General features: G+C 36.6%; 58 protein-coding genes, 1 tRNA gene and 1 other RNA gene (1 of these 60 running past the window's edge). 13 read left to right on the forward strand and 47 right to left on the reverse strand.

Going from position 1 to position 57671, the window contains the following annotated elements:
* Nucleotides 1-143: 143 nt before the first annotated feature.
* Nucleotides 144-219 (reverse strand) — tRNA-Ala (locus tag ACRXC1_RS14710).
* A gap of 175 nt (nucleotides 220-394) precedes the next feature.
* Here ACRXC1_RS14710 and ACRXC1_RS14715 point away from each other — a divergent pair.
* Nucleotides 395-970, forward strand: a complete 576-nt coding sequence (locus ACRXC1_RS14715) for a peptidylprolyl isomerase (RefSeq protein ID WP_392911196.1) — start codon at nucleotides 395-397, stop codon at nucleotides 968-970.
* 710 nt (nucleotides 971-1680) lie between these two features.
* On the opposite strand, the gene ACRXC1_RS14720 is transcribed toward ACRXC1_RS14715, so the two are convergent.
* The 9 genes from ACRXC1_RS14720 to ACRXC1_RS14760 form a co-directional block, all read right to left on the reverse strand.
* Nucleotides 1681-1857 carry a hypothetical protein gene (locus ACRXC1_RS14720; protein ID WP_392911194.1) on the reverse strand — a complete coding sequence of 59 codons (177 nt, stop codon included), beginning with the start codon at nucleotides 1855-1857 and terminating at the stop codon, nucleotides 1681-1683.
* A gap of 20 nt (nucleotides 1858-1877) precedes the next feature.
* A complete protein-coding gene (locus ACRXC1_RS14725) occupies nucleotides 1878-2162 on the reverse strand; it encodes a cytochrome C oxidase subunit IV family protein (RefSeq protein ID WP_433659942.1) in 285 nt (94 codons plus the stop codon).
* Between the two features lie 22 nt (nucleotides 2163-2184).
* A complete protein-coding gene (locus ACRXC1_RS14730; RefSeq protein ID WP_433659944.1) occupies nucleotides 2185-2871 on the reverse strand; it encodes an SCO family protein in 687 nt (228 codons plus the stop codon).
* Nucleotides 2872-2881: 10 nt separating this feature from the next.
* Entirely contained in the window at nucleotides 2882-3760 is an 879-nt protein-coding gene (locus ACRXC1_RS14735; protein ID WP_433659946.1) for a c-type cytochrome, read from the reverse strand.
* 10 nt (nucleotides 3761-3770) lie between these two features.
* Nucleotides 3771-4340 carry a cytochrome c oxidase subunit 3 gene (locus tag ACRXC1_RS14740; protein WP_393095870.1) on the reverse strand — a complete coding sequence of 190 codons (570 nt, stop codon included), beginning with the start codon at nucleotides 4338-4340 and terminating at the stop codon, nucleotides 3771-3773.
* A 17-nt stretch (nucleotides 4341-4357) separates the two neighbouring features.
* Nucleotides 4358-6097 (reverse strand): cytochrome c oxidase subunit I, encoded by a 1740-nt coding sequence (locus ACRXC1_RS14745; protein ID WP_021267663.1) that lies wholly within the window; start codon nucleotides 6095-6097, stop codon nucleotides 4358-4360.
* A gap of 29 nt (nucleotides 6098-6126) precedes the next feature.
* Nucleotides 6127-6933, reverse strand: coding sequence for a cytochrome c oxidase subunit II (locus tag ACRXC1_RS14750; RefSeq protein WP_392911183.1), 807 nt, complete (start codon nucleotides 6931-6933; stop codon nucleotides 6127-6129).
* 77 nt (nucleotides 6934-7010) lie between these two features.
* Nucleotides 7011-8762 carry a heme o synthase gene (cyoE, locus tag ACRXC1_RS14755; protein WP_433659950.1) on the reverse strand — a complete coding sequence of 584 codons (1752 nt, stop codon included), beginning with the start codon at nucleotides 8760-8762 and terminating at the stop codon, nucleotides 7011-7013.
* Complete coding sequence (locus tag ACRXC1_RS14760; protein WP_433659952.1) at nucleotides 8762-9724, reverse strand: COX15/CtaA family protein; 963 nt, start codon at nucleotides 9722-9724, stop codon at nucleotides 8762-8764. Before ACRXC1_RS14760 ends, cyoE begins: the two co-directional genes overlap by 1 nt.
* Nucleotides 9725-9824: 100 nt before the next feature.
* Here ACRXC1_RS14760 and ACRXC1_RS14765 point away from each other — a divergent pair, with 100 nt between their 5' ends.
* From ACRXC1_RS14765 to ACRXC1_RS14775, 3 genes are read left to right on the forward strand one after another with little or no spacing between them, the layout of a single operon-like run.
* Nucleotides 9825-10919 carry a tryptophan 2,3-dioxygenase family protein gene (locus ACRXC1_RS14765; protein WP_392911177.1) on the forward strand — a complete coding sequence of 365 codons (1095 nt, stop codon included), beginning with the start codon at nucleotides 9825-9827 and terminating at the stop codon, nucleotides 10917-10919.
* Between the two features lies 1 nt (nucleotide 10920).
* Nucleotides 10921-12063, forward strand: coding sequence for an aminotransferase class V-fold PLP-dependent enzyme (locus ACRXC1_RS14770; protein WP_433659954.1), 1143 nt, complete (start codon nucleotides 10921-10923; stop codon nucleotides 12061-12063).
* A 6-nt stretch (nucleotides 12064-12069) separates the two neighbouring features.
* On the forward strand, nucleotides 12070-12855 hold the full coding sequence (locus ACRXC1_RS14775; RefSeq protein ID WP_392911173.1) for an acyltransferase: 786 nt from the start codon (nucleotides 12070-12072) through the stop codon (nucleotides 12853-12855).
* On the opposite strand, the gene ACRXC1_RS14780 is transcribed toward ACRXC1_RS14775, so the two are convergent.
* From ACRXC1_RS14780 to ACRXC1_RS14815, 8 genes are all read right to left on the reverse strand, one after another.
* A complete protein-coding gene (locus ACRXC1_RS14780) occupies nucleotides 12845-13378 on the reverse strand; it encodes a DUF420 domain-containing protein (protein WP_433659957.1) in 534 nt (177 codons plus the stop codon). The genes ACRXC1_RS14775 and ACRXC1_RS14780 overlap by 11 nt on opposite strands.
* Entirely contained in the window at nucleotides 13359-13595 is a 237-nt protein-coding gene (locus ACRXC1_RS14785; protein ID WP_040314543.1) for a hypothetical protein, read from the reverse strand. The genes ACRXC1_RS14780 and ACRXC1_RS14785 overlap by 20 nt, the downstream gene beginning before the upstream one ends.
* Nucleotides 13596-13699: 104 nt before the next feature.
* Complete coding sequence (locus ACRXC1_RS14790; RefSeq protein ID WP_021267400.1) at nucleotides 13700-14338, reverse strand: cytochrome c oxidase subunit 3; 639 nt, start codon at nucleotides 14336-14338, stop codon at nucleotides 13700-13702.
* 13 nt (nucleotides 14339-14351) lie between these two features.
* A complete protein-coding gene (locus tag ACRXC1_RS14795) occupies nucleotides 14352-17183 on the reverse strand; it encodes a c-type cytochrome (RefSeq protein WP_433659959.1) in 2832 nt (943 codons plus the stop codon).
* 61 nt (nucleotides 17184-17244) lie between these two features.
* Nucleotides 17245-18321, reverse strand: coding sequence for a cytochrome C (locus tag ACRXC1_RS14800; protein WP_433659961.1), 1077 nt, complete (start codon nucleotides 18319-18321; stop codon nucleotides 17245-17247).
* A 30-nt stretch (nucleotides 18322-18351) separates the two neighbouring features.
* Nucleotides 18352-19134, reverse strand: a complete 783-nt coding sequence (locus tag ACRXC1_RS14805; RefSeq protein ID WP_103218399.1) for a cytochrome b N-terminal domain-containing protein — start codon at nucleotides 19132-19134, stop codon at nucleotides 18352-18354.
* Between the two features lie 29 nt (nucleotides 19135-19163).
* Nucleotides 19164-19667, reverse strand: coding sequence for a ubiquinol-cytochrome c reductase iron-sulfur subunit (locus ACRXC1_RS14810; RefSeq protein ID WP_021267552.1), 504 nt, complete (start codon nucleotides 19665-19667; stop codon nucleotides 19164-19166).
* A 111-nt stretch (nucleotides 19668-19778) separates the two neighbouring features.
* Nucleotides 19779-20648, reverse strand: coding sequence for a HEAT repeat domain-containing protein (locus tag ACRXC1_RS14815; RefSeq protein WP_433659964.1), 870 nt, complete (start codon nucleotides 20646-20648; stop codon nucleotides 19779-19781).
* A 90-nt stretch (nucleotides 20649-20738) separates the two neighbouring features.
* Between ACRXC1_RS14815 and ACRXC1_RS14820 the strand changes: the two genes are divergently transcribed.
* Nucleotides 20739-21284 (forward strand): hypothetical protein, encoded by a 546-nt coding sequence (locus ACRXC1_RS14820; protein ID WP_392861057.1) that lies wholly within the window; start codon nucleotides 20739-20741, stop codon nucleotides 21282-21284.
* 300 nt (nucleotides 21285-21584) lie between these two features.
* On the opposite strand, the gene ACRXC1_RS14825 is transcribed toward ACRXC1_RS14820, so the two are convergent.
* Complete coding sequence (locus ACRXC1_RS14825) at nucleotides 21585-22910, reverse strand: hypothetical protein (RefSeq protein ID WP_433659966.1); 1326 nt, start codon at nucleotides 22908-22910, stop codon at nucleotides 21585-21587.
* Entirely contained in the window at nucleotides 22911-24092 is a 1182-nt protein-coding gene (locus ACRXC1_RS14830; protein ID WP_433659968.1) for a thiolase family protein, read from the reverse strand.
* A gap of 82 nt (nucleotides 24093-24174) precedes the next feature.
* Here ACRXC1_RS14830 and ACRXC1_RS14835 point away from each other — a divergent pair, with 82 nt between their 5' ends.
* Together ACRXC1_RS14835 and ACRXC1_RS14840 are read left to right on the forward strand one after the other, a co-directional pair.
* Nucleotides 24175-24600: a hypothetical protein gene (locus ACRXC1_RS14835; RefSeq protein WP_392911156.1), complete on the forward strand. Its 426-nt coding sequence runs from the start codon at nucleotides 24175-24177 to the stop codon at nucleotides 24598-24600.
* Between the two features lie 20 nt (nucleotides 24601-24620).
* On the forward strand, nucleotides 24621-25052 hold the full coding sequence (locus ACRXC1_RS14840) for a FliG C-terminal domain-containing protein (protein WP_392911154.1): 432 nt from the start codon (nucleotides 24621-24623) through the stop codon (nucleotides 25050-25052).
* On the opposite strand, the gene ACRXC1_RS14845 is transcribed toward ACRXC1_RS14840, so the two are convergent.
* From ACRXC1_RS14845 to glmU, 7 genes are all read right to left on the reverse strand, one after another.
* Nucleotides 25047-25424, reverse strand: a complete 378-nt coding sequence (locus ACRXC1_RS14845; RefSeq protein ID WP_433659971.1) for a hypothetical protein — start codon at nucleotides 25422-25424, stop codon at nucleotides 25047-25049. The two genes, ACRXC1_RS14840 and ACRXC1_RS14845, sit on opposite strands and share 6 nt — an antisense overlap.
* Nucleotides 25417-25860: a cyclic nucleotide-binding domain-containing protein gene (locus tag ACRXC1_RS14850; RefSeq protein ID WP_433659973.1), complete on the reverse strand. Its 444-nt coding sequence runs from the start codon at nucleotides 25858-25860 to the stop codon at nucleotides 25417-25419. Before ACRXC1_RS14850 ends, ACRXC1_RS14845 begins: the two co-directional genes overlap by 8 nt.
* The gene (locus tag ACRXC1_RS14855) at nucleotides 25841-26749 is read right to left on the reverse strand and encodes a hypothetical protein (protein WP_433659975.1); all 909 of its coding nucleotides are present in this window, start codon (nucleotides 26747-26749) and stop codon (nucleotides 25841-25843) included. Before ACRXC1_RS14855 ends, ACRXC1_RS14850 begins: the two co-directional genes overlap by 20 nt.
* Nucleotides 26742-28973, reverse strand: coding sequence for a hypothetical protein (locus ACRXC1_RS14860; protein ID WP_433659977.1), 2232 nt, complete (start codon nucleotides 28971-28973; stop codon nucleotides 26742-26744). The genes ACRXC1_RS14855 and ACRXC1_RS14860 overlap by 8 nt, the downstream gene beginning before the upstream one ends.
* Nucleotides 28974-28991: 18 nt before the next feature.
* Entirely contained in the window at nucleotides 28992-31223 is a 2232-nt protein-coding gene (locus tag ACRXC1_RS14865; protein ID WP_433659979.1) for an ATP-dependent helicase, read from the reverse strand.
* 22 nt (nucleotides 31224-31245) lie between these two features.
* Entirely contained in the window at nucleotides 31246-33075 is a 1830-nt protein-coding gene (gene glmS / locus ACRXC1_RS14870) for a glutamine--fructose-6-phosphate transaminase (isomerizing) (RefSeq protein WP_433659981.1), read from the reverse strand.
* A 79-nt stretch (nucleotides 33076-33154) separates the two neighbouring features.
* The gene (gene glmU / locus ACRXC1_RS14875) at nucleotides 33155-34543 is read right to left on the reverse strand and encodes a bifunctional UDP-N-acetylglucosamine diphosphorylase/glucosamine-1-phosphate N-acetyltransferase GlmU (protein ID WP_433659983.1); all 1389 of its coding nucleotides are present in this window, start codon (nucleotides 34541-34543) and stop codon (nucleotides 33155-33157) included.
* 207 nt (nucleotides 34544-34750) lie between these two features.
* On the opposite strand from glmU, the gene lon reads away from it, so the two are divergent.
* The 3 genes from lon (at nucleotide 34751) to ACRXC1_RS14890 (ending at nucleotide 37993) form a co-directional block, all read left to right on the forward strand.
* Nucleotides 34751-37174 carry an endopeptidase La gene (lon, locus tag ACRXC1_RS14880; RefSeq protein ID WP_433659985.1) on the forward strand — a complete coding sequence of 808 codons (2424 nt, stop codon included), beginning with the start codon at nucleotides 34751-34753 and terminating at the stop codon, nucleotides 37172-37174.
* Nucleotides 37175-37236: 62 nt separating this feature from the next.
* Nucleotides 37237-37632, forward strand: a complete 396-nt coding sequence (locus ACRXC1_RS14885) for a response regulator (RefSeq protein ID WP_392911136.1) — start codon at nucleotides 37237-37239, stop codon at nucleotides 37630-37632.
* A gap of 4 nt (nucleotides 37633-37636) precedes the next feature.
* Nucleotides 37637-37993 carry a hypothetical protein gene (locus ACRXC1_RS14890; protein WP_392861081.1) on the forward strand — a complete coding sequence of 119 codons (357 nt, stop codon included), beginning with the start codon at nucleotides 37637-37639 and terminating at the stop codon, nucleotides 37991-37993.
* Nucleotide 37994: 1 nt separating this feature from the next.
* On the opposite strand, the gene ACRXC1_RS14895 is transcribed toward ACRXC1_RS14890, so the two are convergent.
* From ACRXC1_RS14895 to ACRXC1_RS14970, 16 genes are all read right to left on the reverse strand, one after another.
* Nucleotides 37995-38207 carry a hypothetical protein gene (locus ACRXC1_RS14895; protein WP_021267597.1) on the reverse strand — a complete coding sequence of 71 codons (213 nt, stop codon included), beginning with the start codon at nucleotides 38205-38207 and terminating at the stop codon, nucleotides 37995-37997.
* Nucleotides 38208-38343: 136 nt separating this feature from the next.
* Nucleotides 38344-39408 carry a PQQ-dependent sugar dehydrogenase gene (locus tag ACRXC1_RS14900; protein ID WP_433659988.1) on the reverse strand — a complete coding sequence of 355 codons (1065 nt, stop codon included), beginning with the start codon at nucleotides 39406-39408 and terminating at the stop codon, nucleotides 38344-38346.
* A gap of 26 nt (nucleotides 39409-39434) precedes the next feature.
* Nucleotides 39435-40052 carry a hypothetical protein gene (locus ACRXC1_RS14905; protein ID WP_433659990.1) on the reverse strand — a complete coding sequence of 206 codons (618 nt, stop codon included), beginning with the start codon at nucleotides 40050-40052 and terminating at the stop codon, nucleotides 39435-39437.
* A gap of 67 nt (nucleotides 40053-40119) precedes the next feature.
* Nucleotides 40120-41484, reverse strand: coding sequence for an aldehyde dehydrogenase family protein (locus tag ACRXC1_RS14910; RefSeq protein WP_433659991.1), 1365 nt, complete (start codon nucleotides 41482-41484; stop codon nucleotides 40120-40122).
* Nucleotides 41485-41582: 98 nt separating this feature from the next.
* Nucleotides 41583-41768: a hypothetical protein gene (locus ACRXC1_RS14915; RefSeq protein ID WP_433659993.1), complete on the reverse strand. Its 186-nt coding sequence runs from the start codon at nucleotides 41766-41768 to the stop codon at nucleotides 41583-41585.
* Nucleotides 41769-41954: 186 nt separating this feature from the next.
* Entirely contained in the window at nucleotides 41955-42149 is a 195-nt protein-coding gene (locus tag ACRXC1_RS14920) for a hypothetical protein (RefSeq protein WP_392911124.1), read from the reverse strand.
* 12 nt (nucleotides 42150-42161) lie between these two features.
* On the reverse strand, nucleotides 42162-43793 hold the full coding sequence (locus ACRXC1_RS14925) for a DUF6531 domain-containing protein (protein ID WP_392911123.1): 1632 nt from the start codon (nucleotides 43791-43793) through the stop codon (nucleotides 42162-42164).
* 88 nt (nucleotides 43794-43881) lie between these two features.
* Nucleotides 43882-44772, reverse strand: coding sequence for a type II secretion system F family protein (locus ACRXC1_RS14930; RefSeq protein ID WP_392911120.1), 891 nt, complete (start codon nucleotides 44770-44772; stop codon nucleotides 43882-43884).
* A 15-nt stretch (nucleotides 44773-44787) separates the two neighbouring features.
* Nucleotides 44788-47034 (reverse strand): ATPase, T2SS/T4P/T4SS family, encoded by a 2247-nt coding sequence (locus ACRXC1_RS14935; RefSeq protein ID WP_433659996.1) that lies wholly within the window; start codon nucleotides 47032-47034, stop codon nucleotides 44788-44790.
* Nucleotides 47034-48557 (reverse strand): hypothetical protein, encoded by a 1524-nt coding sequence (locus tag ACRXC1_RS14940; RefSeq protein ID WP_433659998.1) that lies wholly within the window; start codon nucleotides 48555-48557, stop codon nucleotides 47034-47036. The genes ACRXC1_RS14935 and ACRXC1_RS14940 overlap by 1 nt, the downstream gene beginning before the upstream one ends.
* Complete coding sequence (gene cpaB / locus ACRXC1_RS14945; RefSeq protein ID WP_392861100.1) at nucleotides 48557-49372, reverse strand: Flp pilus assembly protein CpaB; 816 nt, start codon at nucleotides 49370-49372, stop codon at nucleotides 48557-48559. Before cpaB ends, ACRXC1_RS14940 begins: the two co-directional genes overlap by 1 nt.
* Before the next feature lie 83 nt (nucleotides 49373-49455).
* Nucleotides 49456-49977 carry a hypothetical protein gene (locus ACRXC1_RS14950; protein ID WP_392911115.1) on the reverse strand — a complete coding sequence of 174 codons (522 nt, stop codon included), beginning with the start codon at nucleotides 49975-49977 and terminating at the stop codon, nucleotides 49456-49458.
* Nucleotides 49967-50494 carry a hypothetical protein gene (locus tag ACRXC1_RS14955; protein WP_433660001.1) on the reverse strand — a complete coding sequence of 176 codons (528 nt, stop codon included), beginning with the start codon at nucleotides 50492-50494 and terminating at the stop codon, nucleotides 49967-49969. Before ACRXC1_RS14955 ends, ACRXC1_RS14950 begins: the two co-directional genes overlap by 11 nt.
* Nucleotides 50481-50795: a hypothetical protein gene (locus ACRXC1_RS14960; protein ID WP_433660003.1), complete on the reverse strand. Its 315-nt coding sequence runs from the start codon at nucleotides 50793-50795 to the stop codon at nucleotides 50481-50483. The genes ACRXC1_RS14955 and ACRXC1_RS14960 overlap by 14 nt, the downstream gene beginning before the upstream one ends.
* Nucleotides 50765-51271 carry a prepilin peptidase gene (locus ACRXC1_RS14965; protein WP_392911108.1) on the reverse strand — a complete coding sequence of 169 codons (507 nt, stop codon included), beginning with the start codon at nucleotides 51269-51271 and terminating at the stop codon, nucleotides 50765-50767. The genes ACRXC1_RS14960 and ACRXC1_RS14965 overlap by 31 nt, the downstream gene beginning before the upstream one ends.
* Nucleotides 51272-51597: 326 nt before the next feature.
* Entirely contained in the window at nucleotides 51598-51786 is a 189-nt protein-coding gene (locus ACRXC1_RS14970; protein ID WP_021267549.1) for a Flp family type IVb pilin, read from the reverse strand.
* Between the two features lie 233 nt (nucleotides 51787-52019).
* Between ACRXC1_RS14970 and ssrS the strand changes: the two genes are divergently transcribed.
* Together ssrS and ACRXC1_RS14980 are read left to right on the forward strand one after the other, a co-directional pair.
* Nucleotides 52020-52192: non-coding RNA, 6S RNA (gene ssrS, locus ACRXC1_RS14975), on the forward strand.
* A gap of 70 nt (nucleotides 52193-52262) precedes the next feature.
* Nucleotides 52263-52793: a hypothetical protein gene (locus ACRXC1_RS14980; protein WP_021267415.1), complete on the forward strand. Its 531-nt coding sequence runs from the start codon at nucleotides 52263-52265 to the stop codon at nucleotides 52791-52793.
* A gap of 5 nt (nucleotides 52794-52798) precedes the next feature.
* On the opposite strand, the gene ACRXC1_RS14985 is transcribed toward ACRXC1_RS14980, so the two are convergent.
* From ACRXC1_RS14985 to ACRXC1_RS14995, 3 genes are all read right to left on the reverse strand, one after another.
* The gene (locus ACRXC1_RS14985; RefSeq protein WP_392911106.1) at nucleotides 52799-53779 is read right to left on the reverse strand and encodes an SDR family oxidoreductase; all 981 of its coding nucleotides are present in this window, start codon (nucleotides 53777-53779) and stop codon (nucleotides 52799-52801) included.
* 92 nt (nucleotides 53780-53871) lie between these two features.
* Nucleotides 53872-54705, reverse strand: a complete 834-nt coding sequence (locus ACRXC1_RS14990) for a flagellin (protein ID WP_021267659.1) — start codon at nucleotides 54703-54705, stop codon at nucleotides 53872-53874.
* A 258-nt stretch (nucleotides 54706-54963) separates the two neighbouring features.
* The gene (locus ACRXC1_RS14995; RefSeq protein ID WP_021267425.1) at nucleotides 54964-55812 is read right to left on the reverse strand and encodes a flagellin; all 849 of its coding nucleotides are present in this window, start codon (nucleotides 55810-55812) and stop codon (nucleotides 54964-54966) included.
* Nucleotides 55813-56049: 237 nt separating this feature from the next.
* Here ACRXC1_RS14995 and ACRXC1_RS15000 point away from each other — a divergent pair, with 237 nt between their 5' ends.
* Nucleotides 56050-57057, forward strand: coding sequence for a GNAT family N-acetyltransferase (locus tag ACRXC1_RS15000; protein ID WP_433660008.1), 1008 nt, complete (start codon nucleotides 56050-56052; stop codon nucleotides 57055-57057).
* On the opposite strand, the gene ACRXC1_RS15005 is transcribed toward ACRXC1_RS15000, so the two are convergent.
* Nucleotides 57058-57671 carry the end of an ABC1 kinase family protein gene (locus ACRXC1_RS15005; RefSeq protein ID WP_433660010.1) on the reverse strand. The gene runs 1102 nt beyond the window's last position, so 614 of the gene's 1716 nt are visible here — the last part of the coding sequence; its start codon lies beyond the right edge, outside the window; the stop codon is at nucleotides 57058-57060.

The raw sequence follows: 57671 nt of genomic DNA on the forward strand, positions 1-57671 counted from the left end.
TGAAGTAACTTCAATGATTCAGTTACGTCAGATCTTTCAAAAACCGTTTAAAACTTATTTTGGATTTCTTCTCATCTTGTTTGCTACCTAAGCAGCAAATCTTTTATACTATATTAAAATGTTAAAGAGCCTCTTGAAATAAATGGTGGACATGACAGGAGTCGAACCTGCGACCCCCTGCGTGCAAAGCAGGTGCTCTCCCAACTGAGCTACACGCCCACAAAGATAACTCTCACTGTTTTAAGCAGTGATTTGTTTCGTTCATCTCTCAAGGTGAAACGTAATTTATGTGACCTCGTTTCATATGTCAACACTCTTTTTTCTTTTTTTTTACTTTTTTTGCATTTTTTTTAATTTCCTATCATAATTTCACTAGAAAAGGAGAATTTAAATAATGACTATTGTAAAGCTTGTAAGAATATCCATGTTTCTCTTCATCTTTATTGGATGTACTAAGAACACTGATATAAAAACACAGGAAGAGGTATCGGACAAAAAGGTCGATGTCTTTAAAATAAATGTAGATCGTACTGGATTATCTGAATCAGAAGGTATTATTAAGACTTCTCATGGGAATATTACGTTTAAGTTTTACCCAAAAAAGGCACCTAATACTGTTGCACGTATTATCCAGCTAATTCAAAGTGGATTCTATGATGGTTTATCATTCCATCGTGTAATACCTAACTTTGTTATTCAAACCGGTGATCCTACAGCTACTGGTAGCGGTGGTTCTGGTAAAAAGATTCAAGCAGAATTTAATAATATAAGTCATGTTACCGGAACGATGGCCATGGCCCGTACTTTAACAGATGAAAATAGTGCTGATTCTCAGTTCTATATAGCTCTAACAGCACTTCCGCATCTTGATAATAAGTATACTGTATTTGGTCAGGTTGTTGATGGTTTAGACATCTTAAAAAAAGTTAAGAAGGGTGATAAAATCATTAGCATTGAGTACATAGAATAATTTAAATCTTTATATGAATTACATAAGCCTGCAATTTGCAGGCTTTTTTATTATAAATGAATAAAAAAATTAAAATAATATTGAATAATTTAAACTGTCTTTATCGCCTTTCATATCGAACAAATAAATGTTTTAAGTTACTTGCTAACAACGTTAATACTAAGTTTAAAAGTGATAAATTTCCTATCTATAGTTTAACGAAAACAATTACTGCGCACTAATACTCAATTCAGTTTGAAATAAAAAAACGAGAAAATAAGTTATCTACTTTTATTCGTTGTATGAAATATGAATGTAAAAAAACAACGATTGATGAATTGTTTTTACATCGTTTAGGTGTAGGTAATTATGGTTATAAAAAGAATATAAGAATGTTGAAACGACTTGGCCCTATTACACAATGAGGTGAGAATAAACTAATTTGTACTGTGACAAACCATGCTCAACAAACGTTAAAAGAAAGTAATTTTTTATATTCGATTACTAGTTTTCTTTTTTTAAATAATAAAAAACATATTTAAGAGATCATGAAGAATTGATTGATTTTTTACAAAACATAGACCTGTAATATTAGGTGATCAAAAATGAAAATTTGAAAACAATTCTGGTCATGATGGAATTAGAATAGAAAGAATAAGCAATAGAGATTTGATTGTAGAAATAGCTACTAGTTAATAAAAAAAAAGCCTGCAAATTATTGCAGGCTTTTTTTATTTTCCGTGTCTTTTTTTATCTTTTGTATAAATGAATGTTTTTAAAATCAGGAGCCCAACAATTAAGAATCCAATGATCCAACTTGTTTTTGCAGTAAATTGTCCGTCTTTTACAGGTAATGGTTCTTTACTTGGTACTTCTTGTTGCGTAGTCGTATTTGTGTTTTCAGACATACAAACTCCTTTTTGTCTTATTATCTAAACATTGATTCTAAAATAAGCACAGTAGCGTAAACTCCAGCTGAAATAGGAATTGCAGCAACAAAACGAGTCCACTTTGTTTCTTCATTTAAGTGCATGAAGTAGTAAGCAACTAGGAAAGCTTTTCCTAAAGCTAAAACAACGAGTGCACTATCTCGGTAAAATTTTGCAATATTTGTCATCCCAGGGATGATTAGTTCCACAACTGTTAGGAATGTTAGAACGAAGAAAATAAAAATATATAATTTCTTGTGTGAATGATGTGCGCCTTCAGCCATTTTATTCTCCATTTATAATAAATTAATTTTTTAAGTATTGTTCTTTATTCACTAATAAACCAAGATCAATCATTAGCTTATTAATATCTTTACTAGTTGAATCGTAATAACCTCTAATTTTACCATGTCCATCAACAAGAACAAGCTTTTCAGAGTGTGCAATATCAAACATTGTTACCGTTTCACCATTAACATTAGCTTCGACTTCTTGCATTTTTCCCATCTCTGTTCCAAAGCCGTCTATGATTGTAGCTTGCATATCTTCAGTCTTTCCAGTTAAGAAAGTCCAAATATAAGGGTTCGCTTGATGTTTCCTAGCGTACTTGAATAGCGTTTTAGGGTTATCTGTTTCAGGATCCACAGTAAATGAAACGAGAGCAACTTTTTGCCCTAAACCTCTTACTCTTTTTTGAATTTTTTGCATCTCGGCCGTAAGTCTAAGACAGCTTGACGGACAATTTGTAAAAATGAAGTTCGCAATATAAACACGTCCTTCTAATTCTTTAGATCCAAATGTTTTTCCAAAACTATTTGTAAGTGAAAAGGCCGGCAGTTCTTTTACGACTGGTAGCTCAGGAGGAAGTTCTCTGAAAACCGATTTTAAAAAAGGTACAGAAAAGAAATAAAGAACAAAAACTAACCAAAACGCCTTCTTTGAGACAAGCGTTTCGATTAGAGAATTTGATCTTTTTATACCTAAACTAGTCATTATTTAACTCTTATTGATTTTTTATACGATCCATTAACTCTTTACGAGCTTCTGTATCTTTTAAACTCTTTAGGTAGTCTACGTAGTGTGCAACGGCCCAGATTTGGTCATCAGTAAGAGTACCTTTCCATGCGGCCATAGCCGTACCACCAACACCAGCAGCTAAACGAAGAGCAATCTCTTCAACTGTATCTGCTGAACGAATTGTGTTCCATGTAAAGTCAGGAGGAAGAGATTTAAATCCCCACTCTGTCTCTTGAAGTTTTGACTGATAATCAGCATCAGAGAAGTCACCTTCACTCATACCTGTTAACTGTGCTAACTCCATTTTAGGGACATAAGCTCTGTGACATGACCAGCACATTGCATCTGAGTGGTAAACTTTTTTACCTTCTTCAATAGCGGACTGAATGTGAGCAACACCATATGGGTTTTTACCAAGAGTAACTTGTTTACCAAGTTCTTTATCTTTACCTTCCCAAACAGATGGAGCGAAAGTCTTGATGTATTGAACAACTTCAAACATTTGATCTTCAGTTAAGTCCCAAGGAAGCATTGCTGTTCCATGCAGACCTTTCTCAAGAATCTTGTATAAGTGCTTATCGTGTGGAAGAGTTCCCGCTTCAACTTCTCCAAATTTGAAGACACCTTTAGTAAAGTCACGTGGTGGAACTTTCATTGCCTTAGCTGCTACACCTTTTCCGTCACCGTTAACACCGTGACAAGGCATACAGTATTCAGTGTAAATTTGTTTCCCTCTATTAAGAACATCTTTCTCAACATAGAGGCCACCTGCGAATACTTTATCTTCTTTGAAGTGGTTTTCCTGGCAAGAAACCAAAGATAAAATTGTAAACATTGCTGTTAAAGTTAATGCCATTTTCTTCATAGCTATCCTCTTAAAATACAAACATAACGATAAACATTACTAACCAAACGACACCTAAAAAGTGCCAAAACTTAGATACATTCTGTACCCAAGTTACCTTCTCCATACTGTAGCCTTTGATTGATACAGGAAGAAGAAAAACAAGTGCAATTAAACCAAGAACAATATGCGCAGCATGTGTCCAAGTTAGTGCATAAAATAGTGATGGAAAAACTCCGCCAGAAGCTTGAAGTCCCATCGCGGCCATTGAGTTCCAAAGTTCCCATTGAACAAACATGAAACCCAGACCTAATAAGTATGTTAGAGCGTAGTAAAGTCTCATGGCCTTAGTGTTTTGTTTATTGAATGCTGATTCAAATAACACTAGAGTCACAGAGCTTAACGCAATAACTATTGTACTAACCACTGGGATTGTTAGAGGTATTCTCGGCATTCCCATAGGTGGCCATACATCGACAGTTAGACGATAAACAGAATAACCAAGTAACATTGAAGCAAAGAGCATTGTAAAAGAAACAAGTAAGACGATCATCGCAATTGATGATGTAATCTTTCTCGCTTCTAGTTCTTTATTCGACATTACCTGGTTCATTCTAATTACGCCTCAACTAATTCTTCAGTTTGATATTGGAAGTCCTTACCTTCTGGAAGATTTGGATTTCCTAATTCGTGTGGTCCACACTTAACAACAGGAACTTCTTTGAAGTTATAAACTGGTGAAGGTGATGGAATTGTCCACTCTAGAGTACCTACATTCCAAGGATTATTAGGTACTGGCTCTTTTTCTTTCTTAAAGAAAATTGTGTAAACGAAGTTGATTACGAAAGGAATCTGTCCTAGACCCATAAGTAATGCAGAGTAAGTAACAAATGCATTAATTGGGATTAGTCTTTCCATGAATTCGTAAACAAATGGGTTGTAAAGACGTCTGTGCATACCAGCGTATCCAACAATCATCATTCCCATGAATACACCATTTAGACCAATCATTGTGATCCAAAAGTGTACCTTACCCCAGAATTCATTTAGGAATTTACCAAACATTTTCGGCATCCAGAAATAAATTGCTGCATATCCACCAAGAAGAACAGAAGCTGCCATTGTATAGTGGAAGTGACCAACTACAAAGTATGTATCGTGTAGGTAAAGGTCTGTTGTAACTGTTGCTAGATATAGACCAGTTAGACCACCAAGACCAAATACGAATACAACACCAAGAGAGAAGATCATTGGAGTATCAAATTTGATCGACCCTTTCCAGATAGTCCCTAACCAGTTTGCAAAGAAAATTGCAGATGGAATCGAAATCGTCATAGTAAGAGTCATGAATGTTTGAGTTAAAAGTGGACTCATTTGAGTCGTATACATGTGGTGACCATATACAATTGTTGAAAGAATTGTAATCGAAGTCATTGAAAGCGCAGTTGCCTTCGCACCAAATGCTGGTTTTCTTGCAAAGAAAGAAAGTAAGTCAGATACAATCCCCCATGCTGGAAGAATTAGAATATATACTTCAGGGTGACCGAAAATCCAGAATACGTGTTGGTAAAGGATTGGATCACCTGTCCCAGTTGTTGCAGCAGCACCAGCTAGGAAGAAAGTTGTTCCAAAAACACGGTCAAATAATAGAAGTAAAAGACCTGCACCAAGAACTGGAAGGAAAATCGCGTTTAGAATAGCTGTAAGCCATAGACCCCAAACAGATAATGGCATATCAAAGTATCCCATCCCCGGAGCTCTAAGAACGATAACCGTAGTAATATAGTTAACTGCACCCATTGTAGAAGAAACACCAAGAAGGAAAAGAGCAAGCGTCCAAAGAGTTTGCCCGGCCCCTGGTGAACCAATTAGCGTCGATAAAGTTGGGTATGAAGTCCAACCACCTGCTGCAGCACCTAATGGTAAACATAGAGATGCAACAAGGATTAACGCTGAAGCAGCTGCAATCCAAAAAGAAAGCATATTAAGTAAAGGAAAGACCATATCTCTTGCCCCAATTTGCAGTGGGATAAGATAGTTTCCAAACGCCCCAATTAGAATTGGTGTAATAGCGTAGAAGATCATGATCGTACCGTGCATAGTGAAAAGCATCGCGTACGTATCTGGTGGAACGACTCCTCCTGTTGAAGGGAAAAGTAAGTTACCTAAAATTGGGAATGCCTCTCCAGGAAACGCTAGTGTCCAGCGAATCATAAGGGCCATCATCCCACCTAAACCAAGGCCGATGATTCCGTACCAAAGAAATTGTTTTCCGATCACTTTGTGATCATAAGAAAAAATATACTTTGAGATGAAAGTCTTTGGCTCTGAGTGAATATGTTGCTCGAAAAATGCCATTTTATATTCTCCTAAAAGTTATCTTGTAATTAGTACTGCCACTTCCAACCCCAGAATAATTCAGGGTTTTCAGGGTCATTCTCATGAATAGCTTTCTCTTGAGCCTCTGCAATCCAAGCAGCATAGTCTTCTTGAGAGTAAGTAGTAAGAGAAGCTTTCATTCTATAGTGATATGTTCCACACATCTCTGCACAAGCAATATCCCAAGTACCAGCTTTAGTTGGTTCAAACCATAGACGAGTTAAACGACCAGGAATTGCATCAACCTTACGACGAGCATTTGGAAAATATAGTGAGTGAATTACATCTTTTGAAAGTACTTGAATAACAACTTTACGACCAATAGGCAGTCTTAAGTCATTTAACTGAACAACATCATCTTCAGTATTGAAAACATTGTCTGCACCAGCATATCTAAAGTGCCATGCCCATTGCTGACCAAGTGCTTGAATACGAAGTGGATTCTCGTCCTCTTTTGGCCACTTAGCAAAAACATTTACATAGTCTTCATTCGACATTCTTGTAATGTTCATATCGATTCCAAGGAATACCGATAGACCGATTACAGTCGCGATGATGATATGAATCTTCTTATTCCCGTAAGTATAGTAAGGCTTCGGGTGTCTCTTTGCTGAATAAAAGTAAGAGAAACCAAATAATCCTGCACATACTAATGCGAAGAAAAAGAGGTTCATGTAAGTAGTGTAGCCAAATAACCAATCGATTAAGTGACCGTGCACAGAGATATCTTCAGGTGGCTTCATTCTTTCCCAAAGACTCATCTGCTTAGAAGTTGTACTAACAACTGTAGCTAAAACAGGTGTCAAAAATCCCATAGACCTTCCTTCTATTGAAATACTTTATTAATTTGAATTGATAAATTTTAACCCTTTTTTATAACATTTTCCACGATTTAGCTAAGGAAAATCATCAATGATAGCAAGAGTGGTAAATAGATTATAGAACCCCAAAAATATTGTCGGGCCCAAGCTACATAACTCGGCTCATCATGAATAAAAAAACTTTGCAAACTCTGCGCGAAAAATACGCCATTCACCACCAAAGAGGCGATAAAAAAGTTCTTAGAATTAAGACCAAAGAAGTATCCACTAATAGCAACTAGCGCTAGTAAAAATGTCCAAAGCGCAATACAGGTCTTCATCTTGGCCACTGAATAGGTATGGGGGTATACTTTAATATCACCCTCTTTATAGTCATCTTTATGGTAAATTGAGATCGCCATGAAGTGCGGGATCTGCCAAATAAAAAGTATTGCAAACAATAAAATCGCTAGACCATCTATCTCACCTGTCACAATTGTGCGCCCCATTACTGGAGGAATTGCACCAGGTAGTGCTCCTACAAATAACGCAGCAGGACTCTTTCTCTTCATTGGCGTATACACATAAAGGTAAGAAAAAAATGCCAACGCACCGAGCAATGCAGTGACTTTATTTACATATAAGTATGTTAGGCTAAATCCAAGGATGAAAAGAATCCACCCCTGAATAACGGCGTAAATCGGTTTAATTCTCCCAGCAGGAAGAGCGCGATCTTTTGTACGGACCATATTTGAATCAACTTCAATTTCCATGTAGCAATTAATTGTAGTTGCTGACATCACGATCAAAATTGAAAAAATTAATGCATTAATCAAATAGAAGAAATCGACATATTGTCCTGTTAGAAGAATTCCCGAAACAATTGTCGAAACAACAAGTAGGCCAAGACGCGGTTTTGTTAAACTTAATAAGTCACTTGCAACTGTGTGCTTATACCCACCAAAATATATTTCTTCAAAGCGTTTAAACCACTGGAATAAGAATAGAAGATTAAGAGTAATGATAACCGCTAAAAGCAGGTGGAGTACTTGAAAGTAAGTTGTATCAGTAAGTAAGAACAATCTCTTTGCATTAAATAAGTGAATAAGAAATAAAGCAACTAAACTTCCAGTTAGTAATGAAAATTGCTTTAAAGCTTTTCCGTGTAAGAGTGAAATAGTTTTTCTGATATTAAAAAGAAAAGCTAGTAAGAAGCCTAGAAAAAGAACTCCTAAGTATTTATGAAGAGAATGAATTTGCGCAGCTACAGTTGAAGGCCAAAAACTTAGACCCTCTGCCGTCTGACATAAAATGTTTATATTATCCCCTAGCCCACACACATCTTTTGTTGCCGTTTGATGAACAATTCCTCCAAAGAAAAACTGTATAAAAGCAATGAGTAACATAATAAAAACAAGGTCTTTTGCCGAAGGTGAATAGCCTTTTAAATTCAGCTCTTGTTTTTCTACAGTAGGATAAAAAAGCTGAGAAAAAATAGCGATATAGGCAAAGCTTAAAATTAAGTGAAAAACACTAACTAAAGTAGGTAATTTATAAATAAAGTTTATCCCACCTAGAAGTGACTGGAGAACGAGAAGAAATAAGCCTAAACGAACAGACTTCTCTTTTGGATGCTTTATAAAGAGAAACGTATTTAAAATAATAATAATTCCAGCAAATATTCTGTGAAGAATTGGATATATTGATGACTTATCAACAGTCGCTGCATAACAAATTGGCCAAGAAGTACATTCTAGGCCAGTGAAGTCCGCACTCACTAACCCACCAATGACAATTAAACCTAATGTTAATAAGATATTGATGAAGGCAAGTGTACGATACATTACAGCTCCGCTTCTTGTGATTTTTTAAGGATGATTAATAATTCATAAATAAAATATGATAGTAAAATTGCAAATAATAAGTGAACAGGCTGAGCAAATGCTGGAAATGCCAGATAAGCTAGGACTACACCTGCAGTGATGACACCAATTAGAACCAACATAATAGAAATACACTTCTTTTGGACAAAAGAGTTATCTTTAAATTCTTCCATGATTTTTCTAAGCGTATAAGAAAAGCCTAAAAGAATTAGAATTGAAAATGAGCGGTGGATATAAAAGATCATATCAAGGCGATCAACCCAATTAGAGCGTGCTAAATTAGGCTCTGTGTTAGTAATTAAATCAATTTGCTCTCTAACTTGTGTTCCAAGAACAATTTGAATCACAACAAGGCCAACTAGAACCCATAAGAAATCTTTGTAGCGGTCAACATTATGCTTACGAAGAAACTTAATCTCCGTCACTTCATATCTTAAATGAGCAAGTGCGAACGCAAGAAATATCGCTAAAAGCATATGAATTGTAATCACCCCAGGATGTAAGTGCGACTTTACAACCATTGCTCCAACACCACCATTTAAAACAACTAAGAATAGAGCAAGGCCTGATAGCCAAACAACTTTCTTATTTTCTTTTTTATAAGCAAATGAAAGGACAAATAAGATAATTGAAGCAATGCCTGTCCACACACCGGCCATCCTATTGAAGTACTCAGTCCACGTATGAATAGGATTAAAAACTGCTACAATTCGGCCAGGTTTTGCAAATCGAGTCTGATAATCAGCAGGAAGCTGATCAACACTAGTAGGTGGAACAACTTGACCAAAGCAAGTTGGCCAATCTGGACAGCCCATTCCGGCTCCAGTACTTCTGACCATCCCTCCAATTAAAATAAGTGCAAAAACAGTGATTATGACTACAGGCAAAAACTTTTTGAATCGTAACTTTTTAGAACTTTCCATTTCAACTTCAACTTGATTTCAACTTTCTTAACCCAACTAGAAATATGAATAATTTTCAATTTCAAAGTGATGGGATAGTATTTCTATATTAGGAGTCAATATGCACAAAAATCACGGACCTGTCTATTATGGTGACTATTTAGAACTGAATAAATTACTCGATACGCAAAATCCTCTCTCTAAAAAATATGGAGACGAGGCGCATGATGAAACACTCTTTATAGTTGTGCATCAAGTATATGAATTATGGTTTAAACAAATACTTCACGAGCTAAACTCGATAAAAAAAATTTTCTCAGTAGATAAGGTTGAAGAATCATTTCTTTCAACTGTTTGCTCAAGGCTTGAGAGAATAAAAAAAGTTCAAACCCTTCTCTTGGGACAATTGGAAGTAATGGAAACAATGACTCCGATGGACTTTCTTGAGTTTAGGGATTTATTAGTTCCTGCCTCAGGTTTCCAAAGCGTTCAATTTAGAGAAATTGAGATTCTATTGGGACTGTCGACAAATCAAAGAAAAGAAGTAGATCGTGAATATTTCCTTGGAAGGCTGAACGAGCAAGATAAGCAAAGACTTCTAAAAATTGAAAAAGAGCCTACTTTATTCTCGGCCCTTGAAAAGTGGCTAGAAAGAATGCCATTCACTTTTAATGCAGAATTTGATTTTTGGAGTGAGTACCAGTCATGTGTTGAAGATATGCTATGTGGAGATGAGCTTACAGTCTTAGATAATATGGCAACTCTTCCACCAAAGGCATTAGAGATTCAAAAGGCAAATCTTCAAAGTACACGAGATACATTTGAAACTCTGTTTAATTCGGATGAATATAATAAATTAGTAAAAGAGGGAAAAAGAAGACTTTCTCAAAAAGCTACCCTTAATGCACTATTTGTTCTTCTTTATCGAGATGAGCCAATACTAACTCTTCCATACACAGTGCTAGCTCACCTTATGGATATTGATGAAAACTTTACTACTTGGCGCTACAAGCATGCTCTGATGGCACATCGTATGCTTGGAACAAAAATTGGAACTGGTGGATCTTCGGGGCATCAGTACTTAAAAGATGCGGCCGATAATAATCGATCGTTTATCGATCTTTTTAACCTTTCAACTTTTATTATACCAAGATCCCAAAGACCGGTTCTTCCAGAAAAATTAAAAACAGCGATGAACTTTAATTATAGAGATTAGTATGTATAAAAAATATTTTCAAAGATTTCTAAATGCGAACGAAGGGAAACTTCACTTTGCCGCTCACTCTCATCACTATTGGCCAGATGTCACAAGAGAAGCGCAAATTAAATACTGGGATGATAGTGCTAAGTTTGTTGATGAGAAATGGAGTAAGTTTTTTTCAAATGAATTTGCTCAACTACAAAGTAATATGGCAAACGTTTTAAATATTTCAAAACCAGAACAGATTACATTTGCACCAAATACACATGAGCTTGCATACCGTATTCTTTCGGCCCTGCCTCATGGTGCAAAGATCTTAACAACAGATAGTGAGTTCTACTCATTTGATCGCCAAATTAATCGTCTTTCTGAAGAGGATATTTTTGAAGTAACAAAGATTAAGAATACTAATAATGAGAGCTTTCTTGAAAACTTCATACAAGAAGCGAACACTGATAAATACGATTTAATCTTTATTAGCCAAGTATTTTTTAATTCTGGATTTGCAATTAAAGATCTCGTCTCATTTGTAAATTCAATTAATACTAAGGCAGAAATTGTTATTGATGCCTATCATGCATTCATGGCACTTCCTACTGATCTCAGAGAAATTGAAGATCGAATTTTTTATATGGCCGGCGGTTATAAATACTGTGGTTCCGGTGAAGGGTCATGTTTTCTCATATCTCCTAAAAATACAAAGCTTACACCAAAGAATACTGGTTGGTTCGCGCAAATGGGAGATCTAACAAATTTTAGTGAAGATAAAGTACCTTTTAGTAATGATGGATTTAGGTTTGCTGGATCGACGATGGATTTCACCGCAATTTATCGCATGAATGCAGTATTGAACCTTTGGAAGAAAGAAAGCATTTCTGTACGTGACATTCATGCTCACGTTGAAAAAAATCAAATAGATTTCTTAACTGGTATCTTAGGAACAAAATTAGAAAGTAAAATCGTGACGACAACAAGTAGAGGTCATTTTATAGCTTTCAAATTTTCAACATCACAAGAATGTGAAGAGTACGCAGCAAACCTTAAGGTGAATCATGTAAATGTTGATTATCGCCGAAATATTTTACGTTTTGGATTTAGTATTTATCAAGATAGTGATGATATAATTAAACTTATTAAAATAATTAAAAATATTGGTTAGGAAAAAATGGAAGAAAAGAAAAAGCAATCACAAGAAGAGCTTCAATCAGGGGCCTCTAACAAAAAAGGTCTTGCTAAAGTATTAGAGAATATTTTTAGAAAGAACCAAGCAATTGGTTACATGGCAGCAATGCTACCTCCAATTGTTGTTTACATTATTTGTATTACTCTTGGGTTAACTCCCGGCTATATTTTTTTAACGACTGCATATGAAAGCGTTGCAGGCCAGCACTTCCTTATTCAAGCTCTTGCGATGTCATTTGCATTTGTAATGTCCTACGCAGCCTATGCATTAACACTTATCTTTATCGTTCCATTCTTTAACTGGATCTATCCGCTTAAAATGAAACCATTTAAAGGAAGTTGGATTTCATTAGAAACTCTTCCTTGGTATTACCATAATGCTTTAACACAATTAGTTCGCTACACAGTTTTAGATTTCTTTCAAGCAACACCAATTATCACTCTATTCTATCGAATGATGGGGATGAAGATTGGAAAAAATTGTGTCATCAATACAACAAATATCTCCGACCCATGCCTCATTACACTTGAGGACTATGTGACAATTGGTGGCTCTGCAACAATCTTTGCTCACTATGCTCAAGCAGGTTTTCTAGTTATTGCACCAACTGTAATTAAAAGAGGTGCAACAGTTGGGTTAAAAGCTTCAATTATGGGTGACGTCATTATCGGTGAAAAAGTTGTTGTTTCTCCGCACGAAGCAGTACTACCAAAATCAAGACTTGATGCTGAAGAGAGAAAGAAAGCAAAGAAAGAATCTAATAATTAAGATATTTCAAAAAGAAAAAGATTAAAACACCTGTTACTGAAACATAAAGCCAAATGGGTAAAGTCCACTTTGCCCATTTTTTATGACTCTTGAAACTTCCAGTCAGTGCATTCCATAGAGTAATTAAAATCATTGGTAACATCACGATACTTAAAAGAACGTGAGAAATAAGAATCGCAAAGTATACAGGTCTCACAAAACCCTGTGCGATAAATTTAGTATCACCATGAAAGTGATGATAAAGAAGATAAGAAATAAGAAATAGTGCAGAAGTTGCTGTGGCCCCAGACATACATTTAATATGTGCCGAGACATTCTTATTCTTAATAAATCTCCAACCTACAAATAGCAAACTCGCAGAAATTGAATTTAATACAGCATTTACCATTGGTAGATAATCAACCCACCAAAGCTTAACGGCCGCTTCAGGTTTAAAATAGATAAACCAAACCAAGAAGAGCGCAATTAATCCACTTAGTATAAAGAGTAAAGTATAGATAAAATTACTGTTGTTCTTCTTCATGAATCCTAGAAGCTACTGAGTTTTTTCTATATTTATGAATTGTTTTATAAAGAATAAAAAACGGAATATAGATTAGGCCAATGAAAGTTACAAGAATCCAAACAAGCCTTGCATCCTTTGGATTATTCATAGATCCAGCACAACCAGGACACGCAAAAACGTAGTCTGAAAATAGTACTAGAATTAATATGCCAATTGGTAATAAGAAACTTTTCATATAATTGCCTTATATACCTTTCGGAAGGCTTAGTCCATTTTTTTAGCCCAAAACAAAAAAGGCCCTACATAAGTAGGGCCTTTCTTACAACATATGTTCACTCATTAAATTAAGTAAATAAATGTAAATACTAGAATCCAAACAAGGTCAACGAAGTGCCAGAAGAGACCACAAACTTCAAGAAGTCCATAGTCACCTTTGTCAAAACGTCCTTTAAGGGCAAGTACATACATGTAAATAAGAAATATTACACCCGATAGTACGTGTAGTCCGTGGAAACCAGTAATTGCAAAGAATGTCGACGAGAATAAGTTATTTCCATGCTCATAAGTTGAGAATGTCATCCCCATATCTGACATTAGGTGTACGTACTCATACGCTTGGATACCAAGGAAGATTACACCACCAATAATTGTAGCTAAAAGCCATCCTCTAATTGCTTTTGGTTGTCTCATTTTTACAGCATCAATTGCCATAACCATTGAAACAGAAGAACAAATTAGAATGAAAGTCATAATCCCTGAAAGGTGTACTCCACCAAGAGCTTCTACAGGGTTTGGCCAATGCTTAGTTGCACGAAGTACAGCATAAGCAATTAGTAAGCCTGAAAATGACATGGCATCAGTTCCAAGAAATAACCACATCCCAATTTTATTTGGACTTGCGTGCCCAAATTGAGGGTCATTTGGATAACTAATTACACCGTCATGAACTAAATCTTTTGTATTAGCATGTCCTGCCATTTATAAACTCCCGTTATCTCTTTCCAGCTTTCTTAGCTTTTGGTGAGTAAAAATCACTTCCTAACTCAAGTACGTACTTAGTAACTGCTTCGATTTGTCTCTTAGCATCACCGTCAAGAAGTTCTGGATCTGCAGCCTCTCCTTCTGGCCAGAAAGATGGCATTGTAGTACCAGGCATAATCTTATCTGGACCTTCAAGCCACTTCTTAATCCAGCTCTTTCTTAGTCTTCTCTTAGCAAAGTGAAGATCTGGAGCAAGTGCTTGATCGCTATTGAATCCAGTTGTGTGACATGAAGCACATGCTAGGTCATTAAATAGTTTAACGGCCGCACGTCTCTCTTCCTTACTTTCCCAAACAACTTTTTCATTTTTATCAAAAATTGGTTGGTCAGCTTTTACACGGAACATATCAACAAGTTTCTCTTTTTCTTCTTTACTCATGTTGAAAGAAGGCATTCTTAACTTAAGCCATGGACGAATTTCATATACATCACCAAGGAAGTAATGGAACCAATCAGCTTGTACTCTGTGCCCTTGTTCAACTAGACGTGGTGGCGCTTCGTTTACATCATCGTAAATTTTCAGCATATCACCGAACTCACCATCAATTTGGTGACATCCAATACAGTTAAACTTAACAGCAACTTTCATACCTTCATTTGCAACAGTTTCAGCAGCGTCGTATCTCTTAACACCTTTAAGAGGGATCTTCTGATCAACTTGACCGATAAGAGCTGTTGTAATTAGCGCAGCATCTTTTTCGCTCATGTGGAACTGAGGCATTCTTAGTAGATCTTTAAATGGCTTATCTACACCATTATCCCATCTTCTTGGATTTAATAAGTGCGCTTTAATCCAAGCTTCTCTTGAGTGCTCAACTTTCTCATGAGAGAAACCAAATTGAGTTAGAGGCTTAGAACCAATTTTTGAAAGCTCTGGACCAATTGGTGCACGATCTTCAAAACCTTTAATATTGTGACATGAGTAACAACCATATTTACCGATTGAACGACGACCTAATTCCATTGTTCTTTCGTGGTCACTCATTGTTGCAAGCTTAGCTTTTGCAACTTCAACAGTATCAAACGCTGAGAAGTAAGTTACAAGGATCTCGTCTCTTGCACCTTTATCCATATCTGCAAACTTAAGCTTTTCGAATTGATCATTCTTTAGGCTCATTAGGTATGCAGTAATATCATTAACTTCTCTATCAGATAGTCTGAAAGAAGGCATGATTGTATCTTCTTGGAAGTGACTTGGGTTTTTAAGCCATGAAGCCATCCAGTTAGCATCTTTAACTTTAGAACCAATTCCATCTAGGTATGGACCTTTGTGAGCATCAACCTTTTGAGACTCTAGAGCAAAATCTTTGACACCGTGACAAGCAAGACATCCGATTTCACCAACAAGTTGCTTACCTTTTTCTTTATTACCACCAGTATATTTCATGAAAGGCTTATAGCTTTCAGACTGTGCGTAAATTACTTCAGCGATCGCATTTACTTCAGCAATATTCTTCTTAACGAACTCTGGAGAGCTATTGTTATCATTCATGAAGAACTGAGGCATTTTTGCATGTTTATTAAATGCTTTTGGTTCCCAAACCCAGTTCTTAAAGAATTCTTTATCAAGCTTTGCTGCGATCTTTTCTAAACTTGGACCTGGCTTTCTCTTATGCTCCCAACCTTCAATTTTATGACAAGCATAACAACCAAATTTTTCTAATGAACGACGACCTTCATTTAGAGTTGTCGCTTGTGGAATATATTGAACACCACTGTGACACTTAACACATCCAGCTTCATAGTCACCACGTCTTAATTGTACGATAGGTACCTTGTGTGGCTCATGCCAGTTGTACTTAGCAATCCAATCTTGTTTTTGTTCTTCAGTTGCTGGCATGTGAGCAGCTGCATTAAAGTCATTAACTCTATGCCCTTCACCACCGTGACAAGAAGTACAACCAAAATTTTTCATTGGGTGCTTACCGTTAGCTCCAACCATTAGGTCTAAGTTAGGGTGAGTCTTATGTGGGTTTGGTTGATTTTCGTAACCAGGCTTGTCAATGAAAGTGTGACAAGTCATACAACGATCAACTTTAGGTACGTGTTGGAAAAATCTGTCATCAGTAATATTTTCTAATACAACCTGTTGAACCTTAACAGTTGGGTCCATAAAGTCGATAAAAGGTAGGTTTCTAAGTGCGAAGACAGGAGTTACTTCCTTTCTTTTTTCAGCACCTTTAAGAAGCTCAAGTCGACCAACAATACCGTTGATTTTCTTATTAACTGAATCAATATCAGCATTAAAAGCCGCTAGTTGTCTCTTTAAGTTCTTTTCTTTAGTTTGAAGTGCTTTTTTCTTATCAGTAGATAAAGCAAACTTCTTTTTATTTTCTTGAAGTTTCTCAAATAAAGAGTGAGCATTTGGCGCGTGTTCAGCGTGAGCAACACCATAATTAAATGCAAGGGCAGCAACGTCTGAATTCAGACGACCGTTAACGATCTGCTCTTTCTTAATATCTTTAATTACCTGATCAAGCTCAGCTTCAATTTTTGAAATTTCTTTGCCCTTAGCTTCAACTGATTTTTTAGCTGCTGCTAATTCATCATTAAGAACCTTTACTTTTTCAGCACTGATCTTTGCTTCTTCTTCAGCAATATCTTTGGCAATTTTTTCTTTTTCAATCTTCATTGCCTCGATTTGAATTGCTTTCCATGGTCTCATGTAATCATCTAGGAATACCCATATTACCGTAACCAAAAGAACCAGTGAAAAGATCGCGAAGATCTTATTCAGTTTTTTCATATCATAGGCCATGCCTGGCTCATGTTTCTTTGACATTTTTATATACCCTTTATTACTTCTTCTTTAAGTATCTTTATATATCTATATCCAGATTCGCTTATAGGTTAAGTTCCCACTCTGGTAGAGCGATAATATACTTTAAGCTAAATAGCCATCTAAGAACCATCTTGATTGGTAGTGATGTCATACCAAGTACAAGGATGATGAAAATATAGTATCTAATCTGACCAGTGTTCTCGATAATCTTCTTTCCATATTTCGATTTAGCAATCGCAACAGGAAGTACACAACAGTAACCAAGAGTTAGGATTATACCTACAATCTCTCTAACAACGATATTTGAAGGCATTGGAGTGTTAAGCCACTTAAGCCATACAAATTCAGAAAGGTTTACGTTGTATTCAGAAACAACCTTGTGGAAGTCCCAGAACTCAAATGGACCATAGAATGTCCAGTTTGGTCCACGTAAGAAAGTACCAACGATAATTAGGTACATCCAAAGAACAATCCAACCATATAAGAATCCCCACATAGCGATTGGTCTTTCTTTAATTGTGAAGTAACCATTCCCCTTCGGGTTCGTATCAATATATGGAATTGCAATAAGACCTACAAGGATAAGACCTGGAAGAACAACCCCTGCCATCCAAGGATCGAAATAAACAAGCATTTCTTGAAGACCAAGGAAGTACCATGGAGCTTTTGCAGGGTTAGGTGCCCAAGTCGTGTTTGCTGGTTCTTCTAGTGGAGCTTTAAAAATAATTGCCCAAACAACTAAGAAGATTGTTGTACCGATCATACACATTAACTCAGTGAAAACTAAGTTAGGCCATACCCATACTTTCTCTCTATTTTCAGGAAGTGCCTCAATCGGACACTCACCATTTTCAATTCTCTTGTCATTCTCAGCAGCTCTATAAAGTGCATACCAAGTAAGCCAAGCAATAAGAACGATAATAATGTTAATTGGAATATTATCTGGCCATAGGATAATTGCTCTAAAGTTTGCATCCATACAAAACCAAACAACAACCGGTGCAGCAATAATAAGTGCCCATTTAGCAAACTTCTTACTACCTACAACACGATAGTACTTCATCATGAAGAAGAATAGGACCGTCGTAATCGGGAATGATCTAATCGGATCGGCCAGCCAGTTTATAAGTTCTTTCATTTATATATCCCTTTCTCTCAAAATATATTTCTAAAGTGGTGCTGAAATCCCACCGTCTTTTCTTACACGCCAGAAGTGAACTGCAATTAGAACACCAACAACTAGTGGAATGAATACACAGTGAAGAATATAAAATCTTAGTAGTGCTGGTTCCCCAACGAAACGCCCTGCTAGAAGCTGGAAACGAACGTCGTTTTTATCAGAAACCATAACGAAGTCACCAATTTGTGCTAAAGCTGCACCTGGACCACCGTGACCTAAGAAAGGTGTCGCCTTTGCCATGTTTGAACCAACGGCAATCGCCCAAATCGCTAGCTGATCCCATGGTAGTAGGTAACCAGTAAATGATAGTAGAAGAGTTAATACTAAAAGAATAACACCAACACCCCAGTTAAATTCTCTAGGTGGTTTATATGAACCAGTCATAAATACTCGGAACATGTGAAGCCACACAGTAATAACCATGGCGTGTGCACCCCAACGGTGAATTTCACGCATAATTCCTAAAGGCACGTGCTCTTTAAGTGCAATAATATCGTTATATGCGTACTCTGCAGTTGGTCTATAATAGAACATTAAAAGTACACCAGTAACTGTTAGTGCTAAGAAAATGAAAAATGTAAGTCCACCCATACACCAAGTGTAACCAAGTTGAACCCCTGATTTCTTAAGTTTGATTGGGTGTAAGTGTAAAAACACGTTACCAGCTACGACAGCAGCTCTGTTTCTTGCGTTCGTTGGAGGCCCGTGTCTGAAGATCGATTTCCAGACCTGAGTTTCTCTAATGTAATCAACAACACCTCTTTTAGCCATTGTTATTCCTTCCTATTTATTAATCTAAATTAAACTTTTAAGTAACTTTGTGGATTATCCCACTGACCTTTCTCATAACGATAAATCTTAGTTTTATCGACAATGATTTTTCCTTCAGCATTTAGTGAGATTTTATATCTTTCAAGTGGTCTCGGAGCAGGCCCTTCGAAGTTAATACCATTTTGGTAATAACCAGAACCGTGACATGGACACTTAAATTTTAACTCGGCAGGAAGCCAGTTAGGAACACATCCAAGGTGAGTACAAATGTTAGAAAGAGCGAAAAGACGTCCTTCCATTTTTACAATCCAAACACCGTAACCATTCTTCCAACGCTCGTCTACACCTTCCTCGTAGTCGTTAGGACGACCAGCAACGAAATCCATCTCTGGCTCGAAGTTTACGTTTGGATAAGTGTAACGGAAAATTAATGTTAAGAACCCTGCTACTGCAGAAGTGAAGGCTACCCAACCAACAGTTACGAAACTAAAGAACTCTCTTCGGTTTAACTGTTTTTTTACATCATCAGACATTTTAAAAAACCTCTATTTCTAATCATAAATACACAAATTTAAGTCACGATGACCCAATTTATGATTCATAAGTTATTGCAAATTCATTTTATACTTTGAAGGATGTTATCACTATTTCAACGAATTTAAAACTTCCTTTGCAAGACTAACTACTTTTATATCTTTCTCAATATTAATCATTTTCTCAACGCTTGGCGCCATCTTTTTCCACTCTGCTCGTCTTAACGCAGTGAGTACATTAAACTTAAGGCCACTTATCTCTTGAACAGTTAACTTCTTACCTAAAGACTCATCATTTAGGTTTAAAATTTCATTGACTGTCGCAACGGCCTGATCGTTCTTATATGCGATTAATGCTGTCGCTGCAGCATATCTCACAGAAAAACCGAGGTCACTATTGAGCCTCTTGATAAATAAATCTTCTGTACCATCAACTTCATGTGTAGCAAGAGTCAAGATTGTTACTTGCACCATGGCCGCGTCATCTTTATCAATGAAACTTTTTACAATGTCCCAGTTAAACGAAATACCTTTAGGCATTTTTGACAGTGCTACCATCGCGTGAAAATTAATTTCAGGATTATTTGTTTGTAGAGCATGCTCAAGAACTGGAAGCCCGCCTTCATTCCCTAGTGCCCCAATGGCCACAACAATGAAGTCACGTGTTCTTGGGTCTACAGTTGTCTTATAGATATCTCTTAAATTTGTAACTAACCAAGGAATATCTTCTTCCTTAACTGCACCAGCTGAAATTACTTTAGAAAGCTCAAGTGCTGCAATCCACTTGTTACCAAAGGTTTTCGACTTCATCTCATGAACGAGGTCTTTATAAGAGTGGTCGTTAGAAAGCATTTTCGTCACACCAAAAATGATCAGTGCTCCTACCAGTACGATTGCAATAGGAACCATTAAAGAGCCCATTACCGGATTACTTTCGAGTAGTTTTTTATCTAACTTAGTGTTTTGATTTTTCTCGCTCACGAAGAAATTGCCTTATAGTAAATGTTTTATTAAATATGGGATAAGAATTAGCAAATTAGAGTATAGTTGACAATTATAAAAGGTGAAATTATGGCCTATCTACTTAGAGGACTGATCGTTATCATGGTTGCTGCAATTGGACTAACAACTTGCGTAGCACTAGGATTTGTTGATGTGGGCATTAGCCACATTAAATTGGCCATTCCAGCCTATCTTTATACAATCTTCGCGCAAGCGTTCGTAATGTTTTATTTCATTGGTGTTGCCCGTCTTGTGAACAATATCAATTTAATCCTTACGAGTGAGCAAAATTTAAATGAATTATTTGATGAAGCTCCAGGTGACTTAACTCCTTATAGAGAAAAAGTGAAAAGGTATGTTCACAAAGCAGACCTTGCAAAGAGACAGACAATTCCTTGGACAATGCTGATGATCATTCTTGGAATGATTGCATTCTTCCTTGGTGGTGCACACGATACTAACATGGTCGAGAAAACAACTCACTCAGGTGTTGCTTATGGTTTTATTGCTTCGATGTTAATTGGGTTTGTTAGACAATGGTGGTTCCTTGGTCAGACTCATCAATTACTTAGAGAAGTAAAGACATTGTTTAGTATCCCTGATGGACAAATGTAGTATCCAATTCAAAGTCCTGTAATTTAACTAAGGAATCCTCGAATCAACTTCGCATTAAAACTTGCCTTAGGGCAACTTTAAACGCGAGTTGTAAAATGGTGGTTCCTTGGTCAAACTCATCAATTACTTAGAGAAGTAAAGACATTGTTTAGTATCCCTGATGGACAAATGTAGTATCCAATTCAAAGTCCTGTAATTTAACTAAGGAATCCTCGTTCTCGCTTTTATTTTCTAGCTAAAGAAATGGGGAGCTAGCACCGCAAACAATAGTCCGCCTTTGCGCGGCCAATTTTGCGTGTGCTAAATCGCCTTAAGCCAAATAAAAACTTTGTTTTTTCCAGGTGGGTTTCGACGAGTTCGAGTTCTAGACTCATAAATAATAACGGAGTCATCCCCTTTTACTTGGGCCATAAATTCTTTTAAATAAGATCTTGGAACATAAAGGTTATAATAGAATCCACCAGGAACTGCGAGTCCAGGTTTTACATTATCAACCTGTGTAACTTGATATAGATCCAATAGTTTACTCAGACGCTTTCTTGTATCGTCAGTATCAGCTGAGTTCATCATAACTCGATAAACTTTTGTATTACCGTAACGGCTATCACGATAACCACCACCTTTAATATCTTCCTCAAAAGACGACTGCTCTCTGTCGGCCGAAGAAATATCACGAGGTAGAGTATCGATTGAAGTCAGGACAACTTCCGATTCTACTTCATCACGCTCTTCATCTTCTAAAGTTTCACCAAGAAAGTTTTCAGTGTCATCGACATTTTCAATATCTTTAATATCCAATTCAAATTGTGCAATTTGCTCTTGATCAGCAATCGTTTCATCTGTGAATTTCAAACCTTCATTTTCCCAACGAAACTGCGGCTCATATACACTGATTTTATCTGATAAATATTTCTCATAAGTTCTATTGGCAAACTCAATGGCCCAGACAAGAAAAATTGCGACACCAATAAAGGCAAAGACTTGAGCAAGGCTTTGCATCTTTGAACTTAGATTATCTCTGAATTTTAGCCTCGAGATATTAAAGTTTGTTCCACGAAAGTCTTTTTCCATTTTTTTAACAAAATAGATCCACTCTTGATAAAGAGTTACTTCCATAGAGGTTAAAATCTCGTGATTGTGACTACCTGAAAATGATAGATCGACACCAAGATCAGATACTAACTGATTTGCACTAACATTGCGATTGCCTGAAAGAATATCATTTAAAGTAAAGTGTTCATTTATATAGGCTTCATGCTGAGGAAAAACCTCAACGAAGAAACTACGAAGTAAAATTGAAGTATCGCGCTCACTTTGATGCAAATTACTTGCAAGCTCTTCAATAGAAATATCGCGTGAAATAAAAACAAAACAAATGAATTTATCTCTAAGCCAAGTAAACCATGACTCAAGTGGGCCGACATGAATATTATCGATGATATAGTAGAATCTTTTTGAGATCTCAAAAAGAGTTAAGTCTTCATCAAAGAACACATCCCAAAAGCGTTCAAAATCTTCACGATACTTTCCCTGCCAAGTTACATTTTGAATATCAAGGCAAAGCCAGTCGCGAAAAGATGCATAATCATGATGAAAGAACTTTAATTCATCGTTAACTTTTTTCATTTAAACTCTTTTAATTAAGATACCAATTCCCTGGCCACCACCAATACAAGCACTGGCAATTCCATACTCTTTGCCTTCACTTATAAGTTGGTTTGCTAAAGTCGTTGTAATACGAGTTCCAGATGCAGCAAGAGGATGTCCTAGAGCAATTGCTCCCCCCCAGATATTAACCTTATTTACATCAAGAGCAAGCTCTTTCATGCAAGCAAGTGCTTGAGCTGCAAAAGCTTCATTTATTTCCACAAGATCAATTTGATCAAGTTCCATTTTATTATCTGCTAGAAGTTTACGAATCGCCGGTACGGGACCAATCCCCATAATAGTCGGGTCGACACCAACAACGGTACCATCAATAATTTCAGCAATTGGTTTTAAACCATGTTCATTCACAAAGTCTTCACTTGCCACAAGTGCGACGGCGGCTCCATCAACAATACCAGATGCAGAACCAGCAGTAACAAGTCCATCCTTTACAAAAGATGAACGTAGTTTATTCATATCTTCAAGAGAAGCGCCTTCTCTTAAGTGCTCATCTCTTGAAACTGAACCTTTTCTGATTTCTACTTCACAAATCTCTTTTTGAAGCTTTCCATCTTCATAAGCTGCTGTTGCTCGTTGGTGAGACAAGAGAGCAAACTCATCACAATCAGAGCGAGAAACCTCATACTTGGCCCCAAGGTTTTCAGCAGTAATCCCCATTGGGCAACCCGCATGTTGATCAGTTAGAGCATCAAGAAGCATATCCACATTCTTCAATGATCCGTATTTCGTACCAAAGCGTGCACCATATGTTAAATGCGGAACCATCGACATATTTTCAGTCCCACCAGCAAGTACACAATTGGCCTCTTCTAATTTAATTAAACGAACAGCATCTAAGATGGCCTGTATACCTGAGCCGCAAAGTCTATTAATTGTGACTCCAGGTGTTTCTTGCGCACATCCGGCCTTAAGAGCAAGGTGTCTCCCACCGTACATAGTATCTGTTGAAGATGGGACAACATTTCCCAGGATTACCTGATCAATATGATCGGCCTTTACTCCTATTTCACTAAGTAGTGAATTTGTGGCAGCAACAGCTAAGTCAACTGGCTTAATATCCGTTAAAGAACCACCAAATTTACCAAATGGCGTTCGTTTTCCACCTACTAAAAATACGCGACGGCCTTTATTTAAGGACATATTTGCCTCCATTCACTTACTGTTAAATACTTACTAAAATATATTAGGACGCTTTTATGTCCTAGTCAAAGAAGAGTAATTTATGTCAACAGAAATCAATCGCCAACAGCTAGAGAGATTCAAACAGCAAGAGTATAAGCGCCATGCCTATCAACTAAAGAAGGCCAAGCTTGAGAACTCTCAGGAATATCAGAAGACTGAGAAGAAGCATCTTGCCGACTTAAAAAGACTCAATAAACACTACGAAACAGAAATTAAAAGTGTTGAAAACAGTACAGAACTTAAATTAAAGCAAATAAGAGACAAGCAAACTGAACTCGTTAAAGATGAACGTGGCCGCATGGAGCTTGAGCTTGAAAATATGAAGAAGACTCATGAGGCGAGAGTTGCAGAACTTAAGGAAACTCATGATAATCAGATCGCGCAAATGAATGAGTCACATCGAGATACACTTGATCAAGCGCGCGAAAAATACATGAAAGAAAAAATGAAGTGGGAAGAGGCATAATCTCTCCCAAAGGAAAGTAAATGGAAGCGAATAAGCAAAATGGTGGCGTATTTATAAATGGAAAGGCACAAATTATTGAGATGCTAAAGTTTATGAATTCTGAAGAAAGGGCCACTCTCTTGAAGAATATTCAAATGAGAAACCCTACTCTTGCCAAAGAACTCTACGCTGAAAGTATTACTTTCGATACAATCTACGCACTAGATGAGATTGATCTAAACCAAGTTATTAAGTTTATTAAAGCACCTGTTATTGGTGTTGCTCTTAAAGAGTGTGAGAAATCTTTCCAAAAGAAAGTTCTTACTATTCTCCCAAGAGAAGCGGCAGAAGAAGCTTACTCTTATCTGGTAAAAAATCTTGGAGCAAATGAAGCACGCGATATTCAAAGAGCAAGAAAGCGTGTAACTGACACTATTGTCGCCCTCAATAACAGAGGACGACTTAGTCTATAAATCACATTTATAATTAATTTTTCGATCATCAATTTGGGGGCAGTTTTTAATATTGCCCTCAAATTCTGCCCTCAACTCTTTCGTATTAAGCTGCAAATCTAATAACTCTATCTGAAGAAGAATTCCGTCATCACTTAACTGATCCAAACACTTCGCTTTAATCGAATATTCACAATTGGCAGGATTAATCTTAGCAAGATTAACAAGGGCCCTGTGTAACCTCGCATCACCTTTGGTTTTCTTTTCAATCCAAGAGTCAATATCATCACGTACACCGTTATTATTAGAATCAGGTCCACCATGCCAATCACTACTCTTACCACTACAAGCAACTAAGAAAAAAATACTAAATAGTATCAATAACTTATTCATTAATTAACTTCCTAAACTTGGCCTCAACTTCATCAGTAAAAATAAAATCGCTACTTTTCGTTGTATCAAATATTTTATGCTCAGCTAAAATATTAATGGCACTATCGAGACGATCAATTGTTGTATTAACAATTTTCTTAAGCCATAGCTCATTTGAGTCAATAATCTTTGAGACTTCACTTATTGGAATTGGCACAACTTCAACATCTTCAATAGTAAAGCATGATTCATCATAGACCTTACGATTAATCCCACCAGAAACGCCGAGAAAGTCACCTTTCTTATGAGTACCAGTTGGAACTAATCTTCCATTTTGTTCTTTAACTGTTAAAAGAGTTCCAGACTTTATAAGAAAAATAAATTCAGCACTTGTACTCTCTTTAAATAGTAAGCTTTCAACTTCAACCTTACTACTTTCATACGCGGTAAACGTCATCTATCTCTCCTCTCAGTGCCGTACCATAGCGAAGTCCATATGTAGAAAAATGAATATTCTTCGCTTCAATCTTATTCAGAATTGTCTGTGCGCAAATCGCTCCAGACTGTATTGTTTTAGACCTCTTTCCTAAGAAAGAAAATTGTTTACCAAGTGCCTTTGCTTCAACTAGTTGAATACGATCCGTACTCTCATTGAAATCAGCGAGTCCAATACTATAGTTATTAATTGAGTCAGCATCATATGCAGAGGCACCTGAGAACATCAGCGCAAGGCTTGTTAATGTACCGGCCACTCCAATAACATCCTGTCCTACATATGAATCAAGGTTAAACTTTTCAAAAATTTCATCAACTTTAGTTCTTAGTTGGCCATCTTTAATCCAATCATCAACTCTCACTGAGCCAATTGGTAGTGAAACAGTTTCAATAATTTCGAAAGGTTTTGTTTTAATAAGAATAAGTTCACTAGAAGCACCACCAACATCTAAGATCAGCTGTTTTTTTGACTTCTTCTTCATCATTTCATTAATTCCAAGGGCCGTATAAAACGCTTCGCCCTCACCAGAAATAATTTCAATATCCAAACCAAGCTCAGACTTAATTCTAGCGAAAAACTCAGGAGCATTTTTAGCAACACGAGAAGCTTCAGTTGCCGTAATAATTATCTTATCACAACCTAACCTCTGACACTCTTCTTGATATTCTTTTAAGGCCCTAAAAGTATCTTCCATTGATTTTTCTTGAAAAACACCTTCTTTATCAAGTCCTCTGCCGAGCCCTGTAATTGTTGAAATTTCTTGTACAATTTCTTTAGAATCACGATCAATAACAAGTAGTAGTGTAGAATTAGAACCAATATCTACAGAACCAATTAAATTCTTAGTCATTTTTGAAAATACCTTTAAATAATTTTTTTATTTTGCCTTTATTCTTTTGAAGGACTTTATCAGTTTCTTTCTTTAGTAAATTCTTAGCAGCACTCTTGGCCAATTTTTCAAGAGTATATTCGTAGTCACTACTTAAAGCATAGCCTATCCCTGCTAGGCGATATGGAATTTTGGCTGTTCCATAATCTCTTTCGAGGTCATGCTTTAGCTCTTCTTCATTTACAACAATCGCACCAAGAAGTTCACCAGGAGCCTTGAAGTCAATTTTTCCATTTCCTTCTAAGTTATACTTCCCTTCATCTAATACGACTTTATAACTTTTAAATTGATGATAGCGATCATCTAAGCGCCCACTAAATGAAATTTCACTGATATCTCCGTTAACGGAAATATCTTTTTTCGCTAACTTCTCAAGTTTTTTGAACATACTTCCAACAATATTTGCCAAATTTATCTTATGAAGTTTTGCTTCTTTTACATTTAGTGCAACATTGAAGTCATAACTTTTACCAATTAACTTTCCATCTACCTTACCTGATGCCTTCCCCTCAATAGACCTCACAATACCATGTGGGACAAAAAGGGCTGCACTTGATATATCGACTTCACTAAATGAAGCATTTACTTCTGTCGTTTTCCCTTTCTTATGGATTTCTGAATTAACTTTTAGATTTAGAGGTGCTGTACCAAGTTTTAATCTATTCGATAGAATACTTAGTTTTTTACGGTTCACACTCAGTCCAATCTGACCATTAATTGGTGATTCTCCTAGCATAACATTGGAAAACTTAACTTTAGATTTAACTGGATAATTTGAGAAGACTTCACCATTTGTACTCGAAATATCGACATCAGTATTTTCTTCTTTTACTTCTTCCTTAACAACTTTCTGCTTAGGCATGTGTTCTTTCATTTCTGTCGGAATTTGTATGTCTTGTAGATGCATATTTATGACAGAGGTCTTTAAGTAATCAAAACGATCAACACCAAGAACAAAAGGAGTCGACTGACCAACTTTCACAATCCCCTCAAGAAGTTTTAACTCAATTGCTGATCTTATCTGCTTACTATTTAAGTTGTTTTTAACATTAACAACCACAGGAATGCCGAGTGCAACGATATTACTATCCACACTAGTTGTAATATTGGGAAATAATTTATCATTTCTTGATGTTAGACTTCCCTCGACCTTAAGTTGGCCGTCTTTAATTTTCACTCCGAAGTCACTTACATTAACAAAGTAAGAAGTAATATTATTTAAATCACTTACAAGGTTTATATTATGTAGTTTTAAAACTTCTTTACTTAAATCGTAATCAAAATTTGATTTCATAAACTGGTGTTCTTCAAGTGCAACAACAACTTTTGAAGACATCATCTTCTTATCAACACCACCATCCATTTTTATAGAAAACTTTTTTAGAGGTTTTATAAGAACACTTGATTTAACATTATTAATATCGACTTCAGCATTGAAATTTAGTTTTTTTTCTTCAAGCCATTTATCAAGTACAGTTTCACCAATCATTAACACATCAAAAGATGTTTCATTTGGCTTACCTCTTGAAAGAATAAAATGAGACTTCAATTCGAAAACTGATGTTGTATTGAAGCCGATATCTCTTAGTGCAAGCTTTTCAATATTGACTTCACCAAAGCTTCCGCTTCTTAAAGCATAATTTGCATCAATATTGGTTACATTGAAATTTAAAGCTGCATCGGAGAAAAAACTTAGAACGGCCAATCCAGAGTCAGATTCTTCTATTCCCTTCTCTTTAATAGTTACTTTCTTTTCCTCTTTAAAACTAACAGTTTCCTTTGAAGTAAAAGAGTTTTCCCAATTAGAACCTTTCTTGAATTCAATATAACTTACTTTTGGATTATCTATGTTAACAGAGATGGTTCCGTATCCCATAAGCATTGTCCAAAATGGGATTTCTATTTGTAGATTTTCAAATGAGCAAAGAGGTAGTTTTCGACCACCATGAGGGTAAAGGATATCAACCCCCCTAATATTAACTTTAGAATTAAGGCCAAGGGAGTAATCAAGAGACTGAGTCAAAACTTCAGCATTTGGTAAAGTCTTTTGAAGTTGAGTAGTAAAAGCCTGCCTGATGGCATCTGGTTTTAAATTCTTTTTAGCAACAATTAAAATGATTGCAGAGAAGACAATTAAAAACCCTAAAAATAAAAAAATTATTTTTAATGGTGACTTAGTTTTCACATACCCTCCAATGGTATTCTAGATTAAAGTCAGTGGTGCAAATTTTGCCATAAATTTCTTCTGTGCACCGTCATTAAATTTAATCGTTACCTTTTCATCTCCTGTCGGGCCAATACACTCTAAAACAGTTCCTTCACCATAGAGTGAGTGAACAATTTTTGACCCCTTAGGATAAGTTACTTTCTTTGCACTTATACTTGGCGATTTTTCAACTCGATAAACTGGCTCATCATCATAAACGGGATCACATAGGTCGTCCCAATCATTGTCCATTGATTGCTGGCACCCACCGCCTAGTTTTTTCCAAATATAAAATTTATTCGGTATTTCTTGAATAAAACGACTAAAGCCATTGAAGCGTAATTGTCCAAATAACATACGTCCTTGAGCAAAGGTAATATAAAGTCTTTTCATTGCTCTAGTCATTGCTACATAGAAAAGACGACGCTCTTCTTCAATTGCAACCTCACCATTTTCGATTGACTGATAACTTGGAAAAACTGTCTCCTCAACACCTGTAACGAAGACATATTCAAACTCAAGACCTTTGGCCCCATGTATTGTCATTAGGGATACTTCACCCTGATTCTCTTCCTCTTGTCCAATCACTGAATTATCAAGGGTGATTGTTTCTAAGAAGGCTCCAAAACGGCCATTAGGGTTTTGATCCTCAAATTGAGTAAAGGCACTACCAAGCTCTTCTAAGTTTTCCATACGAGCTTGCGACTCATAGTCTTTAGCAGCTCGAAGCATTTCCCAGTAACCTGATTCATAGAGAAGTTTTTCATAAACAGTCTCTAAGCCTTCACCTTCATCATGAGCAACTTTTGCCTCAGTGATTAGGTGAACAAATTGTGAAAGAGAAGACTTAACACGAGACGAAAGTCTAATGTGTTTAAAATCTTCAGGGTTATCCACAATTCTATTAACAACTTCCCAAAGAGAACTATCAGACTTGATTGCCTCTTCTTCGATTTTTCTTAGTGTTGTTGCACCAATCCCACGCGTTGGTACATTTATAATACGACTTAAGGCCAATGAGTCTTTGTCATTAACAAGAAGTCTAATATAAGCAATTAAATCCTTAACTTCTTTTCTCTCATAGAATTTAATCCCACCCACAACTCGATATGGGATATTAGACTTTCTTAGAGCATCTTCAATTTGTCTTGATTGAGAATTTGTTCGGTAGAAAACGGCCATTTCATCGTAATTAATTTGATCTTCATTATGATGATGGATTAATTGTTCTGCAACAAAGTCTGCTTCTTCACGATCACTAGAGCATTCGACTATTTCAATTGACTCACCTTCTGGATTATCAGTCCACATACTCTTTCCCTTACGTTGAGTATTGCGACAGATAACCGCACCAGCGGCTTCAATGATATTTTTAGAAGATCGATAGTTCTGCTCTAATTTTAAAATTTGAGCATCGCTATAAACTTCTTCGAAGTCTAGAATATTTCTAATATCCGCACCACGCCAAGAGTAGATCGACTGATCCTCATCCCCAACAACACAGATATTTCTTCTTTTCATGGCAAGCTTTGTGACTAGATCAAATTGAGCACGGTTCGTATCCTGATACTCATCCACAAGAATATAGCGGAAACGATCTTGGTACCTTTCAAGCACTTCAGAAAATTTTTCGAAGAGCTGAATAACACCACAGATAAGTCCACCAAAGTCTGTGGCGTTGGCCTTGTGAAGTTCTTTTTCATACTCAAGATACATATCGTAGAAAATATCATCACTTTCTACTTCATAATCTTTATCTGATATATCACGATCCGGATAATGACCGTGATTCTTAAGGTCTTCAATAAAGTATAGTACTTCAGACGGTGACGTTTCTTTTTGCGAAATTCCACGGCGGTTTAAGATCGCTTTTACAACACTCTTTTGTTCAGACGTATCATAAATCGTAAAATTTCGACTAAGGCCTAAGTAGTTTGCCTCAGACCTTAGCATTTTTGCGCAAAAAGAGTGAAATGTTGTCACTTGAAGTGCACCTACATCACAACTAACATCACGTCCGACACGATCACGCATTTCTTTTGCGGCCTTATTCGAGAACGTCAGGGCCAATAATTGAAAAGGAGAAATATTCTTTTCTTCTAAAAGATAAGCAATCTTTGTAACAAGCGTTCTTGTCTTTCCTGATCCTGCACCTGCAAGGATCATCATTGGTCCATCAATCTCTTTAACGGCTTGACGTTGTTGAATGTTGAGATGATCTAACTTCATTTAAATTCCTAATTTACTCTTTTTATTCTACAGTTACTGACTTTGCCAGGTTTCTTGGCTTATCAATATCTGTTCCTAAATTCTTAGCAATATAATATGCAAGCAGTTGGTTAACTACGTTTACATATAGAGGTGCTAAATCTCCAAGACCTTCAAAATTAAGTTCGATATAGTGATCAGAGATTTCTCTTAAATCTTCCTTACCCTTTGGACCGATCGAAACAATTAATCCCTTACGAGCTTTAATTTCTTGAATATTTGAAACTGTCTTCTCATATAGTTCTTCACCAACTAAGGCGATATTTACTTTCTCTTCATCAATAAGAGCGATTGGACCGTGTTTTAGTTCACCTGAAGCATAACCTTCAGCGTGTACGTAAGCGATTTCCTTAAGCTTTAATGCACCCTCAAGAGCGATTGGGAAGTAAGAACCACGTCCAGTATAAAAGAAACCTTTGAACTTATAGATTGCATCTGCAACATCTTTAATAGGTTTCGTATTATCAAGTAACTGCTCTACTCTTTGAGCAAGTAAGCTATAACGTGCTGATAATGAATTTCTTAGTTCATCATTCATGCTTCCATTTGCAATTACTTCAGAAAGAGTTTTACCTGTTAGAACTTGCTGAGTGAAAGCCTTTGTTGAAGCAACACCAATTTCAATACCCGCACGAATCATAAGGTTGACATCACAATCACGATACAGCGTAGAGCCTTCAGTATTTACAATCGAAAGGGATTTCATGCCTCTTTCTTTACACATTGTTTGGGCCGCAAGAGTATCTGCTGTTTCACCAGACTGAGAAATAAACATAGCTAATTCATTCTGATTTAGAATTGGATTTCTATAACGGAACTCACTCGCAACTTCTGCAAAGCATCTAATACGGTTACTTGATTCGAAGTAATCCTTAATCACAAGTCCTGCGTAATAAGCAGTTCCACAGGCAGTAATGCTTACAGCATCCATTGGAAGCTTTGTTGCCGCTTCTAAGCTCTCTTTCCCTTCTCCTTGAAAGTAATATTGAGTTAGTGAACGAATCAACTCTGGCTGCTCGTGAATCTCTTTAAGCATATAGTGCTCAAATTCACCCTTTGAAGCAGGGTCGTGATCAATCGTCTGCTCTTTTGACATATATCTGTGAGTCTTTGTTCCATCTAATTCATAGAAGTTCAGTAGTTGATTATTTTTCACACTTAAGTGGCAAAGAACATTATCTTCAGGGAAGTAAATACGATTTGCCATACCTGCAAGAGCATATGGATCACTTGAAACAAATACTTCAGAGTTTACTTCATTACTTCCACATACTAGTGGAGCACCTTTTTTAACTGCAAAGATTTCATCTGTTTCACGATTTAGAACAACAAATGCAGAAAAGCCTTCAATTCTTTCAAAAGACTTGATGACCGCTTCTTTAATTGGTGTTCCTTGACGCTTGTGAAAAATAAGAAGACCAAGAAAAGTCTCAGAATCTGTTTCAGATTCAAAGTAAATTCCATGCTCTTTTAGTTCATTTCTAATCTCAGTAGCATTCTCAATGATTCCATTGTGAACCATTGCAATCCCATCTTTTGTCGATACGTGTGGGTGAGCATTATAATCTGTTACACCACCGTGAGTGGCCCAACGAGTGTGCCCAATGCAAGATCTTGCATGAATATCTTTACCTTCAAGCTCGGCTTCAAGGTTAGCGATTTTACCTTCTTTTTTATAAACGAGAAGTTCATCATTTTTACTGATGAAGCTAACTCCAGCTGAATCGTAGCCACGGTACTCTAATCTTCTAAGTCCTTCTAGAACAACGTCAACTGAATTTGATGGCCCTAAATGCCCAACAATTCCGCACATAGTCACTTCCTTATATGTTTAAAAAATACTAATTTAAGAAAGATACCATTTTGCGGGCGAAAATAAAATTTTTGCGGGCCTATTTGTCGCTTTTTTTCCTAATGAAACGCTTTGCCATGCCTTCTTTCGTCTCTTGACGCCCTCTGGCAATTGCAAATGAACCATCTGGCATACTTTTACTAATAGTTGAACCTGATGCAACATAGCACTCTTTACCAATCTCAATAGGAGCAATCATTTGTGAATCTGATCCGATAAATGACCCATCACCAATAATTGTTTTATGCTTCTTGGCACCATCGTAATTACAAGTAATGAAACCACAACCGATATTTACGTTGTCACCAATTTCAGCATCCCCTGCATAACTTAAGTGTGAGACAGCAGATTTCTTACCGATCTTAGACTTTTTAATCTCAACGAAGTTTCCAATCTTTGCACCCTCACCAATATCACTTCCTGGTCGAAGCTGGGCCATTGGCCCAATTGATGCACCTTTCGATACTTTTGAGTCTGTAATATAAGAATTTGCCTTAATAATGGCACCGTCTTCAATGATTGAATTCTTAATGGTTACGCCTTGTTCGATCACAACATTTTTACCAATCACAGTTTTGTCATCGATAAAAGCATTCTGAAAAACGTGTGTTCCTTGACCAATGTTTTTAGAATAACAGTAAGTGTGAGACGGATCAGTAAAACGTACTCCTGCTTCAAGCATTAGGAAACGAGCAATAGAGCGTCTTAAATAGATATCTGCCTGTGAAAGCTGAATAAGGTTATTTACACCGAGAAACTCACGCGCATCTTCAAAAAGAAGAGGGGCCACATTTGCTTCAGGGCTAAAAGTATCTGTTAAGTAGAATTCTCCAGATTTATTATTATCTGAAAGATTAAAAACATGATCCATTAAATAAAGAGTTTTAAAAATATAAAGGCCAGAGTTTACTTCCGTTACAAGCCTTTGTTCTTCTGTTGCATCCTTTTCTTCAACAATTTGAAAGCCTGTTCCCTTGCGAATAATACGGCCATAGCCAGTAGGGCCATCAGCAGTGAAAGTTGCACACACGGCATTTGGACCTTTTTCAATCTCTTCAATAAGAGCACTGATTGTTTCTTTTGTAATCAAAGGCGTGTCCGCACAAGTAACGATTGTGTAGTCATAGCCACGAGAGTGCTCAAAATCTTTTAAATATGTTTGTACAGCATGTCCTGTACCTAACTGCTCTTTTTGATAAACATAGTTGATATTTTCATGTCTTTCATTAACGTGTTCTTCAACAAGTTCACGTTGATGACCAGTTACTAGAGTGATGTCTCCAAAATCTTTAAATGTTTCGATGACATAATCGACTAAAGTATTTTGGTGTAATGGTGCTAGTGGTTTTGGGATATCCATTTTTAACCTTGTTCCCTTACCAGCAGCAAGTACAACTACCGCAACTTTCTTTGTCGTATGTTCTGACATATTAAAAACTCCTAATAACCGACTATATCGGTCTCCTTTCACTTTATGAAATTACAACACATTAACTAAATCATAGCAAAAAAATCAGTTAAAAAACTCAAAAAAATCACGCATTTTCGCTCTTTTTATTAAAGAGTTTTTTTTATTGCCCGATGTTAATTAAGAACAAATTGCCTATATTGCGCCGACCTGTTGGAGGAAAGATTTATGGTTACAAATTACGAGGGTGAGAACATTGAGTTTAAGGAAGAATTGGCCCTCTTACCAATCCGAGACTTAGTTATTTATCCATTTATGATTTTACCTCTATTTGTTGGTAGAGAAGCATCAATTAAAGCTATTGATCACGCTATTAATCATTCAGATCGTCTGATTCTACTTTCGAGTCAGAAAGATATTGTTGCAGAACATCCTGCACCAGAAGAGATTTATGAACTTGGTACTGTTGCCATGATCATGAGAATGAGAAAGCTTCCAGATGGAAGAATTAAAATTCTAGTACAAGGTTTATCAAAAGCTAGAATTACTTCATTTGAACAACAATCACCTTTCTATATTACAAAAGTAGAAAAGGTTGAAGATAAAACGACTGATAGTTCAAATATTGCAACAACAGCTCTTATGAGAACGATCAAGGAACAACTTGAAAAAGTTATTCAACTTGGAAAAGTTCTTTCTCCAGATATTCTAATGGTTCTTGAAGATATTACGGATGCCTCAAGACTTGCAGATTTAATTGCATCAAATTTAAATCTACATGTTTCAGAAGCACAAACAATTCTTGAAACACTAGATCCAGTAGATCGTCTACATGCAATCAATGATATTCTAAATCGCGAATTAGAAATCCTAATGATGCAACAAAAGATGAAAACAAATGCTTCATCTGAAAATGCTAATCAAAGAGATGTTTTCCTAAAAGAACAAATCAAAGCGATTAAATCAGAACTTGGTGACGGAAACTCAGAACAAGATGAATTCGCAGAATTCAGAAAAAGAGTTGAAGAAGCAGGAATGCCAGAAGAAGTTCTTAAAGAAACAACAAAGCAACTTGCACGTCTCGAAAAGATGCACCCAGATTCATCTGAAGCAAGCATCATGAGAAATTATATTGAGTGGATGTGTGACCTTCCATGGAGTAAAAAGTCTGAAGAGCATATTGATCTAGATTCCGCTCTTGAGATCCTTGATGAAGATCACTTTGAACTTACTCAAATCAAAGAAAGAATTCTTGAGCACCTAGCAGTTAGACAACTTAAGGGTGATGATATGAAAGGGCCAATCCTATGTTTCCAAGGTCCTCCTGGTGTAGGTAAAACTTCACTCGGGAAGTCAATTGCTCGTGCTACGGGAAGAGAGTTTGTAAGAATTTCTCTTGGTGGTGTAAAAGATGAAGCAGAGATTAGAGGTCATAGAAGAACATATGTTGGAGCAATGCCAGGTCGTTTTATTCAGGCGATGAAGCAAGCAAAAACAAATAACCCAGTTGTTCTACTTGACGAAATTGACAAGCTATCTGGTGACTACAAAGGTGATCCGTCAGCTGCTCTACTAGAGGTTTTAGATCCAGAGCAAAACGTAGAATTTAGAGATCACTACCTAAACGTACCTTTTGATCTTTCAAACTGTATGTTTATTGCAACTTCAAATATGCTTGAAAATATTCCAGGTCCACTAAGAGATCGTATGGAAGTAATCAACCTATCTGGTTACACAAGAGAAGAAAAAGTTGAAATCTCAAAAAGATATATCATCCCTAAACAAATGGATGAAAATGGTATCAATAACGAGCACGTAGTATTTACTGATGAAGGTGTTGAGAGTGTTATTGAGCACTACACTTCAGAAGCAGGTCTTCGTAATCTAGAGAGAAGAATCGGTACTCTATGTCGTAAGGTAGCAATGAAAATCGCTAAGGGCGATATGGGGAAAACACATATCGTAAAAGATACTGTTGTTAAATATTTAGGTCCACCAATCTTCGTAAAAGAAGATCACAAAGATGAAGATGAAGTTGGAGTATCAACTGGTCTAGCTTGGACATCTCACGGTGGTGAAGTTCTTTACATCGAAACAACAAAGATGAAAGGACAAGGGCTAACTCTTACAGGTCAACTTGGTGACGTAATGAAGGAGTCTGCAAAAACGGCAATTAACTACATCAGATCTCGTGCACTTTACATGGGAATCGATGAAGATATTTTTGAAAATCATGAGTTCCACGTACACTTACCAGCTGGTGCCACTCCAAAAGATGGACCTTCTGCAGGTATCACATTAGCAACGGCCCTAGTATCAAATTGTACAGGTGTTCCAGTTAGCCGTGATGTTGCAATGACTGGTGAGATCACTTTAACAGGTAAAGTTCTTCCAATTGGAGGACTTAAAGAAAAAGCTCTAGCAGCGCTTAGAATGGGTATCTCTACAGTTGTTATTCCTTGGGGTAATAAGAAAGATCTTGTTGATATTCCAGAGAACCTAAGAGAGAAAATCAATTTTGTTCCTGTTAAAACAATTGATGAAGTTCTTGATATCGCACTAGTAGACTGGGTCGCTTACAAGAAAGAAGTTCAAATGAAAAAAGTGGACGAAAAGCATCAAGAAAAAGTTAAAGCTGGCGTTGCCGCTTAAATAGAGAGGGCCAACAAGGCCCTCTTTTTTTTTATCCAACATTAAATTAAAATGGAATGTATATGGGAAAAGAAGAAATGAAAGTAATGATTGTTGACGACTCTGAAATCTCTAGAACTTCTGTTAAGGATATTTTAGAGCAGGAAGACTATGTGGTCGTCGGTTGTGTCGGTAGTGCACAGGATGCTCTAAAGCTTGCTTTTGATAATCCTCCAACACTATTTATCATAGACGTTATTATGCCAGGAATCAGTGGACTAGAACTTGCTGAATCTGTTGCCACTAACTTCCCAAACGCAAAAATTCTAATGATGTCTTCACTTGATATTGAATCTGTATGCATTGAAGCAATTTCTTCAGGTGCACAAGACTTTTTAGTAAAACCATTTAAAAGAGAAGATCTGCTTAGATCTGTAGATAAGCTGACTCATGATATTGCGTCAGAAAAAGCGAGTTAATTGAATGTTTAGGTTTTTAATTTATTTTACAGTTAGTTTTTTAATCTTGGCCTTTCCCGTAGCTAAGAATTCAACAGTATTTGATAGTATTAATAAACCACTAAAACCATATACACAAAAAGTATATTCAACAATCGCCTTTTATTTGAATACAAGCCTTAGTGAAGGCAAAGAGATGACAGTAAAACTTTTCAATAATACTGCTAAGAAAGTGGATTACGTTAAAAGAGAATCTTCAGGTATTACGAAGCCAATTGGTAAGAAAGTTCAAGGCCTCGACGCTCTTGATGATTATCAACATGGTGAGTATACAGTTGAAGAACGTGAGGCCCTTTTAAAAGTATTACGAGAAAGTGAATAAATTATTGATTAATAGACTTTGACTCTGTCTCTTTTTCAATAGTCCCACCAGAACTCGCAATTAAATTATCAATTTCTTGCATTTTTTGTTTTAGGTTTAATCCCCTAGTTTCACAAATAGAATCATCAGACGTATTTGTTGTTGCTTCTTTTACTCCGGCAAATACCTGAGATGATAATAGTGCTAGTACAGATAATAAAAATAGCTTTTTCATAATACTTCTCCTTTTGTAGACACTATATTTAATGCATGAAGTATGCCAACAAAACAGATAGTACTTTCAATAACTTACCATATCCCCATTGTTTAAGAAGTATACACTTTAACAACGCTGTCTAGACTTTTAACACCTATCTTTCAACCTTAAGTATTTTTCCCGAATCTGTTGTTAAGTACAGCTCTCCAGCCGGTGAAACCACAATCTGGCGCATTCTCTCTTCAAGCTCTACTAAATAGCTCTCTTGAGAAATAACCTTATTTCCGTCCATTTTAAGCCTTCTGAGATGCTCGCTTCCAAGTGCAGCTAAGAATATATCCCCTTGCCAATCTTTATACTTACTTCCTTCATAAACAACCATACCGGAAGGAGAAATACTTGGTGTCCAATGAACAAGAGGCTGCTCCATTCCTTTCTTTTTCTCTTCCCCAATACTTGGGCCCCAATATTCCTTACCATAAGTGATAATAGGCCAACCGTAATTTAAACCTGGCTTTATTAAATTAAGTTCATCTCCGCCGCGAGGACCAAATTCACAACTAAAAACTTCCCCGTTCTTATTCAACGCAATTCCTTGTGGATTACGATGTCCATAGCTCCAAATTTCTTTGAGAGCACCCTTTCTATTTTCAAAAGGGTTTCCTTTGGCCGGCGTACCATCAAGATTTAATCGTAGGATTTTACCATTATGATATGAAAGATCCTGAGCATACTTTCTTTCTCCGCGGTCACCAATAGTCATAAAGAGATAATTATCTTTAAACAACAAGCGTGAACCAAAGTGGCGACTGGTATCACTTACAACTTTTGTTTCTAAAAGTATTTCGGCCTTATTCAACTTCATCTTAGTATATTCTGCTCTTGCCAATGTCGTTACGACAACACCCTTTACTTCTGAAGAATAAGTGAAGTAAGCATAGTCTTTGCCTCCAACCTTCTTGAAAACAATATCGAGCATACCACCTTGGCCACGAGCTTTTACTTTTGGGGCCGTAAGCTCTTTTGTCTGTTTAGTAGAGAAATTATGATATTTAATTTTTCCACTTCTTTCGGTAAAAAGGATTTCATTTTCATTGATAAAACTAATTCCCCAAATAATTTCATTAGTTTTAAAAACTTCTTTTGCACTAACTTTCGCAAACGAAGAAATCGAAATAAGAGAGCTGATAATTAAAATTACTGATTTGAGACTTTTCATAAAGAAAGTCTAGCATGATAAGAGTATTACGGAAGTAAAAACATATTAAAGTCAAAACCATTACTTGGCGAATCAACTTCTACAACATCTCCTCCACCAATTGATTGCTCATGACGACTTATGCGAGATGAAAACTTTAATCTCTTAACTTTTTCACTGGCGATTCTATAATCTGTTGAAGCATTGATTTCATCATAATCAACAACATCACCAGACTTAAGATTTAACATTAAGTTAAGCGATTCATTACGTTCATTTCTTATAATAATCTCTGGATATAATTTGAAGTTTGCAAGTTCAGAAATAATACGATCTTCCAAACGATATGGTGGTTGACCTCCGTATAAACGAACTGAAGTGATATCTCCTAGATCTTTAATAAAGTTAGAAATTGCTTGCTCAACCTTTGTAGCACTATCTAAATGGGCCAAAATCGAATGACCTTCTGAATTTCGCATAATTAGTGCAACACAGGTTGCAACACCATAGGTTTGGACAAATGCGTGTTTGGCCGCAGATGTATAGATATATTCTCTTTGGAAAACCTCTGGGATATCAGCACGGTCTAATACAGTATTTGCTAAACTTGAGTTAGCGGCTAGGAAAGTACTACTAAGAAGAATATAAAAAAGGGCCATTTTCATGGCCCTATTATACTAATTATAAATATTTAAAAATAATTTTTGAAAAGCTTTCAGTGGCCGTAAAGAATTATGACAGTAAATTCATAATTTTACGTACTAATGATACCTTTTTCTCATAAGGTGGATAGCGTAAATCATTTTCCAAACAAAAGCTTCGCTTCATAACTGCCTTCTCATGAGAGAATAGCTTAAACGAAAACTCACCGTGATAGGCACCCATCCCTGATTCACCGACACCACCAAATGGTAATTTTTCATTCGACAAGTGCACGATCGTATCATTAATAACCATTCCACCACTGCTAATTGATTCGATGACCTTTTTCTTATCTCCATTAGAGTCAACGAAAGCATAACATGCAAGTGGTTTATCATAGCTTTTAATAAATGCAATCGATTCATCTAAACTTTCTGAGTAAACGATAGGTAGTATTGGCCCAAAGATCTCGTCTTTCATAATAGCGCTATCTTTATCTGCTCTCACATATGTAGGAGAAATATATAATTGCTCCTTATCCACATCTCCCCCAATGAGAACAGAGTCTTTATCGATTAGGGCCGTAAGCCTAGCAAAATGTCGCTCATTAATGATGCGTCCATAGTCGTTGCTTTTTTTAATTTCGTCGCTATAAAATTGTGTGAGGTATTTTTTTGAAGCAGCTATAAATCGATCTTCATCAGACTTTTTAATTAGAATATAATCAGGTGCAACACATGTTTGGCCTGCGTTGAAAAACTTTCCCCAAACAATTCTTTTGGCCGCTAAGTCAAGGTTCTTAGTTGTTACAATGGCCGGAGACTTTCCACCTAACTCAAGAGTGAGAGGAGTTAAGTTTTTAGCAGCCGCTGCCATTATGATTCGACCGACATGGCCATTTCCAGTATAGAAAATATAATCAAATTTTAAATTTAAAAGCTCAGTAGTCTCCTCCACACCTCCTTCAATAACAGCTGCAATCTCACTATCAAGTGCATTAGTAATGATTTTATCAATAATCTTAGAAGTTGCAGGGGCCATCTCTGAAGGCTTCACGATAACCTTATTTCCGGCTGCGATTGCACCGATAAGAGGCACTATCGCCAACTGAAAAGGATAATTCCAAGGAGCAATGACTAAAACTTGCCCATATGGTTCATAGTGAATTTCACTTCGTGCTGGCATAAATGGGAGTGGTGAAAGAACTCTCTTTGGCTTCATCCACTTCTTCAACTTCTTTTTCATGAGTTTAATTTCATGCAAACAGAAATCTATTTCAGAAAGGTACGATTCAAAAGCACTCTTATTCAAGTCTGCCTTTAAAGCAGCAAGAATTTCGCTCTCACGGCCCTTTATTTCGTCCTCTAAGGCCTCAAGAGCACTTATACGATCATTATAATTTAAATTCTCACGCCCTTTTTGAGCGCAATAAGCGGTCGTTATATTATTATCCATAGAGGTATTATAGCTGTTTTTAAGTTTATCAGGCAAAAAAAAGCCTGACTCATGGCCAGGCTTTTTAAAAGGAATAATAGTTAAGTTTGAGTTAAATTTTATTGTCCAATTGATTGAGTTGATGAGCTTGAACTAGTTGAAGTAGCGGCAGGAGCTTCTGCTTCAACGCTTGCTACATTATCAGAGCTTGCATACATATCATCACAATTCGTTCCAGACTCATTTAATGCAAATACGTTTGATACACTTAATAGAAATAAAAATACTAATGCTAACTTTTTCATAATTTCCCCCATTATGGTTTTGTTTCTTTGCTATTTATAAAGCAAGAGCAATGCCAGTTTTTAGAATGTATTTTCAACCAGTTAGAAAGAAGGAAAGTGAAATAATTTAAACAGTGGTTAGAAATTAGACAAAAAAAGGCCCGTTCTAAAACGGGCCCATAATAAAAGTTTTAATTTATAAACATTTTATTGTTGATCAGATGTTGTCCCACCAGGGTTTGTCTGTGGCTCAGTAGAAGTTGGTACTGGCGTAGCTGGTGTCGTGTTTCTATTGTCTAAGTTAACCTTAGGACAATCACCATCTTTTTCACCTGTTACTGCACCATCTGCAAAAATACTAAATGATCCAAGAACTAATAATAGTGTTAGTAGTTTCTTCATATATCCCTCCAATTACATATTTAGGTTTACACCAGCAGGCTTAACAATTGCTAAGAGTGATTGGAAGGCCTGAGTAACTTGTAAGGCCATCTTATGTCCTGCTTTTGATTCTACTTTAAGAATCTCACCGTAGTTATCATATTTAACGTTGATCTTACCTACTTTATTCATAGTAATCTCAACTGGCTTACCTTGAGCATTGTATTGAAACTCAAGAGCTCTTTTTTGTTTTGTCTTCTTGTTGTAATCCATCATTTTTGAAATACGACCTTTCGAATCGTACAGTAGAACTACAGACATACCTTTAGAGTTATTTGCTTTCTTCAGGTTACCTTTTTTATCGTAGTCAAATTCTGTCCATCCACGTGGGTTTACAACTTTTGTAATCTTCTTATACTGCTTGTGGTACTCAAGCTCTACAAAGTCACCTCTTGAAGAAGCTTTCTTAACAAGAAGTCCATCTTTATTATATTCAAAGTTAGTTACGTGGTTTCCTCTTTTAATTTGTTTTGGAAGAGAACAACACTCAGTATAAATCGTTTCAGTTTTAAGCCCATTGATTACAGTAAGGATTCTGTAAGTATAGTGAGATCCGTCTGGTTTCTTCTTGATCTCATACTCGTAACGATTTACAACTTCTTTTTTAGTAGGAGATTTCTTTGCAACAAGTGTCCAGTAGTGGAAGTCAGGGTTCTTAGGGTTACTCTCATAAGAGTACTTAATCACCTCTCCACTTCTTTTCGTAAGCTCTTTTACAAATTGAGTTTTCTTCTCATAAGAAATCTTTTGAGATGATCCATCTTTATAAGTAATAAGAGTCATATTGTGATTTGCATCGTAATCGTACTTAAAGTTATTTCCTGAAATATCCTTAGCATCTACTAAGTTATAATTTGTGTCATAAGTATAAGTTGTCTTTTTACCTGCTCCGGATTCAACAGATTTCACAAGACCATTTGGATACCATTTGAAGAAGATTTGCTTTGCCATTGAATCTTTGATCGACTTAAGAGAACCCTCTTTCGTATAATCAAGATTAACAACATATCCGTTCTTATCTTTTACTTGAACAAGCTTACCATCTTTATTGAAATGGTTTTCCTTTCCGTCGTTATACTTTCTAATATAACCTTTTGCAGTTTTGATAACTTTTTGAAGCCCACGAACATTTGAATAAAGTTCAGTTCCAACTGCTAGGTTTGAAGATACATTGAACTTCTTAGCATAAGCTTGTCTAAGTTCAGCATCATTAGTTAGCTTTGTAACTAAAGTTTTAGCAACCGTCGTTGAAAGTGATGTTTTCTTTCTCATTACATCCACGATTTTCTCAGCAGCGGCTTTAGCATCAACGGCCTGTCTTGGTGTAAAACGAGTTTTAGCACCTGAACCATTCTCGTGAACTGTTACTGAACCATCTGCAGAAACAACTAAGAAAGTTTCATAATCAGAACCCCAACCATAACCAAACCATCCTTTTCCAGGTGATTTCGAGTTGTACGTTCTTTCAACAACTAGGTCATTTCCACCACCAGGTACGATAATATCCGTGTACGTAATGTAGAAATTTCCATTTTTCAGATTTACACCAGCGATCGATGCCAGTGAAAACAAACATAGTACTAATAGCTTTAAACTGATCCTCATGACTTGTATCCTTATTTAGTTAAAGAATCTTCATTCTCTCCATAGTCATATCGGAGGCCTTTAACCAAAACTTAAACATATATTAACTTTATTCCTTAATTTTCACTATTTTAAGAATGAAGAAGGTACCGATACCGTCTAAAACACAGGCGACTACAAATAAGACAATCCCAATGGCCGAAGAAAACATCTTTGGTAGAAGGGTTGGATCATTTGCAGAGAAAATAGCTAGAATTACAAAGGGCATGGCCGCAATAGTAAAGCCTTGAAACTTTCCTTGTGCCGTTGCGGTATCAATTTTTTGTTTCAATCTAATCCGTTCACGAATAACAGAAACGATTGTGTCAAAAACTTCGGCAAGATTACCACCGGTTTCGCGTAAAATATTAACACTTGAAACGAACATATCATTATCTTGAGTGGGAATTCTTTCTGCCAAGTTTTCGAAGCACTCTTCCAATGTCACCCCAACTCTATTCTGCTGGAGGATAATATTAAACTCTTCTGAGATAGGAGGTGGCATTTCATCAACAACCATTCCTAGAGCCTGAGGGACTGATAGACCCGCTCTAAGACCATTAGAAAGAAGTGTAAGGCCATCTACCATTTGATTTTGATAAGCTAGAATACGGCGATTGACGAGATAGTCAACAACAGGTTTAGGGGCCTTAAATCCCACAAAGCCTACGACTAGTCCTAAAAAGGCTCCTCCTCCCCAGCTTCCGAGAAGTCCAAAGATAATGAGAGTAAGAGTTCCTAAACCAAATGACAGCGCCAAAAGTGCATAGGTAACATGATCAGGCTTAACGTCAATAAAGAGTAGTTCAAACTTTTCTAAAATATATGTTCTCGTCCCAAAAGTTTGTTTTTCAATAAGATCAAAAATACCAACAGAGTATCGATAACAAAAAAGAAAGAAGATTAAACCTACAAGTCCAATCAATCCACTTCGTCCAATTTGTTCAATAAAAAAGCTCATTTAAACCTCTCCCCTCTAAGCCTTCTTCTTTACAGGAGCTGTGCCATTAGTTGGTCTAGGTCTGCCTTGAGGCTGACCAGGTCGCGGTCTTTGCTGACCCTGTTGCGGCGGCCTTTTATTTTGAGGTGGAGGTGCTGGTTTCTTTGCAGGAGCTCCGCCACTTGCACCAGGAGCATTTGAAAATAAACCACGAGGGATATTATATCCTTGTCTCTCGAGCGTTTCGATAAACTTAGGTATAAAACCTGTCGCTTGGTGTGCTCCAATAATCTTTCCACTTTTATCAATATCTTTTTGTTGAAAGAGGAAAATATCCTGAAGAGTTACAACCTCTCCTTGAATCCCTCCAATCTCAGTAATATGGGTAATTTTACGAGAACCATCATCTAGACGAGATGCTTGAATGATCAAGTGAACGGCATTTGCAATCATTTCTCGAATTGCTTTAGGAGTAAGACCTGCTCCCGCATATTGCACAAGTGTTTCAATACGGCCAATACACTCTCTTGGATTATTCGAGTGAACCGTTGTAAGTGAACCATCGTGACCAGTTCCCATTGCCTGTAACATATCCAGTGTTTCACCACCACGACACTCACCAACAACAATACGTTCAGGACGCATCCTTAGACACTGCTTAACGAGACAACGAATATCAATTTCTCCATCACCTTCAAGTGATGGTGGACGTGTTTCAAGACGAACCACGTGTTCCTGAGGGAAACTAAGTTCGGCCGAATCTTCACAAGTAATGATACGCTCATTGGCCTGAATAAAACTACCAAGAATATTAACGAGAGTTGTTTTCCCGGAACCAGTACCACCCGAGACGATTATATTTTTGTGTCCTTCAACTGCGATACGAAGAAAATCGGCCATATTTTGTGTGAATGAACCAAATTGAACAAGGTGCTTATAAGTTAATCGCTCTTCAGGGAATTTACGAATAGTGATACAGCATCCATCAATAGCAGATGGAGGGATAATAGCATGAACCCTTGATCCATCGTGAAGACGAGCATCTACATATGGAGTTTTTTCATCAATACGTCGGCCAATTGGTGCAACGATTCTTTCAATAACATTTAAAACTTGTCTATCATTTGAAAAAGTTACTTTAGAAAGTTTAACCTTTCCATCTTCTTCATAATAAATCTTATTAGGTCCTACGACCATGATTTCAGAAATAGCCGAATCTGCTAGAAGATCCTCCAAAGGTCCTAAACCTAGTGCCTCATCGAGAATTTCCTTAACGATACTATTCATATCGTCACGGTTATTTAAAATACCTTTTGTATCTTCTTTACCAAGAAGATCAATAACTACTTTCTTAGTTTTCTCTTTAAGAATAATCTTTGCTTTTGGATCATTATCATCATCCTTTGAAAGATCCATCTCTTCAACCAGACCTTTGTGTATCCTAAGCTTAAGATCACGCCAACCATTTGCAGCTGCACCAGTAGGACGGTCTTGTTTCGTTCCAACCTCACTTGGCTTATTTAGTTTAGCCAACTGACTTAAGATACCTTTTCCATTGATCGTTCGAACTAGCTCTGTAACACCTTTTGCAAAGGCACTATTTTTTGCGGCCAACATAACAGGTTTTTTCTGATTAATGGCCATTGCACATGTTTGCTCATCTTTTAAGATTTGCGCTAGCACTGGACGTCCAACAGACTTACCCGCAACATCAGCAGTAACAGGATGTCCCTTTTGTGCTTGATTAAATACAAAGTGAATCATTTCCTTAGGAAACATCATTGTAATAAGTTCTGAAACAAGTCGCTTAGTTTGATTTAACGCCAGTAAGTCTGGCGTGATGACAACTAAGATCATTGTTGAATGTTCGAGGGCCTTTGCTGTAAGATCGGTAATTTCTGTTCCCACATCAATAACTGTAAGTGGATACATACTCTTTACGGCCTTTAAAACTTTACCTGCACCGTCAACACTCATCCCTTCAGTTGCAACAGGATCATTTGGTAATCCTATATAGTGAACACCGCTTGGATGCATATTCACAAAAGGTTGAAATGTTCGAGGATCAATATTTCCATTAAAGTTGAATAGATCCTTTAAATTCTTATTTGTTTTGATACCAGTTAGTAAGTTTAAGTCACCACTTGCTCTTTGATCAAAATCAAGAAGCAGTGTCTTAGAACGCTTTTCACCACTAAAGGCAAAAGCTAGGTTTGTGGCAACTTGGGACTTCCCAACACCGCCTTTACCACCAATAACTGTAATAATATGACCTTCGGCCACTATGGCCCCCTCTTTCTAAATTTTCTTTTAATATCTTCAGTCCCTGTCGAGGCACTCTCGATAATTTCAGGAGTGATAAAAACAACAAATTGCTCTTTCGACTTAGAGACATCTTTGGAACGAACGAATGAGAAGAGTGAAAAGACCTGTCCTTCCTCACTTCCATCACTACCTGTCGTTGAAACACCATCAGGTGGATCTTTATCATATTCAGTTGCTGTTTTATTAATCGAAATACCACCAACAACTGCTGATTCACGAGATTTAACAATGATTTTTGTATCGAGATTATTAGTCTGTTTATCTGTTCCTTGCGAAGAGGAAACTCCAAGAATAATATCGAGATTAATTTTTTCTTCTTGAAGAATCTTTGGCGTTACATCCAAATTAAATCCTGCTTCAATAACTTTTGCTTGTTGAAATTCTCCTGTCCCAACAGCAACGTTTCTTTCCGAGCCCTTTGAAAGTTTCGCTTTCTCACCGTCTTTAGTAATAACCATCCCCGACTGAACAATACGTGCATAGCCAGCGGCCTTTGCAGAACTTAACTTAGGAAATAATTGAGAAATCGTTCCACCAAAGTTACCGGCCGATGATGTCGTTACCGTTCCACCATTTTCAGTTCTTCCAAACACGATTTGTCCACCAGTTGTACCAACACTTGGGTTCCACTTAAAACCAAAAACACGGTTATAGTCTTTAGATAGCTCAACAAATTGAGCAGTAATTTTAATTAGCTTTGCTGCCTGTGGTGGCTGAGGCTTTCTATTAATTGCTAGAAAGTTTCTAATGATCTCACCTTTATCAAGTTGTTGAACAGAATCAGTTCTTCTGGCCAAACTTTGAATTCTATCAGGTAAATAAGTTGCAGCAATCTTAACAGCTAGGTTACTCTCTTCTTCTGAATTAACAATTCCTTCTAGTAGGTAAGAGTTATTAAAGAATCTAACTGTTACATCTTTCAAGTTATTTCTTCTAAGTCCCTCTTGCATTTCGCGAGAAATAATTAAATAAGTTTGAGGAGACACTTCAACTAGATTTTTAACATCTGGATAATCTTCTAGTACTTTTACAATACGTCCAATATCACCAGGTACAATAATTTTTCCTTCAACAAAAACTTTTCCACCTTTAAGATTGATCTCTAATCCTTCAATAGGTCCTAGCTGCTCTTTAATTTCTGCAATAAGCTTTGATTTCTCTGTTGCAGTAACTGTAACAAGGTAGCGCTTTTTTATGGCCCCCAGTCGATCACGAACTGTAACAGATGTAATCCCAGGTGCCTCACCTTTTAAAACAAGCTCACTTGTTCCGGCTGCAGTATTTACAGGTTGTACTTTTAGAATTCTCTGATTTGCAATTTGTACACTTCGAGAAGTGATCGTGAAATCGATTGGGAGAACCTTATCAATTCCAAGAACTACTTCAACCTTTTCTTCAGATACTCCAATACCAGAAGAGGCCTGCTGAGCGCTGGCCGTGAATGCAAATATTAATAGAGTTAAGTACGTTAAAATTCTCATTAATTCTTTTTCTTATATTTTTCGTTAAAGAAGGCCCTTGCTTCATTCTTATCTGAGTCTGAAAGAATATCGTAAAGTCTAGTTCCTTCAATCATTGCCTTTTCACCATCATTAATATTTCTTAATGTTAAGATTGGTTTATTTGGTTGAAAGACATAAAGGTGTGCAATTTTTTGTGCCTGAAACGGACTAAGCTCTAGCGTTACTGTCGTATAATTCGAGTAAGTATTAAGCTTCATCTTTCTAACAACTTCTTCAGTCTTAACACCTATAAGTGGAATATTATTTGAAACGCTCATCCCCGTTGAAAGAACACGAACATCTTGAAGAATCGTAACAATCTTTTCTTGATCCTTTCTCGCTCCACCGGTGTAATCGATAGGTGCAAGAACATCAACACGATCTCCAGGACGAATGAGTTTCCCAACAGAACTTCTTTCATCAACTTGGAAAGCAATCGCTCGCATTCCAACTGTTACCTCTCTTGAAAGACCTGTACTCTCTCCAGGATAAGTTACACGGGGCTTTGTAATTTGCTCACCTTTTAGAATTGGAACTGTTGCAATTGTATTTTCAATTTCTTTAACTGTTTTAAAACTTCCAGGAGCTAGAAATTTTTGCGGAACTGTAATGATTGAAACTTTCGTTTCATCTAATAGATCGAACTCTCGAATATCTTCTTTAGCAACAAGGACAGAACTCATTGTTCCATACTTTTTGATCAAAGCAGATTGTTGATCTTCGATATAAGTGTGGACCATAAACATGGCAACACCTGCAATAATAAGGGCCAGCGTAAAAGCTCTAGTATTCATAAAACATCCTGTTTTACTTTGTTAAGTAATCAATTAATATTTTAACAAAAAACAAGCATTTAGTTGTAATGAGGCATTTTTGGCTACTTATAGCTACAAGAAGTTACCGGCGAGAGAATCGTGGCGTCATTGGCCCTAAATAAAACATCACCTGGTTTAGTAAAGGTTTCGCCGCAGACACCAAAAAGAGTGAACACCTTAATACAACTTGTATCTTCAGGATCTCCTGCCTCTTCACAATTTTCTTCTTCAGCAGGGGCCCAAGGTAAACTAGGAATCTTAAAAGTTGATGAGATTGGTGTACTATTAGACTGTAGTGTCTTATTCCATCCAATCATAAAGCCGCCGATCTCACTAAAGGTTCCACCTAAGCTTTTGATATCGTTTGCACCGATACCATCAGAGTTCCCTTTTAAGATAAAGAATGTATAAGTTCGAGTTGCTTTGTTTTGATTAATTGAAGCATTGATTGAGTTACCAACAGTAATGAGCATCACAACCATGTAAAGAAGTATTGGAATAAAGATCATTGCCTCAAATAAGGCCTGACCTTCTTCATTTTTTAAAATTGTTTTTTTCTGATTAGGATTCAAACTAACATCCATTATCATAAATTGTTGAGTTCGTACTTGAACAATTCCCATTTCCTAGATCTGTCGAAACTTCAGAAAAGGCACGACAAACCTGAGCAAGGCACTCTCTTATTGTAGGTTCCTTTCCCAGAAAGGACTCTATTCTAAAATCTAAATCAATATCTCCTGTTAATACCTTCATAACTGAAAACTTAGTTTTATAGTCTAAGTAAGTACCACTTAGAAACCATTGATTCGTTGACTTTGAATTAAATTTAATTTGGCAATCAGTACCGCAATTAACCATATTATAAGAATTGAAGACTGCTGTTGCATTTTGACGAGCAAGAGAATCATTTTGAATCTTATTGTCAGCAACGAGATAAGCTCTCGAGGCCATAAAATTCGCATATTGTAGTAAGTAAGTATTTGTGTAGTTAATTGCAATCTTTGCAAAGACAAAGAAGAAAGCAATAACAAAGGTAAAAGTCGATAAGAATTCAATTGTCGACTGACCTCTCTGATTTTTAATTTTTTTATGGAGCTTCATCATAAACCCCTACAGGAGAGAAGAAGTGAGATCTTCCTTCATCATTATTATAATAAAGTGGATGAACCGGATTACCGTAAGTTTTTCCATATGTATCAACACTCCCCTTGTCACCATAACGAGCTGAGTATTCCATCGAACGGGCCAATGTACCAAACATCCCTTCACCAACCATATTTTGAAAGCCTTCACTTTTAAAAACAAGCATCGCAAAAGATGTAACGACAACAAAGAGTAAAATGTACTCAACAGTTGACTGTCCTTTATGGCCTAAAAGAATATATACTTTTTTATTTTCCATCCTAGAAATATCCATGAAATAAGTATAACAGGGGCAAATGCAAATTTCTTCCCAAAAATCTTTTTAATCTGAACAACATTACCTTCCTTGAAAGCCTGAATAATAAACTCAAGATTCTTAAGTATATTTGTAATGAATACAGAAAGCCCCACAATGACTGTAACAACAGAAAGTGATATTAGGGCCTGATCCTGATGTGCAACAGGAATTAAAAGAAACAAACTTGCTAAATACTTGGAGTCCCCGCCTCCCATTATCTTCAAAATGAATAGAAGAAAACCTGCTAGAAATATCCCCAACGGATAAAGAAGTGTCTCAATTCCAATAATGTAGTTATTTGGGAAAAAGAATACGAGAACAAGAAATAAAAAAATATTTCCGATGGACCACGCATTTGCAATCTTACGTGATTGGATATCGATATACGATACATACAACAATTGAATAAAGATAAAAATATAGACACTAACTGGCACTCAAACCTACCTATCTTGGTTTACATAAGGTGAATGCCAACATCCTCTAGGACATGAGCCAGTTGCAAGTTCTTGCGACAAATGGAATGCAAAGCTTTTAAAAAAGCCTGTTGTATAGACTCCTATTCCCCTTGCCATAGCAATGGAAATACCGGCGAAGAACGCTAGGATAAATATATACTCTATTAAAGCCTGACCGCTTTGAGACTGACGTGACATACTTAATATTCTACATTAAGTATGCAAAAGGTTTTGGTGAGAAAGTTTTTCCTCCGCTCTCTAGAGTAGAGTGCTGAATAGTCGCATCAGACTAAAGAGCGGAAGAATTAGTTCCCTTGTAGTTCACGAAGTAGGTTGTCTGTGTTTCCGAAAACACCATCTGTCAGAGTTGTAATACCTTCAGACGCCTTTTCCTTAAACTTCATAACAAGCATCGCTGCAACAGCAACAAGTAGAATATACTCTGTTGATGTTTGACCTTCTTCGTCTTTTAGAAACGCTAGTAAGGTTTTCATTTCATACTCCTTTCAATCACCCCAATTAGTGGGGTTGAAACTTAAATAACTACTTGAAAGTTTCGGCAATATCTGAGTAAAGCTTTAACTTTTCTTAATAATATTTTAACACTTAGCGACGTGGACACAAAAAAAACTGATTTTTGTTCATAAAACCCTGTAATTACTACCGTCAAGTGCTTTTAATTCTGCCTATTATTGTTGCCGTTTGCGGTTTTCGGGTATAATTTATGAGTGAGCTAGATGGGTACTAAATAAAGTTGTTTCGCCCTACAAAGCTTAGAAAGGAAGTGGTCACTGGTCACGGTGAGCAGGCCCATGAATCAGTGGGAAGCCTAAAGTGATTATCACTACATCCACCTGTCGTACGACGGGCGGAAACTTTCATCGCTCATCTAGCTCATTCACACTACCCTTTCGATTGTGCAATCCAAAAAAATCTTTTCAAATCATCAATATCTAGTAGAATTTAAGTTATGGATATTACAAAATTTGAAAGAAACACGGAAGTATCAACAAAATGGATCGAAAACCTTGCTCTCGAAGAGATCAATATGGACGAAAGTGGTGTTGTTAGTTTTAACGACCATTTAAATCCGGCATTCCAACTTGAAGAATCTTCAATTAACTTCATGAATAAGCTCAGAGATCTTTTTGAGATTTATGTCCATAAATTTAATGAATACCGCGGTGATAATAATACGATCAAGATTTTCAAAATTGCTAATACGATCAATGACTTTATGATCTATCGCAACTCACTTCGTCTTATTTTTGCAAGAAAGTCTGATGATCTTATTTCAATTGGCTTTTTGGCCAATGGAAAAGACGTCTTTAGTGCAAGAACAAATGAATCACAAGTTCATGGTGGCGGTCACCTACATGAAATTCGCGCACATATTGGGCCATTTAACCAAATTACTTGGCGCTTTGAAAATGAAGTTGTTGATTGTGATGCACTTGTAAGACACTACTTAAGCGAATTCATCAAGCTTTCGGCCCGTTAATAAGTTTAGATATAGTTGATTGTATCTTTAGACTCATGTGTTTCTTTAGAATCAAGACCTACTCGTAACTTTTGAACAGAGTATTCTAAAGACTCTTCTACTGATGGAAGGCGTAAGTGAAGATAGCCTTCAGCATTCGTTATATTCATATTGAAATTAAGTACACCTGAGCTATTATCACCTACTTTAGCAGAGCTCATAATTGGATATGGCCATTTACCTGAAGAAATTAATTTTCCTGGTTCTTGAAACTTTTGACAGTAAAGTTTCCCAAAGGCATATGTCGACATAAAGTCATTGGAGCTAATTTGTAACAGGCGATTCTTAAGACCTCTCTCAACACAGATCTTAATTACCATTCCAAGATAATCAATATCGAGAAAGCCAGTCTTAATATAATCATCTAACTCTATTTCTTCTCTTGCATGTAGCTTTGCTTGAATTTTCTCAAAGAGGTTTCTTCTAACGTGAACACCTCCCCTTCCATAAAGTCTACAAACTCTAAACACTAGATAATTGAGTGATGACTTTTGAATATAAAACTCTGCAGCGGCCTGAGTCTTTCCATAAGTTGTTGTTGGATCTGGAATATCTAATTCAAAATTTTCCGATGATTCTCCAGAAAAAACAAAATTAGAAGAGAGGTAGATAATTTGTGATTTATAGCGCTGACAAATATCTGCAACGGTGAAGAGACCACTTGTATTAAGTGCGTCAGCTCTTCTCTCACTTAGGGCACAATCAACAATTGATGAAAGTCCTATTGCATAAATAGTAATGTCCGGCTTAAAGGTATACATGATTAACTGAACTTCTTGTTTACTATGAACATCACAGGGAACAGTTGTAACACCATCAATAGAGACAGGGTTCTTATGGTAAGTTCCAACGATTTTGTAGTCTTTCTTTAAGAAGCTTGCAAGCGATGAACCCACAAAAGAAGAAATACCAAAGATTAAAATTGTCTTGGTTCTTTGTTCAGTCATATTTCTATTATATAGGTAAGATTTGATTTTTGAGAAAAAAAAGAGGAGGCAACTATGTCCTATTCAGGACCATAGTCGCCTATATGATTAGTTTATCCTATTAGTTTTAATGCCACATTTGGCACTTGGTTTGCCTGTCCAAGAACAGAGGCTCCCGCCTGAATTAAGATATTGTTCTTAGTCATGTCGGCAGTTTCTTTTGCCACATCAACATCTCTAATTCGCGATTTAGCTGCACTTAAGTTCTCGTCGCTAACTCCCAAGTTGTTGACAGTTGATGTAAGTCTATTCTGTAACGCACCCATATTAGCGCGATAACCGTTGACTGCGACCAACGCATCGTCAAGTTTCTTAAGAACTGCTTGCGAACCTTCTTTAGTAGCAACACTTTCTGAGGAAAGTCCCAGCGCTGTAATAGTTGCGTCAGACCCTGCTGCATCGTACGTGAGTCGATCAAGCATTGGATCATTATTGACACCAACTTGAAATTCCAGTCTGCCCCCTGTCCCATCGAGCAGTTGTGTTCCGTTAAAGTTTGAAGACTTTGCGATCCTATCGATCTCGTCTTTAAGCTGTTGGAACTCGATGTCTGAAAATGCCCTTTCAGTATCCCCAATCGTGTCAGAGGCAGTCTGTACTGCAAGCTCTCTAAGACGAATGATGATATTTGAAACTTCATTTAATCCACCTTCTGCTACTTGGACAAGAGAGATTGCATCGTTTGCGTTTCTCTTTGCTTGCCTCATACCTCTGATCTGAGCTTTTAAGTTTTCACTAATTGCCAGTCCAGCGGCGTCATCTCCAGCTCTTGTAATACGTTCACCTGAAGATAATTTTCTTAAGTTGTCCCCAACTCTTTTATTTGTAAGTGACATTGCTCTTTGTGCTGCGATAGATGCCACGTTTGTATTAATTCTGATACCCATGATTAGTCTCCTTCAATCATCATATAAACCTCCTGTTTGATAATTGAGCTTCCAGCTCAATAAATTCGTTAATAATTAAATAATGCTTCTACGGATAAACCAATCATTCCTCTTTATATATTTTGCTAAGCAATCAAAGGTTGCAGTCTCCAATTGCCGTACATAACTTATCCAGTAGTATGCATATTATTGACTCCGTGTTCTTTACTCTAAAATTTTCTAAACAATGCTAGTGCCATCCGGCGCTGTCAGGGGTTATTACCCTTGAGCAGCTGCCTGGATTAAGCTTAATGCACTGTTTGTACTAGTGTTCGCTTGAGCAAGAACCGAAGTACCGGCAGTCATTAGAATGTTTTGTTTTGTTAAGTTTGCAGTTTCTGCTGCTACGTCAGTGTCTCTTACACGAGAGTTTGCTGCACTTAAGTTTTCAATCGACGTTGCAATATTATTTACCGTAGATTGAAGTCTGTTTTGAAGGGCACCAAAGTCCGCTCTAATACCAGATACTGAGATAATTGCCTGGTCAATTGACGATAGAGAATTCTGTGCAGAAATCTTATCAGCAACTGATGCTAAGTTTAGACCAAGAGCTGCTACGTTTACGTCAGCTGATGATGCATCAAACGTTAATCGATCTGATATAGGGTCATTACGCGTACCGATTTGAATATCAAATACTGCACCGGTACCATTTAGTAGTGGTACTCTGTTGAATTCAGTTGAGTTAGCGATACGATCAACTTCAGAAGTTAATTGTTCGAATTCTACGTTTAGAAATTTTCTTTCAGTTGCTCCAATAGTATCCGAAGCTGCTTGTACTGATAGTTCTCTAAGTCTAATTAAGATATTTGAAACTTCACCTAAAGCACCTTCAGCAATCTGAACTAGTGAAATACCGTCTTCTGCGTTTCTTTCAGCTTGTCCTAGACCTCTAATCTGAGCCTTTAGGTTTTCAGAGATTGCTAGACCTGCGGCATCGTCACCCGCTCTGTTGATTCTCTGACCTGATGATAATTTTTCTAGAGATTGTTGCATACCAAGACGTGTTCCACGTAGGTTTCTCTGTGCGTTTAGAGATGCAACGTTCGTGTTAATTCGTAGTCCCATTCTATCCTCCTTGACTGGGTACCGACAAGATTCCTTCCTGTCAGTCAGCTGAAATCCATGCAGCTGTACAATTGTTACACCACCTTATCGCTCCAAATTCTTAACTCTTTAGAAAAAAATTGTATATTTCATATACGAAACTTTTTGCCTAGTTAAGAAGATAGCCCAGTGTTTATGGGCATTTTGAATTCTAGATAATTTTGTTCAAGATTTTAATTAGAAAAAAATGTAAAATATATGGACATGATACTTACAACTCTAGATCGATATTCTCACTTAAAAGATGCACTCAATAAAGAAATTGAAAAAGCATTTCATTATAAAGATGGCAATAGCTTTAATACTGACTTCTTCCAGCTAATGAAGGAGAGCAATCATAAGAACTGTCACCTTCTTCTTGATGAGAACGAAAATTTAATCGCCCACATAGGAGTAAGGCCAGTTACACTACATTATAAAGGCCATGAATTAAAAACATTACTTCTTGGAGGTATTATTACTAAAGAAGAGTTTCAAGGAAAAGGACACTTTAAAAAACTCTATAATCATATCAAGAGCATTTATAAAGATAATTACTCTCTCGCCATTCTTTGGAGTGATAATATGAGTGTCTACAAAAAACTTGGCTATTCTCAATTCGGTTTAACGGCCGTTATTGGAGACACTCCTACAACTGAAGAAGAAATTAGACGTAGAGGCTATCAACATATTGCTATCCAAGAAATTCAGAAAGACAAATTAGAAAAGAAATACAACGAGTCTTATAAAGAGACTATTTCAATTAAAAGATCCTTAACAGAATGGAATGATATTCAAAAAATCACTTCGATGAAAATATATATGAATGACAATGATGACTATCTCTTCTTTGAAAAAGGACAAGATTTAAAAGGGATTATTCATGAATGTTCATTCGCCAATAATAAAAAAGAACTTTCAAAATTCAAAGGTCTACAATTACTTAACCCAACCCCTTTAGACGAAGATTCATTCTACATCCATCTAGCTTGGGGAAAAGTTATAAATACTACAGGATTTTCAAACTTTTTAAGGGCCATAACTAATAGCAAGGTGTCTATTTCAGAATTTCTAGCAGATACAAATAAGGTAACACTTACAATAAACAACGATTCATATTTATTTAAGAAAGAAGAACTACTCCCACTTCTTTTTGGCCCAGAACAAGCAGATGAGCTAAAAAGCCTAATACCTCAAATTTATATTACTGGCGCAGATAGTATTTAATTAATTTCGATGCTTAAGTGTTCCATAACCTATCGCTCCCATAGATAATAACCAAAGGATTAAAGTGATGGTAGGATAATCGAGAAGTGCACCTCGGTAGAGATCCTGTTCAGATACAAATGACTTTCCAGCAAAAAACAACACTCCACCAAGAATATAAAAAGATAATAATCTTACGCTACTTGCAAGTGAGGCAATGGGCTTCCAAATTCCTTTATGTCTAATTTTTACTGCATAATTATTTTTTGCAAACTCTTTTAAAAACCACTTAAGATGTCTTGGTACAATTCGAGACGCGCTTAAGACATCTTTTGCAATCCACATCCCATCCTCAATAAAGCTATCTGTTGAGAAGCTATCTTTGATAATGTCATTGATATCTCCTTCTAGAAGACTAAAGATGTCAAAGTCAAGATCAAGAGACTGTCCTACCCCATCAAGAGTTATCAATGCTCTAAAAACAACAAACCATTCACTCGGTAAAAAGATATGATGTTCTCTTAGAGTTGTAATAATTGAACTTATAATTAGAGAGAAATTCGTTTGTTGAACAGTTAATCCAATCTGCGGACCGATTGCATTCTTTATATCAACAATTAGTTTGTCTACATCTG

This window comes from Halobacteriovorax sp. GFR8 (genome assembly GCF_050955245.1).
In the GTDB taxonomy this organism is placed as follows: Bacteria; Bdellovibrionota; Bacteriovoracia; order Bacteriovoracales; family Bacteriovoracaceae; genus Halobacteriovorax_A.

What these genes read in the sequence shown, in the direction of transcription:
- ACRXC1_RS14800 (WP_433659961.1), bottom strand. Translation starts at nt 18,321, where the DNA reads ATGAAAGAACTTATAAACTGGCTGGCCGATCCGATTAGATCATTCCCG.
- ACRXC1_RS14990 (WP_021267659.1), bottom strand. Translation starts at nt 54,705, where the DNA reads ATGGGTATCAGAATTAATACAAACGTGGCATCTATCGCAGCACAAAGA.
- ACRXC1_RS14885 (WP_392911136.1), top strand. Translation starts at nt 37,237, where the DNA reads ATGGGAAAAGAAGAAATGAAAGTAATGATTGTTGACGACTCTGAAATC.
- ACRXC1_RS14775 (WP_392911173.1), top strand. Translation starts at nt 12,070, where the DNA reads ATGGAAGAAAAGAAAAAGCAATCACAAGAAGAGCTTCAATCAGGGGCC.
- ACRXC1_RS14930 (WP_392911120.1), bottom strand. Translation starts at nt 44,772, where the DNA reads ATGAGCTTTTTTATTGAACAAATTGGACGAAGTGGATTGATTGGACTT.
- ACRXC1_RS14995 (WP_021267425.1), bottom strand. Translation starts at nt 55,812, where the DNA reads ATGGGACTACGAATTAACACGAACGTTGCATCTCTAAACGCACAGAGA.
- ACRXC1_RS14960 (WP_433660003.1), bottom strand. Translation starts at nt 50,795, where the DNA reads ATGGAAAATAAAAAAGTATATATTCTTTTAGGCCATAAAGGACAGTCA.
- ACRXC1_RS14825 (WP_433659966.1), bottom strand. Translation starts at nt 22,910, where the DNA reads ATGAAAAAAGTTAACGATGAATTAAAGTTCTTTCATCATGATTATGCA.
- ACRXC1_RS14740 (WP_393095870.1), bottom strand. Translation starts at nt 4,340, where the DNA reads ATGTCGAATAAAGAACTAGAAGCGAGAAAGATTACATCATCAATTGCG.
- ACRXC1_RS14985 (WP_392911106.1), bottom strand. Translation starts at nt 53,779, where the DNA reads ATGACTGAACAAAGAACCAAGACAATTTTAATCTTTGGTATTTCTTCT.
- ACRXC1_RS14770 (WP_433659954.1), top strand. Translation starts at nt 10,921, where the DNA reads ATGTATAAAAAATATTTTCAAAGATTTCTAAATGCGAACGAAGGGAAA.
- ACRXC1_RS14750 (WP_392911183.1), bottom strand. Translation starts at nt 6,933, where the DNA reads ATGGGATTTTTGACACCTGTTTTAGCTACAGTTGTTAGTACAACTTCT.
- ACRXC1_RS14735 (WP_433659946.1), bottom strand. Translation starts at nt 3,760, where the DNA reads ATGAAGAAAATGGCATTAACTTTAACAGCAATGTTTACAATTTTATCT.
- ACRXC1_RS14795 (WP_433659959.1), bottom strand. Translation starts at nt 17,183, where the DNA reads ATGTCAAAGAAACATGAGCCAGGCATGGCCTATGATATGAAAAAACTG.
- ACRXC1_RS14725 (WP_433659942.1), bottom strand. Translation starts at nt 2,162, where the DNA reads ATGGCTGAAGGCGCACATCATTCACACAAGAAATTATATATTTTTATT.
- ACRXC1_RS14765 (WP_392911177.1), top strand. Translation starts at nt 9,825, where the DNA reads ATGCACAAAAATCACGGACCTGTCTATTATGGTGACTATTTAGAACTG.
- ACRXC1_RS14720 (WP_392911194.1), bottom strand. Translation starts at nt 1,857, where the DNA reads ATGTCTGAAAACACAAATACGACTACGCAACAAGAAGTACCAAGTAAA.
- ACRXC1_RS14785 (WP_040314543.1), bottom strand. Translation starts at nt 13,595, where the DNA reads ATGAAAAGTTTCTTATTACCAATTGGCATATTAATTCTAGTACTATTT.
- ACRXC1_RS14840 (WP_392911154.1), top strand. Translation starts at nt 24,621, where the DNA reads ATGGAAGCGAATAAGCAAAATGGTGGCGTATTTATAAATGGAAAGGCA.
- ACRXC1_RS14810 (WP_021267552.1), bottom strand. Translation starts at nt 19,667, where the DNA reads ATGTCTGATGATGTAAAAAAACAGTTAAACCGAAGAGAGTTCTTTAGT.
- ACRXC1_RS14715 (WP_392911196.1), top strand. Translation starts at nt 395, where the DNA reads ATGACTATTGTAAAGCTTGTAAGAATATCCATGTTTCTCTTCATCTTT.
- ACRXC1_RS14790 (WP_021267400.1), bottom strand. Translation starts at nt 14,338, where the DNA reads ATGGCAGGACATGCTAATACAAAAGATTTAGTTCATGACGGTGTAATT.
- ACRXC1_RS15000 (WP_433660008.1), top strand. Translation starts at nt 56,050, where the DNA reads ATGGACATGATACTTACAACTCTAGATCGATATTCTCACTTAAAAGAT.
- ACRXC1_RS14820 (WP_392861057.1), top strand. Translation starts at nt 20,739, where the DNA reads ATGGCCTATCTACTTAGAGGACTGATCGTTATCATGGTTGCTGCAATT.
- ACRXC1_RS14865 (WP_433659979.1), bottom strand. Translation starts at nt 31,223, where the DNA reads ATGAAGTTAGATCATCTCAACATTCAACAACGTCAAGCCGTTAAAGAG.
- ACRXC1_RS14955 (WP_433660001.1), bottom strand. Translation starts at nt 50,494, where the DNA reads ATGAAGCTCCATAAAAAAATTAAAAATCAGAGAGGTCAGTCGACAATT.
- ACRXC1_RS14950 (WP_392911115.1), bottom strand. Translation starts at nt 49,977, where the DNA reads ATGGATGTTAGTTTGAATCCTAATCAGAAAAAAACAATTTTAAAAAAT.
- ACRXC1_RS14780 (WP_433659957.1), bottom strand. Translation starts at nt 13,378, where the DNA reads ATGAAGAAGAACAACAGTAATTTTATCTATACTTTACTCTTTATACTA.
- ACRXC1_RS14925 (WP_392911123.1), bottom strand. Translation starts at nt 43,793, where the DNA reads ATGAGGATCAGTTTAAAGCTATTAGTACTATGTTTGTTTTCACTGGCA.
- cpaB (WP_392861100.1), bottom strand. Translation starts at nt 49,372, where the DNA reads ATGAATACTAGAGCTTTTACGCTGGCCCTTATTATTGCAGGTGTTGCC.
- glmS (WP_433659981.1), bottom strand. Translation starts at nt 33,075, where the DNA reads ATGTGCGGAATTGTTGGGCATTTAGGGCCATCAAATTCAGTTGACGTT.
- ACRXC1_RS14855 (WP_433659975.1), bottom strand. Translation starts at nt 26,749, where the DNA reads ATGACTAAGAATTTAATTGGTTCTGTAGATATTGGTTCTAATTCTACA.
- ACRXC1_RS14845 (WP_433659971.1), bottom strand. Translation starts at nt 25,424, where the DNA reads ATGAATAAGTTATTGATACTATTTAGTATTTTTTTCTTAGTTGCTTGT.
- ACRXC1_RS14850 (WP_433659973.1), bottom strand. Translation starts at nt 25,860, where the DNA reads ATGACGTTTACCGCGTATGAAAGTAGTAAGGTTGAAGTTGAAAGCTTA.
- ACRXC1_RS14970 (WP_021267549.1), bottom strand. Translation starts at nt 51,786, where the DNA reads ATGAAAACCTTACTAGCGTTTCTAAAAGACGAAGAAGGTCAAACATCA.
- ACRXC1_RS14920 (WP_392911124.1), bottom strand. Translation starts at nt 42,149, where the DNA reads ATGAAGAAACTACTAACACTATTATTAGTTCTTGGATCATTTAGTATT.
- ACRXC1_RS14745 (WP_021267663.1), bottom strand. Translation starts at nt 6,097, where the DNA reads ATGGCATTTTTCGAGCAACATATTCACTCAGAGCCAAAGACTTTCATC.
- ACRXC1_RS14980 (WP_021267415.1), top strand. Translation starts at nt 52,263, where the DNA reads ATGGATATTACAAAATTTGAAAGAAACACGGAAGTATCAACAAAATGG.
- ACRXC1_RS14835 (WP_392911156.1), top strand. Translation starts at nt 24,175, where the DNA reads ATGTCAACAGAAATCAATCGCCAACAGCTAGAGAGATTCAAACAGCAA.
- ACRXC1_RS14900 (WP_433659988.1), bottom strand. Translation starts at nt 39,408, where the DNA reads ATGAAAAGTCTCAAATCAGTAATTTTAATTATCAGCTCTCTTATTTCG.
- ACRXC1_RS14940 (WP_433659998.1), bottom strand. Translation starts at nt 48,557, where the DNA reads ATGAGAATTTTAACGTACTTAACTCTATTAATATTTGCATTCACGGCC.
- ACRXC1_RS14915 (WP_433659993.1), bottom strand. Translation starts at nt 41,768, where the DNA reads ATGAAAAAGTTAGCATTAGTATTTTTATTTCTATTAAGTGTATCAAAC.
- ACRXC1_RS14890 (WP_392861081.1), top strand. Translation starts at nt 37,637, where the DNA reads ATGTTTAGGTTTTTAATTTATTTTACAGTTAGTTTTTTAATCTTGGCC.
- ACRXC1_RS14905 (WP_433659990.1), bottom strand. Translation starts at nt 40,052, where the DNA reads ATGAAAATGGCCCTTTTTTATATTCTTCTTAGTAGTACTTTCCTAGCC.
- cyoE (WP_433659950.1), bottom strand. Translation starts at nt 8,762, where the DNA reads ATGTATCGTACACTTGCCTTCATCAATATCTTATTAACATTAGGTTTA.
- glmU (WP_433659983.1), bottom strand. Translation starts at nt 34,543, where the DNA reads ATGTCAGAACATACGACAAAGAAAGTTGCGGTAGTTGTACTTGCTGCT.
- ACRXC1_RS14910 (WP_433659991.1), bottom strand. Translation starts at nt 41,484, where the DNA reads ATGGATAATAATATAACGACCGCTTATTGCGCTCAAAAAGGGCGTGAG.
- ACRXC1_RS14730 (WP_433659944.1), bottom strand. Translation starts at nt 2,871, where the DNA reads ATGACTAGTTTAGGTATAAAAAGATCAAATTCTCTAATCGAAACGCTT.
- ACRXC1_RS14760 (WP_433659952.1), bottom strand. Translation starts at nt 9,724, where the DNA reads ATGGAAAGTTCTAAAAAGTTACGATTCAAAAAGTTTTTGCCTGTAGTC.
- ACRXC1_RS14805 (WP_103218399.1), bottom strand. Translation starts at nt 19,134, where the DNA reads ATGGCTAAAAGAGGTGTTGTTGATTACATTAGAGAAACTCAGGTCTGG.
- ACRXC1_RS14895 (WP_021267597.1), bottom strand. Translation starts at nt 38,207, where the DNA reads ATGAAAAAGCTATTTTTATTATCTGTACTAGCACTATTATCATCTCAG.
- lon (WP_433659985.1), top strand. Translation starts at nt 34,751, where the DNA reads ATGGTTACAAATTACGAGGGTGAGAACATTGAGTTTAAGGAAGAATTG.
- ACRXC1_RS14830 (WP_433659968.1), bottom strand. Translation starts at nt 24,092, where the DNA reads ATGTCCTTAAATAAAGGCCGTCGCGTATTTTTAGTAGGTGGAAAACGA.